The sequence below is a fragment of the Serratia sp. 22264 genome (assembly GCF_052045345.1).
Lineage (GTDB): Bacteria > Pseudomonadota > Gammaproteobacteria > Enterobacterales > Enterobacteriaceae > Serratia > Serratia plymuthica.
The window spans coordinates 342,619-399,398 of record NZ_JBQEOY010000003.1 but is presented as its reverse complement, the minus strand read 5'-3'; the positions used below and the strand labels follow the sequence as shown (position 1 = coordinate 399,398).

The following is a 56,780-nucleotide window of genomic DNA, read 5'->3' as shown; positions in this document are numbered from 1 at the left end:
GGCGCGTAAGTACTTCGCGGATGCACCCTACAAAGCCGCGGCAAAATCGGGTACCGCACAGGTATTCGGCTACGAAACCTATAACGCCCACAAACTCGCAGAGCATCTGCGTGACCACAAACTGATGACCGCCTTTGCGCCGTACAACAATCCAACGGTGTCGGTCGCCATCATTTTGGAAAACGGCGGTTCCGGTCCGGCGGTCGGGACAATTACCCGTCAGATCCTCGACCATATCCTGTTGGGCGACAACAATACGCAATTACCCTCCGAGGCTCCACTGCCGCCAGGTGTAGAAGGTGATTAAGGTAGAACATGACTGAAAGCCAACAAAAAGGCTCGATCTGGACCAAAATCCATATCGACCCCACTTTCCTGTTATTCATTCTGGCTCTGCTGGTCTACAGCGCATTCGTGATGTGGAGTGCCAGCGGCCAGGATATCGGCATGATGGAACGCAAAATCGGCCAGATCGTCATGGGCCTGATCGTGATGGGCGTAATGGCTCAAATCCCGCCGCGGGTCTATGAAAGCTGGGCGCCCTATCTGTACATTTTCTGCGTGATCCTGCTGATCATGGTGGACGCGTTCGGGCAGATCAGTAAAGGGGCTCAGCGTTGGCTGGATCTCGGCTTTGTGCGCTTCCAGCCGTCAGAAATCGCTAAAATCGCCGTTCCGCTGATGGTTGCGCGCTTTATGAACCGCGACGTCTGCCCGCCTTCGCTGAAGAATACCGCCATTGCGCTGGTGCTGATTTTCCTGCCGACCCTGCTGGTTGCTGCGCAGCCGGACCTGGGCACGTCGATTCTTATCGCCGCCTCCGGTCTGTTCGTGCTGTTCCTGTCCGGCATGAGCTGGAAGCTGATCGCCGTTGCCGCCGTGATGCTGGCGGCCTTTATTCCCGTGCTGTGGTTCTTCCTGATGCACGGCTATCAACGCGACCGCGTCATGATGCTGCTCGATCCGGAAAGCGATCCGCTCGGTGCCGGCTACCATATTATTCAGTCGAAAATCGCCATAGGTTCCGGCGGCCTGTCCGGCAAGGGCTGGCTGCACGGCACCCAGTCGCAGCTGGAGTTCTTGCCGGAACGCCATACCGACTTCATCTTCGCGGTATTGGCCGAAGAACTCGGGCTGATTGGGGTGCTGGTGCTGTTGGCGCTGTACCTTCTGGTGATTATTCGCGGGCTGATGATCGCCGCCAAGGCGCAGACGACCTTCGGCCGCGTCATGGTCGGCGGCCTGATGCTGATTCTGTTCGTTTATGTGTTTGTTAACATTGGTATGGTCAGTGGTATTTTACCGGTAGTTGGCGTACCTTTGCCTCTGGTCAGTTACGGGGGTTCGGCGCTGATCGTACTTATGGCTGGGTTCGGCATTATCATGTCGATCCACACGCATCGGAAAATGCTGTCTAAAAGTTTATAAGAGGTGAGTAATGCGTAAGGAATGGCTTTGGGTCGGCGTAGTGGCTGTGTTGCTTTCCGCCTGTACCTCCCCGACCACGGAACAGCAGGCGCCGCCGCAGCAGCCGTATAACGGGCCGGTGGTGGAAATCGGCGGCGTTGAGCCTCAATATGAACCCTATAACCCTGGCACCCTGCAGGATTATAAGGTTAATGGCGATACTTACCGCATCGTGAAGGACCCGCAGAATTTCTCGCAGACCGGTCTGGCCAGCTCCTATGGCGAAGAAGCCCGGGGCAACACCACCGCGCTGGGTGAGCAGTTCGATCCTAACGGCCTCACCGCCGCGCACCCCACGCTGCCGATCCCAAGCTACGTGCGCGTGACCAACCTCGCCAACGGCCGTCAACTGGTGGTACGCGTGAACGATCGCGGGCCTTACACCAATGGCCGCATTATCGATCTGTCGAAAGCCGTTGCCGACCGTCTGAACCTGTCCAACAACACCAAGGTTAAAGTTGATTTCATCAACGTGGCGCCGGATGGCACCCTGAGCGGCCCCGGCACCATAGGGACAATCGTCGCCAAACAAAGCTACGCCCTGCCGTCGCGCCCCGATCTTGGCTCGAGCAGCATGGGAACTCCCGTGCAGCAGGAAGCCCCCATCGCCAGCGGCGCCGCAGTACGTCCAATAGACAACAGCAGCCTGGACACCGGTGACAACAACGCCCCAGCCGCCGCTGCCGGCAGCAGCCGCACCGGCTTCCTCGGCGCACCAAGCCAGGTTCCCGCCGGCGTGTTGGAAGGTTCAGAACCTGAACCGGCCGTCGCCGCCGCCGCCATTGCAGCCCCCGTCGCCGCCACCGCAGCCGTTGCTGCCGGAGCCTCTTCCGCCGGGAGCTATGTCGTCCAGGTTGGTGCACTCAGCAGCGCTGAACGCGCACAAACCTGGCAACAGAGCCTGAGCCAGCAATTTGGCGTGCCAGGCAAGGTTGCGGCCAGCGGCGGTGTCTACCGCGTACAGTTAGGCCCGTTCAGCGATCGCCAGCAGGCGGCACAGTTGCAACAGCGCCTGGCCGCGGAAGCGCAACAACAATCTTTTGTCACTGCCGCACCCTAAACAAAGATACCCGATCAATTTCAAGCTGCAGCCGACACTGCTGCAGCTTGAAAGGTCAAAAGCATGAAGCCCCGGCGGGCGATCGCGACTGATAAGCGTTTCTCTAGCTGAAACATTTTCTTTCAGCAAAATGCCGGCAAAGCGCTATTAGTCAGATGAATGGATAATGCCTGCCGGAATCTCATCTGTTATAGTGTGGCTCGTTTTTAACTTTACCCTCATGGATGTTGTCCTCTCGATCATGAAACAAGTAACTTCTTTTCGCTTAATCAAGAGCATAGCGCTCGGCTCCGTTATCGCGATGAGTGCAGCTTCCGTTGCGCAAGCCGATGACGTTAATATCAAAACCATGATCCCAGGAGTGCCGCAAATCGATGCGGAAGCCTACGTCCTGATTGATTACAACTCCGGTAAAGTTTTGGCGGAAATGAATGCCGACGCGCGCCGCGATCCGGCCAGCCTGACAAAAATGATGACCAGCTACGTCATCGGCCAGGCGCTGAAAGCGGGTAAAATCGGCCCGGAAGACATGGTTACCGTGGGACAAGATGCCTGGGCGACCGGCAACCCGGTATTCAAAGGTTCTTCGCTGATGTTCCTGAAGCCAGGCGATCGCGTGCCGGTTTCCAAACTGACCCGCGGCATCAACCTGCAATCCGGTAACGACGCCTGCGTGGCGATGGCCGATTACGTGGCCGGCAGCCAGGACGCATTCGTTAACCTGATGAACACCTACGTCAGCAAGCTGGGCCTGCAAAACACCCACTTCCAGACGGTACACGGCCTCGACGCACAGGGCCAGTACAGCTCGGCGCGCGATATGGCGTTGATCGGCCAGGCGCTGATCCGCGACGTGCCGGACGAATACGCGATTTATAAAGAAAAAGAGTTCACCTTCAACAATATCCGTCAGATGAACCGTAACGGTCTGTTGTGGGACACCAGCCTGAACGTGGACGGCATCAAAACCGGCCATACCGATGCGGCAGGCTACAACCTGGTGGCTTCCGCCACCGAAGGCCAGATGCGCCTGATCTCTGCGGTACTGGGCGGTCGGACTTATAAAGGCCGTGAAACCGAAAGCAAGAAACTGCTGACCTGGGGCTTCCGCTTCTTCGAAACCGTTGCACCGCTGAAAGTGGGCAAAGAGTTTGCGTCTGAACCGGTCTGGTTCGGCGATTCGGATCGCGTTGAGTTGGGCGTGGACAAAGACGTCTACCTGACCATCCCACGCGGGCGGATGAAAGATCTCAAAGCCAGCTACGTGCTGAACACACCGGAGATTCATGCGCCACTGGCTAAAAACCAGGTTGTCGGCAGCATCAACTTCCAGTTGGATGGCAAAACCATCGATCAGCGCCCTCTGGTGGTAATGAACGAAGTGAAAGAAGGCGGTTTCTTCAGCCGCATCGTGGATTATATCAAACTGATGTTCCACCACTGGTTCGGTTAACAGTTGAAACGGGCAAAATTGCCCTCATATACTGATTAACATTAACTCCCGCTCCGGCGGGAGTTATAATTTATAGATTCGCTATGTTGATAGCAGCACTCTGGAGCGCACATGAAAACTAAACTGAACGAACTGCTCGAATTCCCTTGCTCGTTTACCTACAAGGTAATGGGCCTGGCACAACCTGAGCTGGTTGACCAGGTGGTTGAAGTGGTGCAGCGCCATGCTCCCGGGGATTACAACCCTGAAGTTAAACCGAGCAGCAAAGGCAATTACCACTCCGTTTCCATCACCATCAACGCCACCCATATCGACCAGGTTGAGACGTTATATGATGAATTGGGCAACATTGAAATTGTCCGCATGGTGCTGTAATTCCAGCACAAAACCCTGCTAACCAACCCGGGCCAGAGGATCGTCTGCCCGGGTTGCGCATTTTTGGTCAGCTAAATGCTGGTCGCCGGCCAGAGCGCCCGGTATAATGGCATTACCACTTCTGTAACCTGACGATGACTCTTTTGCAACCAGACAAGATCATTTTGCGTCAGCTGGGGTTGCAGCCCTATGAGCCTGTATCCCAAGCCATGCACAACTTCACCGATCGCAGAACCGATACCACGCCCGATGAGCTGTGGTTGGTTCAGCATCAGCCCGTGTTTACCCAGGGGCAGGCCGGTAAAGCGGAGCATCTGTTAATGCCGGGTGATATTCCGGTGGTCCAGAGCGATCGCGGCGGCCAGGTGACCTATCACGGTCCAGGGCAGCAGGTGATGTACGTGATGATCGATCTGAAACGCAACAAGGTTGGCGTTCGCCAACTGGTCACGGCTATCGAAGATACCGTTATTAATACCCTCGCCCACTTTCATATCGAATCGCGCGCCCGCCCGGATGCGCCCGGTGTTTACGTGGGGGAGCAAAAAATCTGTTCGTTGGGTTTGCGGATCCGCAAAGGCAGTTCATTTCACGGCCTGGCGCTGAATGTGGCCATGGATCTCACCCCCTTCCAACGTATCAACCCTTGCGGTTACGCCGGTATGCAAATGGCGCAGGTCAGCGCGCTGGTGCCCGGCGTAGGCATAGAAGACGTACACCCAATCCTGGTACAGGAATTTGTTCATTTACTCGGCTACCCGAAGGTCGAGCTTCGTAACTGGAACCTGCACGATTATGAGTAAACCAATTCAGATGGAACGCGGCGTTAAATACCGCGATGCAGACAAAATGGCGTTGATCCCGGTTAAAACGGTGGTCACCGAACGGCAGGAGCTGTTACGTAAACCCGAGTGGATGAAGATCAAACTCCCTGCCGACTCTACACGCATTCAGGGCATTAAAGCCGCCATGCGTAAAAACGGTCTGCATTCGGTGTGCGAAGAAGCTTCCTGCCCGAACCTGTCTGAATGCTTTAACCACGGCACCGCCACCTTTATGATCCTGGGCGCTATCTGTACCCGCCGTTGCCCGTTCTGCGACGTGGCCCACGGCCGCCCGGTGGCCCCGGATGCCAACGAACCGGAGAAACTGGCTCAGACCATCGCCGACATGGGCCTGCGCTATGTGGTGATCACCTCGGTTGACCGCGACGATCTGCGTGACGGCGGTGCTCAGCACTTTGCCGACTGTATCGCCGCCATTCGCGTGAAAAACCCGACCATCAAAATTGAAACGCTGGTGCCGGATTTCCGTGGCCGTATGGATCGCGCGCTGGAAATTCTGACAGCGACGCCGCCGGACGTGTTCAACCACAATCTGGAAAACGTGCCGCGCGTCTACCGCCAGGTTCGTCCGGGCGCCAACTACGAATGGTCGTTGAAGCTGCTTGAACGGTTCAAAGAAGCGCACCCGCACATCCCAACCAAATCCGGTCTGATGGTCGGCCTGGGGGAAACCAATGCGGAAATCGTTGAAGTCATGCGCGACCTGCGTCGCCACGGCGTCACCATGCTGACCCTGGGCCAATACCTGCAGCCAAGCCGCCATCACCTGCCGGTACAGCGCTATGTCAGCCCGGCCGAGTTCGATGAAATGAAAGAAGAAGCGATGGCGATGGGCTTTACCCACGCGGCCTGTGGCCCGTTTGTCCGTTCCTCCTACCATGCCGATTTGCAGGCAAAAGGAATGGAAGTGAAATAAGCGCGGTAACAATTTGTTACGCTTAAGCTTGCGGAAACGCCAAAAAACGGATGTCCTTGCGGCATCCGTTTTTTATTGCCAAACAGAAAACGTGATTACACGTCTTTCTTTTCGACGCTCTGCGGATTGGATTGGCTTTCTGCCGTGTTTGCCGGCGGCGGAGTCGTGTCGTCGCCCACGGCCTTTTTAAAGCCCTTCAGCGCAGCGCCCAGATCGGCACCCAGGGTGCGCAGTTTGCTGGTACCGAACAGCAAGATGATCAACACCGCAATCACCAGAAGTTTGGTAATACTGATACCTTCCATACTCACCTTCTTATTCATATAGCGCTGCAGAGGCAGCGAAAAAACAAACCTTGCCTGTGGTTATTTACCTACTTTCGCCAAGCCAAGACAACAGCAACATGTAACAGAGTGAGATCCCTGCGCCGAGACTTCTTTTAAATGCATTGCACATTAATCAGACTATTCTGAGTTTATACGCTGCATGATACGCTGTCGTTACGCCTATCAGGGAGTCGCAGGATGTATACTGCACCATCAGTTATCGATACCAGACGATCCGGCCTCAGCTTTGCCAGACGTACCTATCTGCCACGTATCGTCGGGCTGGGGATTGGTTTTCTGTGCGTATTTTCGGTGCTCCATACCCAGCCGTCGGCCCCCTGGGTGTGGGGGCTGCTGATTTTTCACGGTTTTATTTGGCCGCATATCGCCTACCAATGGGCGCGTCGCTCCGCCACGCCCTTCAAGGCGGAAACCCGCAACCTGCTGATCGATTCGTTTTTTGGCGGTCTGTGGGCTGCGATGATGGCCTTCAATGCATTGCCGTCGGTGGTCATTTTGTCGATGATGGGCATGAACAATATTGCCGCCGCCGGCAAGACACTGTTCTTTAAAGGGCTGGTGGCACAGCTGGCCGGTGCCCTGACGGTCAGTGCTCTGTTGGGTTTTCCCTTCCAGCCACAGAGCACGCCGCTACAGATCTACCTCTGCCTGCCGATGATCTATCTCTACCCGGCCCTGTTGGGGTTAGTCACCTACCGCACCGCCAAGCGGTTGGCGCAGAAAAAACAGGAGCTGCTGCGCATCAGCATGCGTGACGGCCTGACCGGGTTGTACAATCGCCGCCATTGGGAACATTTGCTGCATCACCAATTCGACAGCTGCCGCCGTTACCAACACACTGCGACCCTGATCCTGATGGATGTCGATCGTTTTAAAACCATCAATGACACCTTCGGCCATGCGCTGGGTGACGAGGCGCTGGCGGTGCTGGCGGAAGAGCTGTTAATCGGCCTGCGTGCCGTGGATATTGTCGGGCGTTATGGCGGGGACGAATTTGGCGCAGTACTGCCGAACACCAGTGCCGAACAGGCCAGCATTGCGCTGCAGCGCATTCAGGAACGATTGAACGACATTATTTTTCGTGAAGCGCCGCAACTGCGGCTGAACATCAGCGCCGGCATAGCCGATTATCACGGCGATATGGGCGGCTATCTGGACTGGCTGAAAGCGGCCGACAACGCGTTGTACCGGGCAAAAAACAATGGCCGCAACCGCCTTGAGCTGGCGGTGCCCGGCAACTAACTTAATAACTTGGCAAAGTATTTAGGGACCTCGAAAAAACCCTCCCGCTGATAGAAAGCGTGGGCCCATTCACGGCGGCTGTGACAATGCACTTCAAGGCGGTCACAGCCGTGCCGGCGGGCCAATGCTTCGCCCTCAGCCAGCAATAACTGACCGACGCCCAGGCCACGCGCATGGCTATCAACGCAAAAATAGCTGATACGGCAAATATCTCCGGCCAACGCCAACTGCGGCAAGAAATGCAGCGACAAAACCCCCAGCACCTCATTATCGTCATCGTCGGCCGCGACCAGCAACGCTTCATCGGGATGCGCCAATAGCTGCGCCAGGCGCGCGTCAATAAATGCCTCTGTTCCGGCGTAATCCAGTGCAGCCATTAACGCCACTATGGCTTTTTTATCTGCCGGCACCGCTGTTCTCACTTTCATTTCGATTGCCCCTGTCGTCACAGATACTACAAAATAAGCGGCGCCGGGTGTAAGATCCAGCCTGCGCGGCAAAAAGCGGCGCCGAACAACGGAGATGACATTCCTCCATAACCGCCTTCACAGGCTGATGATGTCTACGTAACCTCTAAAAGGGGTGCGTAGCGTTGCGCCAGCCCCTTTCTGAGCCTTGGTTTTCCCTTTTAGTGAAAGGTATTTCAACCATGTTGAGTTCTTTACTGGCAGTCTTTATTGGCGGTGGTGTCGGCAGCGTGCTGCGTTGGGTTATCAGCATGAAGATGAACCCGCTTAACGCGCATATCCCTTTGGGCACATTGGCGGTGAACCTGGTGGGCGGTTTTATCATCGGGTTGGCCATCGCCACCTTTACCCGCATAACGCACCTGGATCCCACCTGGAAATTGCTGATTACCACCGGCTTCTGCGGCGGGTTAACCACCTTCTCCACGTTTTCTCTGGAGGTGGTGTACTTGCTGCAGGATGGCCGTTTTGCCTGGGCGCTGGCCAATATGCTGCTCAATCTGGCCGGCTCCCTGGCGATGACCTTGCTGGCGTTTATGCTGGTCATCTGGGTTAACGGGCAGTAGCTGATTTCGGTCTCTTAATGTTTCCTTAATCAGCCATACGCATAATCTCATCCAGTGTCCCAAACTGGATGAGAACCAAAATGTTTAGCCTGCCCAAAACCGCCGCTGAAGTGACCGCTACCCTGCTGTGCCTGCTGATTGTCGCCGCTTTCATCAAGGTCTATCTGTTCGCCTGACGCTACGCCCCCGCAGGATCCTCCCTTTATAGTTCCCCTGCTGCCGTTCTTGCATTACAATTGAGAATGAACGTTCGCACCCAAAATGCGAACCCCTCTCTTGGCAAAGGATCGGGAAATGATATCCACCAGCGACAGCAGGCAAGCCAAAGCGCAAGCCCGCCGCGATCAAATCGTCGAGGCGGCGAAAGTCTGTTTTCGTCGGCATGGTTTTCACGCCGCCAGCATGGCGGAAATCGCCCAGGCTTCACAGCTCAGCGTCGGTCAAATCTACCGTTATTTCGCCAATAAAGACGCGATCATCGAAGAAATCGTCAACCGTATTATCGCCAGTAAAATGCAGCGTCTGGAGGATCTTGGCGATCACATTAACCTGATCGCCAGCACCCTGTCGGCGCGCGCGCTGTTCCAACAACCCGGTGAAAACGAAACTGACCATATGCTGATGCTGGAAGTCACCGCCGAAGCCACGCGCAACCCGGTGGTGGCGAAAATGCTCAGCGACGCGGAAACGCGGTTGTTCCATCACGTCTGCCAAAACCTGCAGCGGATGTACCCGTATTTCACCGAACAGGAAATCGCCGCACGGGTGGAATTTGTCGCCGTCTTAAGCGAAGGCACAGGTTATCGCATCCTTACCACGCAAAAAGCCGATGTCAGCTTGCTGAACGGCCTGTATCAACAAGCTATCTCTCACCTATTCAGGAAACCCTAATTTCCCATGACCAGACACTTATCCAGACAACGTCTGGTGTACGCGGTGGTGCTTGGCCTGCTGGCCGCACTGGGGCCGCTGTGCACCGATCTCTACCTGCCCGCCCTGCCGGAAATGGCCGGCGAGTTGAATACGTCCACCGCTACGGCGCAGCTCAGCCTGACTGCCGGCCTGCTTGGGCTGGGCGTCGGCCAACTGATTTTTGGCCCCTTCAGCGACAAGCTAGGCCGCATGCGGCCGCTGCTGCTGTCGCTGGTGCTGTTGCTGGCCGCCTCTCTGTGGTGCGCGCTGGCGCCAAATATCGACCAGTTGCTGATCGCCCGCCTGTTGCAGGGGCTGGCCGGTGCCGGCGGTGCGGTGATCTCTCGTGCGATCGCGCGCGATCTCTATGCCGGACATGAATTGACGCGCTTCTTCGCTCTGCTGATGCTGGTTAACGGCCTGGCGCCGATTATTGCGCCGGTGCTGGGCGGCGCCATGCTGCAATTAATGGACTGGCGCGGGATTTTCGGCGTACTGGCGGCCATTGCCGTGCTGCTGTTTACCCTTTCAAGCCTTAAGCTGCGCGAATCGTTACCCGTGGAACGCCGCAGCCAAGGTGGCATTTTGGCCATGCTGATGTCGCTGGGCGGGTTACTGACCCAGCGCCAGTTTATGGGCCTGTGCCTAACGCAGGGGTTCGTCATGGCCGGGATGTTCGCCTACATCGGCGCATCTCCCTTCGTATTGCAGCAGATTTATGGCCTCAGCCCGCAAATGTTCAGCCTGTGCTTTGCGGTTAACGGCGTCGGTTTGATTATTTCTGCCCAACTTGCCAGCCGTCTGAGCGCACGTTGGGGGGAAAGGAAAGTGCTGAAAGGCGGCTTGACATTGGCGGCCGTCGCCTCGCTGCTGTTGCTGCTGGCAGGTAGCCTCCACGCACCGCTGGCGCTGCTGATGGTACCGCTGTTCTTCTCAGTGGCCGTGATCGGCATTGTCGGCCCTACGGCGTCATCATTGGCGATGCAAAGCCAGGGCGACAAAGCTGGCAGCGCCTCGGCGTTGATCGGCGTGTGCATGTTCGCGCTTGGCGCGTGCAGCGTGCCTATCACCGGGCTGGGCGGCACTTCCAGCGTGTCGATGGCGCTGACCATTGTCGGCTGTTACGCCATTGCCATCGTGCTGTTCACCCTGCTGGTGCGCAAACCTCAGGCGTAAGGCACCGTAAAAAGGGCAATAAAAAACCCGCTCAGGGAGCGGGTTTTAAGAATTTCGGCTACTGTAGCTTAGATAGCGATAACGTTAGCAGCAGATGGCCCTTTGGCACCGTTCGTGATTTCAAATTCTACACGCTGGCCTTCAGCAAGAGTTTTGAAACCATTGCTAGCGATGGCAGAGAAGTGAACGAAAACGTCCTTGCTACCATCTTCCGGGGTAATGAAGCCGAAGCCTTTGGATTCATTAAACCACTTAACGCTACCTTTAATCTTAGACATCAAACTTACCTTTAACGTGAATGTAAGACACTGAACCTGTGTCCAGTACAGTACAGCAATTAGACCGGATTTTGTCCACAACCTGGATCACATAAAACCGATAAAGAGTGAAAAAATCGGTATCGTCCACTGTAAATCTCTTGCACCGCTGGTTGTAACCAGTCTTGACAGCTCAATGCTCTTTAATCTCCATCGAACAACGGCCGAACGCCTGTTTCAGCCCCGGCAGCGTTCGTTGCCGGCGTGATGCAGACATAATCGCTATGAAATATAACCAGATAGTCTTTTTGCTTCCGGGCGAGCTGCACTAGGGTTAGAGCTTATCAACCACTGTGAGCCAAGACTATGACCAGCCAACTGGCCGAGAAGATCGTCGCCTACCGCCGTGAACTGCATCAGAACCCTGAGCTGTCCAACCACGAGTTTGCCACTACCGCCCGCCTCACCCGTTGGCTGAAAGAGGCGGGTATCCGTATTCTGCCGCTGGGCCTGAAGACCGGCGTGGTCGCCGAAATCGGCAGCGGCAAAGGCCCGATCATTGCGCTGCGCGGCGATATTGACGCCCTGCCGATAGAAGAAATCTCCGGCGTTCCCTTCAGTTCGCAAAATAGCGGCGTCATGCACGCCTGCGGGCATGATTTTCATACCTCGGTGATGCTCGGCGCAGCGCATTTGCTGAAAGCGCGTGAAGCCACCCTGCCCGGCACGGTACGTATTTTCTTCCAACCGGCAGAGGAAACCTTTAACGGTGCCCAGCATCTGATCGACGCCGGTGCGCTGGATAACGTGGCTGCGGTATTCGGCCTGCATAATGCGCCGGAGCTGCCGACCGGCACCTTCGCCACCCGCGCCGGGGCATTTTACGCCAACGTCGATCGCTTCCAGATCCTGGTCACCGGCAAAGGTGCGCACGCCGCCAAACCGGAGCAAGGCGTAGACACCATCGTCACCGCCAGCCAAATCGTCAACGCGTTGCAAACCCTGCCCAGCCGCAGCTTTAGCTCGCTGGAGTCGCTGGTGGTGAGCGTGACGCGCATCGAGGGTGGCAACACCTGGAACGTATTGCCGCAGACCGTGGAACTGGAAGGGACTGTGCGCACCCACAACGAGAAAGTCCGCCATCAGGTCCCGGACAAAATCCGCCAGGTGATTAACGGCGTAGCCGCATCGCTTGGCGCGCAGGCGGAACTGCGCTGGCAGCCAGGCCCACCGGCGGTGGTCAACGACGCGCGCTGGGCGGCCTTCAGCAAAACCGTCGCCGCCGAAGCCGGTTATCGGGTAGAAGAAGCGGATCTGCAAATGGGTGGCGAGGATTTCGCGCTTTATCTGCACCATGTCCCAGGCGCTTTCGTCAGTATCGGTTCAGCCAGTGAGTTCGGTTTACACCACCCGCGCTTTAACCCGGATGAACAGGCGATCTTCCCGGCCTCGCAATATTTCGAGCTACTCGCTGAGCGCACGCTGCAACAATTAGCCACCGCGCCGGAAAAAATCACCAGCAAGGCGTAAAACTCCTCTCATTATTATTTCGCGGCGCAGCCTCTTCTGCGCTGCGATTTATTATTTTCCCGTTATCCCTACACGCCACGATATTTGCTATTTCAACATTTGAATATGCTGTTTTGTTGTTTTACATCCTGAGAACGCTCATCAATAGTGGGAGCTCGACAGATAGCGCCACAGCGGCACTTAACAGGGTGAAAGCAATGAGCAACAATGCGAAAAACAAACGGCAATTGCGTCTTGGCGCCATTTTGCATGGCGCATCGGGAAATATGTCTGCCTGGCGGCATCCGGATGCCACCGCCGACGCCAGCATTAATCTCGATTTTAATATTGCCACGGCGAAAAAAGCCGAACAGGGTAAATTGGATTTCGTGTTTGTTGCCGACGGCTTATATATCAATGAGAAATCCATTCCGCATTTCCTTAACCGTTTTGAACCCCTGACCCTGCTTGCCGCCCTGTCCGCCGCCACCGACAAAATCGGGCTGGTGGGCACGTTGTCCACCTCATACAGCGATCCCTTTACCGTCGCGCGCCAGTTCGCCAGCCTGGATCACCTGAGCAAAGGCCGGGCGGGCTGGAACGTGGTGACCTCGCCGCTGGAAGGGTCGGCAAAGAATTTCTCGCGCACCGAGCACCCGGAGCACAGCCTGCGTTATCGCATCGCCAGCGAGTATCTCGATGTCACCAAAGGGCTGTGGGACTCGTGGGAAAGTGACGCCTTTGTGCGGAACAAAAACAGCGGCGAATTTTTCAGAGCCGGCAAGCTGCATACCCTGAACCACCAGGGGGAATTCTTCTCGGTACAAGGGCCGCTGAATATCGGCCGTACGCCGCAGGGCCGCCCGATCTTGTTCCAGGCCGGTGCGTCGGAAGACGGCAAGCAGTTGGCGGCCAAACACGCCGATGCCATTTTCACCCACCATGAAACCCAGCAGTTGGCGCAGGCGTTTTATCAGGACGTAAAAAACCAACTGGTGGAACAGGGCCGCGAGCCGGACGATCTGCGAATTTTCCAGGGCGTCAGCGTGATCGTCGGCGACGACAATGAAGACGTGGAACGCCAATATTGGGAAACCGCACGTCTGGTCAGCATCGAGAACGCGCTCAACTACCTTGGCCGCTATTTCGAGCATTATGACTTTTCCCGCCATCCGCTGGATGAGCCCTTCCCGGACATCGGCGATTTAGGGCAAAACAGCTTCCGCAGCACCACCGATGCCATTAAACGCAACGCTCGCGAGCGTAATCTGACGCTGCGCGAAGTGGCGCTGGAAGCCGCCTCGCCGCGCCCGGTGTTCGGCGGCACGCCGGAGGCGGTAGCGGACGGTCTGCAAAACTGGTTCGACACCCAGGCCGCCGACGGTTTCATCATCAGCGGCGGCACGCCGAACTCCTTCGGCCACTTTATTGATCGCGTGGTGCCCATCCTGCAGCAACGCGGCCTGTTCCGCAGCGATTACAGCGGCGACACGCTGCGCGACCACCTTGGCCTGAAGCAGCCGCTGAACCAATTTACCCAATAACAATAATATTTTTTCAGGGATATTCCGCTATGCAAAACACCTTTACCGGCTCCGGCATCCATGTAAAAGCCATCAAACCCCGTCGCCACGTGGCGAAAAATCAGCAAGGTCTGGGCGACTAGGAGCATACCGATGGCAAACGACGTCTTTATCCAAACGCTGCCGGACGACCCATTGGTCGAGCCGGTGATTGAAGGGCTGTTCGGCGAGTACCGTCAGCGCTACGGCGATTATTTTGGTGACCAGGAACAAGAAGCGCTGGATCTGTACGCCCCGCCACAGGGCGCGTTTATCGTGCTGCTGCGCGCCGGGGAGCCGATCGCCATGGGCGCGTTCAAACGCTACGATCCGCACACCGCAGAGCTGAAACGTATCTGGACGCGAACCGATCTGCGTCGCCAGGGGCTGGCGCAAAAGGTCTTGCAGCAACTGGAAACGCTGGCAAGAGAACAGGGTTACCGCCAACTCTACCTGACCACCGGTTTTCGCCAGCCGGAGGCGGTGGGCCTGTATCTGAGCAACGGCTATCAGCCGCAGTTCGATCCCACCGTCGACAGTGAAGTTTACAGCCGCCCGCCCTACGACGGCCGGTTGCCGTTTCGCAAAAGCCTGATAACAGCAGGCGCACTTTGTTGCGCACAGGAAAGGAAGATTGCCTAGGGGCCGGTCCCCTCCCTTTATCTGTTTCAGGAGCAATAAGATGTCCAAACAAGAAGTGTTAAAAGTGGTTCCCGCACGCTATCCGCTGCGGCTGGTGGGCGCACTGTTTTCGGTGTTTATTCTGGCGGCGATCGTCCAGTCGGTGGCAGTCAACGAGCGCTGGGAATGGGGGGTATTCGCCGAGTGGTTCTTTGCGCCGGCGGTGCTTTCCGGCCTGGGGCAAACCCTGCTGCTGACGCTGCTCGGCACGCTGTTCAGTATTATTTTCGGTACCTTGCTGGCGCTGGCGCGGTTGTCGCGCTCTTATCTGTTGGCTTCGCTGGCCTGGGGCTATATCTGGCTGTTCCGTTCGCTGCCGCTGATTCTGGTGCTGATCATCTTGTATAACTTCTCTTACCTGTATGACTCCATCTCGCTGGGCATTCCCTTTACCTCGCTGGTGTTCGCCAGCTACCCGACCATCGATATCCTCAGCCAGTTTTCCGTCGCGGTCCTGGGGCTAACCCTGGTGCAATCGGCCTATACCGCAGAAATCATCCGCGGCGGCATTCTCGGGGTGGAATACGGCCAGCATGAGGCCGCAGCGGCGCTCGGTCTGCCGGGCTATCGCCGCACTTTCCGCATCATTTTGCCGCAGGCGCTGCGCTCAATCGTTCCGACCGGTTTCAACGAGATCATCAGTCTGGCAAAGGGCACCTCGATCGTTTACGTGCTGGCGTTGCCGGAGCTGTTTTACACCATTCAGGTCATCTATAACCGCACGCAGCAGGTAATACCGCTGCTGATGGTCGCGACCGTCTGGTACCTGTTCATCACCACCGCGCTGTCGGTGATCCAATACTACATTGAACGCTATTTTGCCCGCGGCGCAGTACGCGAGTTGCCGCCGTCACCCTGGCAGAAACTGGCCGGCTGGATAAAACGTTAGGAGGATTTATGTCCGAAGCTATTGATTATTATGCCCTGCGCGAAGCCCCGGTGCGCAACATCGTTCCGGTACCGGCACGCGGCCTGATTGAAATCAGCAACGTGAGCAAATTTTTCGGCAAGCACAAGGCGCTCGACGACGTCAGCCTGACGCTGCGGCCGGGCACGGTCACGGTGATCCTCGGGCCGTCCGGCTCTGGCAAATCCACCCTGCTGCGCGCCATCAACCACCTGGAGCGCGTCGATGAAGGCTTTATCCGCATCGACGGCGACTACGTCGGCTACCGGCGTAAAGGCGACAAACTGTATGAACTGAAAGAGAACGCGATTCTCAAGCAACGTATCAACGTCGGCTACGTGTTCCAAAACTTTAACCTGTTCCCGCATCTGACGGTGCTGGAGAACATCATTGAAGCGCCGGTGGTACATAAGATTTATTCGCGCGCTCAGGCAAAAGAAGTCGCCTATCAGCTGCTGGATACCGTCGGTCTGCGCCACAAGGCCGACGCTTATCCGCGCCACCTGTCCGGCGGCCAGCAGCAACGCATTGCCATTGCGCGTGCGCTGGCGTTGAACCCGAAGGTCATTTTGTTTGACGAACCCACCTCGGCGCTCGATCCGGAGCTGGTCGGCGAAGTGCTGGACGTGATTAAAGGGCTGGCGGACTTGGGCGTGACGCTGGTGGTGGTCACCCATGAGATTGGCTTTGCGCGTGAAGCGGCGGATCAGATTGTGTTTATGGTCGATGGCCAGGTCGTCGAACAGGGCAACGCCCGGCAGGTGCTGAACCATCCGCAGCACCAGCGCACCATTAACTTCCTCAACAAAGTTCTGTGACTCACGGGGCGCAACCGCGCCCCGCCCGATAATCTTAAGCCTCAGCAGCGAAGCGGCGTTTTTCGGCGGCGAAATCCAGCGGCTTGATGCCGCGCTGATTGCGATCCTGCTCGGTCAGCAGCGCCGGCGGGATAAACCAGGTCACTTCAAACAATAACCCGTCCGGATCGTGGCCATAGATGCTCTTATGCACGCCGTGATCCTCCTCCAGCCCGAGGATACCGCGCTGCGCCAATTGATCGCGAATGCGTTCGAGCTCATCCAGGCTATCGACTTCCCAGGCCAGATGGTACAGCCCGGCAGGTGGTTCGTTTTCCGCCGGCGGTTCGCCGTTGGCGCGAAACACTCCGGCGCGCTGTTGCCCAAGATTTTTGCTGAACAGCGCCAGATCGTGATCGTTATCCGAATCGGCCGCCTGGGTAAACACCGCTTTGTCGGGGCTGCCAGAAGGTTTTAGTTTGAACCCCAGCACCTGATGATAAAACTCCGCGCTTTGCTGCACATCGCTGACATACAGCACCGCGTGATTAAGCCGTTTAATTCCCATCGATTTTCCCTTTCCGCATTGAATAAAGTCAGCTTGAAAATAGCATGTGTCCGGAACCCCGCTAAATGCCGTTATCGCATTATCAAAACCGGTGCGCGTAACCTGTCACTGCAAGGCATTCCGCGCTATCATATGCACTGTATTGAGCGACTTTATGAGAATGATGATGAACGGCAAAATAACGACTTTTTTTGAAGACAAAGGCTTCGGCTTTATTACCGATGAGAACGGGGAAAATCGTTATTTTCACGTGATTAAAGTGCAAAACCCGGAGCTGATTAAGAAAAACGCGGCGGTGACCTTCGAACCGACCAACAACACCAAAGGCCCTTCGGCGTATGCGGTCAAGGTGCAGGCGGCGAGCAAATACATCATCATCGCCAACGAAAGAATCAAGATCACCAGCATCAAATCTTTCAACACTTTCACCAAAGAAGTGCCGGTGAAAGCGGACGTGGACAAAGAAAATACCGTGCTGTCGGTGGGCCTGCTGATGAACCGCATCCGCCCGCAGTCCGAAGACGCGCCGCAAACCATGCAGACGCTGCGAATGCTGACCATCACCACGTTCCAGAACGCGACCCATACCTTCTCCGAGCAGGAGATCGACATGGATGAAACGCTGAAAGTGCTGAAAAGCCTGTAATCACGACCCAACGCCTATCCCTGCCCCTTATCGGGGCGCTATCTGCTTCGCCCGCCTTCGTCGGGACGAATATATTCGCGCCCTACTAATGGGGGCGCGTATAAAAAACATTCGAAGCAATTTTATATCACCTGTGTTAGCGTGGGTTTTCACCTGACAAAGGCCGTGCTATATGACTGATTCCAGCAGCGTTAAAGGCTTTATCAATCGTTCCACCAACATCGCCTGCCCCAAATGCGCCTATGTCACCAGCCAAAAATGCGCGACGCTACGGCAAAACGTTCTGCTTATCTGCCCGAACTGCGGTACCCGGTTTGAACCCAGGCAGAACTGAAACGCTTATTTGAACACTATGTGCCCAACGCTGTTGCCACTCACCGCGTTAAACGACTCCACGCGATTGCGCCCCTGCGACTTGGCGCGATAAAGCGCGATGTCCGCCATATTCATCAACTGTGCCAGCGACTTCACTTCGTTCATCGCCAGGCTGGCGACGCCCACGCTGATGGTCACTTTCAGCGGCGTTTTGCCTCCGGGATACAGGTCGGTTTTTTGCACCAGTTGCCGTAAATGCTCCGCCAATGCCACCCCCTGCGCCGCCAGCGCGCGCGGCAGCATAATCGCAAAATCTTCCCCGCCCAAGCGACCAAACAGCTGATCGTGGCGCAGTTCGCGCCGGACAATATGAGCGAAGGTAGCCAGTGCCTGATCGCCGACTTCGTGGCCGTGAGTGTCGTTAATGAGTTTAAAATGATCGATATCAATCAGCAGCAGCGATACCGCCTCTTTCGACTTATATTTGTGCTCCAGCAGTTCACTGGCCTTTCGCGTCAGCGCACTGCGCGCCAGCACCCCGGTCAGGAAATCGTGATTGGCGCTGTGCTCCAACCGGCGCATCAGCTTGCGGTTAACGGCTATCGAACTGGCGAGGATCAGCGGCCCCATGACCAGCATGGCAATCCCCAACCGGGCCGACATCAGGGTATCAAGGAACGCGTTGTGGTTGTTCGGCGTTTCATACAGCATCAGGTTGGCGGAGATGCTGCTGATTTCGGTCATACCGGTCAACAGCGTCAGCAAGGTCACGGTGAACAGTTGGTAGCGGACCGCACACCACAGCAGCGCCGGGATCGGGAAGGCAATCGCCCCCGGGCCACCGATGTACACGCTGAATATCAGGGAAAACAGCAGCGCCAGCAGCGGCATGCCGGCACGCAGCGGCCAGTTGAACTGCATACGCAACAGCTGCTTCAGCCGCGGTGCCGCCAGGAACACCGGCAACAGCAACAGGTTGGTGGAGAACTGTTCGCTGAACCACGCCAGCCAGGCGGTGATCACCGTATTATTGTACAGGCTGTCACTGCGCAGTATCGACAGGGTCGACGCCACCGCCGCACCACTCAGGCTGGCGGTAAACATATAAAGTATCGCCTGAGGCTTGCCCATTCTGCGCTGCGACTGCGGCAACAGCAGCATCACGCCATAACCGGTGGCAATCAGCGACATATTGCAGGCGTTCAACCACATGACCAAAGGTAGCGCTTCGCCGGTCGTCAAATCGGCGGCAATCATGCCAAGGTAGGTGGTTAGCCAGCCCAGCGGCGTGGCATAAGCGGGTTTGCGCAATAGCAGGCCGAGTAATATCGCATTCACCGGCCAAAACAGGGAAAGGGATCCGATCGGACGAGTAAATATACCCAACAAGGAAAGCAAAAACGCCAGCAGAAAAAGAGTGATCAGCTGGAGGGTAACGGGCAAGCCATGTTTGGCGTTTATTCTGGCGTTCATCACCTTACCCATAAATTCATAATAACCAGAGCAATTATCTGCATATTCCCTCGCCCGGCATGATAAGGAGGACAAAAAACCCGTTCTCAACCAGTAAATACAGATGATTCAAAAACAAAGAGACATTCATTTTTATTTAGCAGAACGTTCTTAACTCCACAGCTCGTCGCCGCAACCTGGAGTGAACGCATTCACGCAAAACCGAAGAAAAATGTTCGGCGATATCTACCAGCATAGCCTAAGCCGCCATCGACCCGCATCAGCATAAAGCCACAATAATAAAATGGGTATTTATCGTTTACCCTATTGTGCCTGCGATTATTTTCCAGCAAGTCACCCGGAAGCGCAATTAGAACCGGAAACATAAAAAAAACCCGCAAAGCGGGCTCGCTTGAAGAGCAGCAAATTGACAGTTACGGCACAGCCATTGTCTGCCTGTGCCGTTATTCACTATATAGCCGGAAGCTTAAGCGGACCTTAGCAACAAAAAACCCGGTCTAGGAACCGGGAATATTTGTACGAAATGCAGTGTTAGCCCAAGCAGGCTAATAACATTTCTCAGTTTACACGCCAAATGTGCAGAAAAAATGAACGGCGCGATATCCCCACCGAACGCGATGGGGAATGGGATCACGCCAGTTTGGCGGCAATGCTCGCGACGCGCTGACCATACAATTTGGCGGTTTCCAAATCCCCCGACAGCATTTCATCTACGCCGGCATCGGCAGGTGTCTGTACCAGCAGGCCGACAGATCCGCCCAGATTGTTCACATCGGTACGCTGCGCCGCTTTGCTGTTGGCCGGTGGCAGCCCCAGGCTGACCCACAGGCCGCCGTGCTGTGAAGCCAGCGTTTGCAGGGCGATCAGCGTGACCTGCTTGTCGCCGTTCAGGCTGGCGCTGTTGGTGAAACCGCCGAATACCTTGTCTTGCCATTTGCGAGTGAACCAGGCTTTTGAGCTGGCGTCGGCAAATTTCTTGAACTGCCACGACGGGCCGCCCATGTAGGTCGGCGAACCAAAGATGATGGCGTCGGCCTCATCCAGTTTCTGCCAGGCTTCTTCGCTGATATTGCCGTCTTGATCGATAGCGATCAGTTCAGCTTCTGCGCCTTCGGCAACAATGTTCGCCAAACGCTCGGTGTGGCCGTAGCCGGAATGAAAAATCACCACTGTCTTCGCCATAAGGAACTCCCAGGTAGTTGCATTGGGGTGCCGGCGGCACCCTTAAATACGCTGATCCAATCTACTCAAGCGGCCCCAAGGTGAATACCCAATTTATCTGACGGAGTTATTCAAAAAAACCGCGTGGCATTTACACCCCGGCCACCTGCGCGCCCTGCTGCCGGGCGAAATCAATAAATGCGCGTAGTGGACGCGGCATTTGTCGGTTGGCGGGATAGTAAAGGTAAAAACCGGGAAAAGGCGGCGTCCAGGCATCCAACAGCGGCACCAGCCGACCGTCGGCCAGCGCGGCGGCCACCTGATGCTCGAACAGGTAAGCGATGCCCACGCTGTCCAGCGCCGCCCGCACCAGGATCTCCGGTTCGTCGACGATCACCGGCCCTTCCACCGCGATATCCAGCGTTTCACCGTCGCGCTCGAATTCCCAGCGGTAAAGATTGCCATTGGTTGGCCAGCGAAAATTCAGGCAAAGATGTTGGCGCAGCTCGCGCGGCGCCTGCGGTTGGCCATGACGAGCCAGATACGCCGGGGAGGCGACGACCCGCATCCGAAGGTCTCCGCCAAGCTTGATCGCCACCATGTCCTTTTCCAGCTTCTCGTGCAGACGCACGCCGGCATCGAAACCGCCGGCGACAATGTCCACCAGCCGGTCTTCCACGTTGAGATCGAGGAGGATATACGGGTACTGCCGGTGAAAAGGCGCGATCAACGGCGCCAGAAAATGCATGGCGGCGATCCGCGTAACATTGAGCCGCAAACGCCCGGTGGGCTGCTGGCGTTGGTTGACCGCCTGTTCCACCGCCGCATCGATTTCGGCGATAGCCGGCAACAGGCGCGCCAACATCTGCGCCCCGGCGTCGGTGGGCGCCACGCTGCGGGTGGTGCGGTTCAGCAGCCGCAACCCCAGGCGGCTTTCCAGATTGCGCAGCGTCTGACTCAGCGCTGAAGCGGTCATGCCCAGGTGCACGGCTGCGCGGGCGAAGCTGCCGTGTTCAACAATGGCGGCAAAAGCGCGCAACTCTGCAAATTCACTTCCTCTCATTATGCCTCCATCGCTTAATAATTCATCAAGATTATAGCGTATTCCGTGAACAGCCCACCGGGTCTATCTTGAAATCAACATCAACAGGAGAACGCCCATGAACACATCCTTATCGCTGGACAGTTACCGCCTGCTGGGCCGCTCAGGCCTGCGCGTCTCGCCGCTGGCGCTTGGCACCATGACCTTCGGCGCCGACTGGGGTTGGGGAGCGGAACAGGCCGAGGCCCGCCGCCTGTTCGACGCCTATGTCGACCACGGCGGCAACTTTATCGATACCGCCAACCGCTATACCGAAGGCAGCGCCGAACGCTTTGTCGGCGAATTCGCCACCGGCCGCCGCGATCGTCTGGTGATCGCCACCAAATACACCTTGCCGATGCAACCCGATAACCCGAACTCCGGCGGCAATCACCGCAAAAGCATGGTGCGCTCGGTGGAGGATAGTCTGCGGCGCCTGAACACCGACTATATCGACCTGCTCTATCTGCACGCCTGGGACTACACCACCCCGGTGGAAGAAATCATGCGCGCGATGGACGATCTGGTGCGCGCCGGCAAGGTGCTGTACCTGGCGGTATCGGATCTCCCGGCCTGGCAGGCCGCCAGAATGCAGATGCTGGCGGATTTGCGTGGCTGGTCGCCTCTTATCGGCCTGCAGGTCGAATACAGCCTGCTGGAACGTACGGTGGAGCGCGAATTGATTCCGATGGCGCAAGAGCTGGGGCTGGGCGTGATCCCCTGGTCGCCGCTTGCGGGCGGTGTGCTGAGCGGCAAATACCGCCGGCAGGATTTGCAACCGCAGGGGGATGAAACAGGTACCCGACGCGAGGTCGTGCGCACCAAGGGAACGCTGACCGCCCACAACCTCGACATTGCCGATGCCGTGAGCGATATCGCCCGCGAGGCCGGTTACACGCCAGCTCAAGTGGCGCTGGCCTGGACGCTGCGCAATCCGGCAGTGAGCGCGCCGATTATCGGCGCACGCACGCTGACGCAACTGGATGACAACCTCGGTGCGCTGGAGGTCAGGTTGGCGGACGATCGCTGGCAACGTCTGGATGCGCTCAGCGCGATTGAATTGGGCTTCCCGCATGATTTTCTGACGCTGTCGACCACCCGCAACATCATGTTCGGCGGCCTGAATATCGCCGGGCGCAGATAAAAAAATCCCGCACGAGGCGGGATAAACTTAACAGGGATGGGGTAATACACTACAGGGACTAACACACAACATCATCGGGTAGGGTTACCTTACCAATCCCTATGTATAGAACTGTCATTCCTGCGTAAGGTTGCTCCGGCAGATGTAACACCGGATGGAAATGTGGCATGTTGACCGTGGCGCCAGCGCTCAGGGATGGGCATAGCGCCTTATCCACCTCACACAACCGATTAATAAATAATCGATTCAGGGCTATTGAAAGCGCCGGGTGGTATACTGATAACCCCTACATCTACCCGGTGAAAGATATGTCTATCTTTGATGCCCTTAAGATGTTCAGCGCCACATCCGTGAAAGTGACTTGCCCAAAATGCGCTTACGCCTCCGAGCAAAGCAGCAGCAAGATGCGCAAAAATATCACCATGATCTGCCCTAAATGCGGGCATTATTTCCGCCCTGGAGAAGAAAAGTAACGCCTTCCGTCAATGCGCCAACTCTGTAGTGTAGTTGGCGGCTATCCAACGGTAGCCGCTGCCTTCTGCCTTCACATGCCCCAGCCCGGGGAATGAAATATGGGCCGCGGCCACCCAATCCCCTTCACGCGCAACCTGCGCCAGAATACGCTCGCGCGTTTGTACCGCCTGTTGCTGGTTGACGTCGAAATGAATCGCCACCTCAGGATCCGGCATCTGCACCGCCTTGGCGTGGATAATATCCCCCCACAGCACCAGCGTTTGCCCTTCGCTTTCTACCCGGAAGACCACGCTACCCGGCGTATGGCCCGGTGCCGGTAGCGCGCGGATACCCGCTACCACCGTTAGCGGCGCCGTGAAAGTTTTCAGTTTGCCGGCGGCGATAACCGGGTTCAGCGCCTCTGCCGACTCCTTAAAGGTGTGCTTTTGGCTGTCTTCAACCCGGCCGATATTGGCGGGGTTCAGCCAGAAATCCACATCTTTTTTATCGACATACACCTGCGCATTCGGGAACGCCGGTTTACCGTTCAGCGATACTCCGCCGGAGTGATCGCCATGCACGTGCGTCAGCAGCACCGCGTCTATCGTTTCCGCCGGGTAGCCTGCCGCACGCAGGTTTGCCAACAGATGCCCGCCCGCTTTACCGAACAGCGGCCCGGCGCCGGTATCCACCAGCACCCGCTGTTTACCGGTATCGATCACGAAGGTGTTGATAGAGGTTTCCGCCTGCGGCGTCATCGCCTCTTCCGCCATGCGCTGCTTCAGCACTTGCGACGAGACGTGGGTAAGCAACGTATCGAGCGGGATGGTCACGGTGCCGTCGGACACGGCGGTAACGGTAAACTTGCCCAGCGGCATGCGATAATAGCCAGGTGCCTGGACCAAAGTATCCGCCGCAGCGGCGGTGGTGAACAGCAAGCCGGCGAGTGCCAGCGCAGGAAATCGCTTCATAACATCCCCTTCAATAAGAAATTGCGTCGCCTTTAACGCTGACGGGGATTATGGTAGTGCCAAGTACCATCATTCAAATCGATTGGAAGCATTGTGAATATCAGAGAAAATGATTTTAGCCGTATCGACCTGAACCTGCTGACGGTATTGATGGTGCTGTTTCGCGAACGCAGCGTCTCGCGCGCGGCGCAAAAGTTGTACCTGGGGCAACCGGCGGTGAGCGGAGCACTGGCGCGCCTGCGCGATATGTTCAATGACCCGCTGTTTGTCCGCAGTTCACAGGGTATGGAGCCGACCCCAAGAGCGCAAGCACTGGTACTGGCTCTGACGCCGCTGATGGAAAACATGCAGCAGGTGCTGTTCCAGCCACCCGTTTTTGCCCCCGCCACTGCACGCCACAGTTTTCGGCTGGGCATGACCGATTGGGTCGAAATGTGGCTGATGCCGTCACTGATGGTGGCGCTGAAACAACAGGCGCCCGGCATCACCCTGAATGTTATCGCTACCGATCCGTTCCGGGACAGTGATTCGCTGGAGAAGGACCATATAGATCTGGCGCTTTCCGTTGCGCCCGGCGGCCCGCACTGGCTAAGGCGTGAGGTGCTGACCCGCATGCGCTTTTGCACCCTGTGGCACCCGACGCAGTTGGCCCTCCCCGCACCGCTGTCGCTGGCGGATTACACTGCCAACGACCATTTGCTGGTTTCTTACCGTGGCGCGAACGCCAGCGTGATTGACCAACAGCTTGCCGCTGCGGGGGGGCAACGCAAGGTACGTTACACCACCCCGCACTTTGCCGCGCTACCGCCCATACTGCAAAACACCCCGGTGTTCGCCACCGTGCCGGCCGGGCTTGGCAAAAGCTGGAGCAAGAATTACGGCCTGAAACGCAGTGAACTCCCGCTCGAGATCCCGCCTTTCGAAGTAGCAATGTTGTGGCACCACAAACGCAATCAGGATCCGGCCTTATTGTGGCTATTGGAAGTGGTGCGGGAGATTACCCGCCACGCCGATTCAACGGAGTAATTTGCCTGATTATTCAGAATGATTATTTTGACGATTTAATAACGAGGATTATTGTTCTTCTGGAATGTGCAACCAGCCATTAATCAGCGTGTAACTCTGGCCACCAATCCATGGCTCATCGTGAATAAAACGAACGCTAACCCGGCCTTCCCGATGTAGTTGGGTACCTTGTCGAACCTGATATCCCTGTGCCGTCAAGCCGCCGTCGGGGAAGTTATTGGCCTGCAACCAACGAGCCAGGCACGCATTAGCACTACCGGTCACTGGATCCTCAACCAACTTATCCCATTCGACCAGAAACGCTCGCATTTCATAATCTGCCGGACCACCCGATGAATAGGCACCATAAATCACCACGCCATCAACATGACAAGCCATTTGCAGCTCTTTAATCATGGCTGAATCCGGTGTCACCGTCAGGCAGGATTGAGCGTTTGGCATACGTACCATCAGCCAGCGAATGCCCATGTCGGCAATCACCGGCATCGTATCCGTTTCAATGACCGCGGGCTGAAAAGCGGCCAGTAGACGTTCCCTTTCCGCAACGGCCAGCGTTCGAAACGTTACCTCTGGTGCGGCAAACGCCAGTGTTTCGTCAGGCAAGATATTGACCGCAACCAGACCAACCCCACATTCTTGCATAACAACCCCCGGCTGTTTGGTCACCAACCCGGCTTCCAATAATGCATGGGCGGTACCCAATGTCGGATGTCCGGCAAAGGGTAACTCTTTTTCGGGGGTAAAAATGCGCACCTGGTAATCTGCAACCGGATTAGTCGGTTTGAAAACAAACGTCGTTTCCGAAAGGTTGGTCCAGCGAGCTAATGAAAGCATCTGCATTTCATTCAACCCTTCCGCCTCCAGGATCACCGCCAAGGGATTCCCCTGCAAAGGCGAGGTGGTAAATACATCCACCTGTTTGTAGGCGCGTGGTATCACATTATCTCTTCTGAACATTTGCCGTAATCCGCTATATACAAGGCTTGATGATAGCTCTATTCAATGAATTACATCAATTTTTCAGCCTGTAGCTATTGCATACTCTTAGCTTTTCACCCTATGTCAGTAAGAGTAATTTTGCCCGTAGCATTCTCATCGGCCCTTCGACTTGAAATATCCTTAGGCAGGATAAGCGGCAACCCTTGCTATTTATCGGAGCCGTCGCCTTAAAGTATTAAGGATTAACTAAAGCGTCCGAAAAAATTATAGCGTTCAGCTCAGTCGTGATTGTTACGCTGCCCGATAGCCATTATTTCTCGCTATCGGGCAATCCCGCCCCGACAAGAATAGCGCCAGCTAAGGTTGAAGCGGAGCCAGATGCGCCAGCACCAGATCTATGCCCTCCCCCGGGCGGCGCAACGGGTTATGCCCCAGCCCCTGGGTCTTCACCAGACAGGCGGCGGGCCAGGCTTGGGCCAGGCATTCTGCTTCCACTTCCAGGACGATATCGTCGGCGCTGTCGTGGATGATTAACGCCGGTTGTTCAATCTGCCGCAACCCTTCATAGGCGTTAAAGCGCTGCCAAACGGCATCCCCAATGCCAAAGTAACGCTCAATGTAACCCCGTAAGCGTTGCTGCTGGCGCGCCGGTAAATTGAGGATAGAAGCATACTTGGTCACCAGGCCGCTAAAGTGCGTGGGGGCGCCGACAATCACCAAGGCTTTGGTACGCAGCCCGGCTTTCACCGCGTTGATCGCCGACAGACCACCGAAGGAGTGGGCCACAATCGCGTCAAACCCGCCCTCTTGCCGCTCCAGTCGCTGAATGATTTCGATAAACTCGACAATGCTGCTCTGGTCGCCTTCCGCATCCCCGTGTGCCGGTGCGTCAAAGCCGACAACCTGGAAACCCCGTTCCACCAATACCTGGATCAAACGCGAGAAATGCGATGCCCGCGACTCCCAACCGTGCGCCAACAGCACCTTTGGCCCCTGTTGCCCCCAGTGGTACACCACCGCCTGCTTATCGTTGCTCAGGGTGATGTACGTAATGCTGCTCGCCATGCCCATCGTCTGTTTATCGCTTTCACGCGTCGGGACACGGCGTGGGGTGAAAAAGCGTTTGCCAAGGTAGGCAGCCGTTGGGCCAGGCACCACAAAATCCATCAACCGGATGCCCACTTTAATGCAGGATACGGCCGGTGAGCGCATATAAGCCGGCCCACTATACTGCCGGTAGGCTTGTTCGATAAGTTGGTCAAAATGTTCGCTCATTGTACTCTCCAGAATCGCGGGTGACGTTAGACTTGCGCGGGCGCATCTTGCGCCGCTTGACGCTTATCGAGCTGCCGAATAAGGGCCCTTTCCGCATCCGTGGCGACATGCCGATCCCAATACGCCAGCTTTGCTTCCATGCGTTTAAACCACAGTGGCGGTACCAACGCATACAGGATATGCGCCACGTAACCATGATCGATCCCCACCGCATAGCTGTGCGCTTGCAGCCGCCAGAACTCCCGACGTGGATTCGTGTGGTGATCCGAGTGGCGCGTCAGATTCAACAGGCCGGCAGAAGATGCCTGGTTGTTGCAATCCCAGCTGTGGCGTGGCTCAACGCGGGTATTGGGAACCCGGATTAAGCCGTAATGCTGGATATAGTTGACGGTTTCAAACAAGAACTTGGAGACCAGCATGGCCATCAGGCAAGCGAGTAATCCACGCCCCCCTGCCGCTGCATAACAGGCGGCCAGGATCGTCAGGCTCATGATAACGCTGCGAATCACCCTATTGCCCAGCGTAATACTCCGCTTGCCCTGGCCTTTTAGCCGTTGCTGTTCCACCTGCCACGACTCGCGGTACTGCGACAGGGACGAGCGGATAAAGAAACGGTAAACATGCTCGCCACGGCGTGCCGTCGCCCCATCGGCGTACGTCGCCACATTGGGGTGATGCGAGTACACATGGGAGATAGAAAACTGCGCGTCCGCAACCAATGCCAGTAACCAGCGCCCGACGGTCATCGCCAACCAGCTCTGGGTTTTGTGGATAAGCTCATGAGCCACCACCGTGTTGGTACTCAGCGTATAGCCGGTGGACACGGCGGCCAGCAGCAATTCCGGCATTCGCATACCGTGCAAGGCCGGGACATCCCACCCCGTCGCCGCCGAGATCCCCGCCCCAAACCCCAGCACATCGCCCGGTGCCGCCTGCCAGATCAACGTAAACAACGCCAGCAGGGCAGCGGGAAGTTGCAGGTAGGGGATCAGCGCCAGAAGAGCGGTGAAGCGATAATGGTGATCGGCAGTATCTACCGGGGTCACATTATCAAAGATCAAATAACTCAAGGATACGCACAGCATGGCGGCCAGTATCCACCCGCCGCCGAGCAGGTTGGCCGCCGCTGTCATGGGTAAAAACACCAGCGGCACCAGGGCGAATCTTAGATAACTCAACATACTAACTCCTTATTGTTCGAGATTTTTTCCTCGGCGCCGGCGGGAGAAAAACAGTCCGTTTGGATATGTCGCGCCATCACCCCGGTGGCAAGTAGCCCCCGTTGACACGCCTGCGCCAGCCCTGGGTTACCGCAGATCATCGCCCGCCAGCCGTGAGCCTCCAGCCGGTATTTTTGGTACGGATAGAGGCTGCGCCACTCTTCCAGCCAGGATGTAAAGCGCCCCACAAGTTCGTGCTGTTTCCCCTCATTCTCCTGCGACAACGCATGCAAGTAGTGGAAGCCTTCATGCTGTTGTTGCAACCGCTGCAGTTCGGCAACGTCAAACTTGTCCTGCCGCTTGCGAATGGCATGCACCAGCATTACCGCCCGATAGGGATTACGCGCCAGAGCCGCACGAACCAGCCCCAACGTGGTCCCTAAACCTGAGCCGCTGGCTATGGCCAGCAATGGCCCTTTCCCGTCATCGACTTGCCCAAACCGCCCGCTACAGCCAGACACCCACAGGGTGCGCCCGACGCTGCCCGGATTGCATAAAAGGGGGGAAACGCGCCCCTGTTCTCTCAGCGTGACATCCACGACAATCTCCCGCGCGTTACTGGGCCAACTCACCGAGTAACTGCGGACATCGGTGCCCGGCTGGTGGCAAAGCTGCAAAAATTGCCCGGGCAGGAAAGGCATAGCCTGCTCAGGCGACAGGGTGATCCGCCACACCCTGCTTGAGAGAGGCGTCGCCTGTTTTATCTGAGCCGGCACCCAGTTTGTCGCTACCGCAGCCGGCATCAGGGTTAAATCAGACTGGGGCAGGCACTGGCAGGCCAATACATGACCGGCCGCAATGTCTTCGGCACTGAGCAAATAGCCGAGATCCACCAGCGAACGCACTTTACCGCTGACCACCCGGCACAGGCAGGATTTGCAAGACCCCACCTGGCAGTTATAAGGCAACGCCACGCCGGCTTTCAGCGCGCTTTCCAGGACCGTTTCCCCCGCAGCCAAGGTGAAAGTTTTCCCCTCCAGCACCCCTTGAAAGGTGCTGCGGCGCGAGAACCATCTCTTCAGCATGTTATTGCTCCCCGCACGTCAGCAGGCCATCGTCAAATACGCTGCCCATCAGGATCCGCCCGCCGAGCGGCGCCGCCACGCTGATCGCCGCCAGCGCCTGGCCATGGCTCTGGTAAAAAATTCGCGAGTGCTCAACCGCGCCCTGTGGGCCCAGCGACAGTTGCCAGACCAGCGACGGCGAACGCGCTTGCGCATCCTTTTGAAATGCGGCCAGCTTTAACAGTTGCGGATGTGCGGCCACCAGCAGCCCATCTCCGTCAGGCATGATATTGTCGACCCCGTGCAACCCGGTGAACCGCCCCAGCAAGACGGGGGACGCCTCGCCCGGCCGCCATGCCCAACTGCTCAGGGTGCCGTTGGTGGTTTCCGCCACGTACAGCCGCCCCCGTTGCGGGTCGTAGTAAATGCCGTTGGCAAAATGCAACCCATCGAGCAGCCTATGTTCCCCCGCGTCGTCTACCAGCAAGACCAGCGAGAGTGGCAGCCGCAGATAGTCTTCAACGCGCCCCAACATGCCGGAAAAGGCGTGATCGCGCGTCAACAGCCAACGGGATTTATCAATGACGCTGATGTCGTTGATATTCTTGCCGACGCTGCGCGACAGCTCAGGCTGATAAACCAGCCGCATCGCCGCACGCTCAAAACGGAACGTCTCAATGCGATCCCCACGAGAGGCGTGGCTCACGGCGTAAACCCACGTCTCTGCGCCCTTTTGCCACACATCGATACCGTGCGGGTAAAACTCAGCCGGATAGTCGCCGGGTAAACGCAGGGGCGCTTGCCCTTGTTGGAGGTAATAGAGCGCCCCCGGCGCGTTATCGTGGCGATTCAGGCTGCTGATCAGCGCGCCCCCCTCCTTTAGCGGCGCAATATCCTCCGCCCCGCTGATCCCCGGTATTTTTTGGCATTGCTGCAGGTTGATATCCTGAACGCGGTAGAACACGCCGGCGTCAAACAGCAGATTGATTACATACGCCAGCACAGCGACGGCCAGCGCTATCCCCATCAACTTTTTCATCATGCTTCCACGGCAACCGGTGAATAAAACTGCTGATTTACGGCGCTCACGCCTTGCTCTGCCAGAACCGCAATCGCAGCCAGATACGGCTCCAGCAGCGCTGAGGCGGTTTGCTCGGTGAAATAACGCGCCTGATAATCCAGCTCAATCGACAGCTCATCGGCCATTTCCACCACGTTGATCATCAGGGGGAACTCGACCGCGTTGACCGGCAGCATCGACAGGCTGGCCTGCCACTGGCGCATTTCCGCCAAAGGAACGGACGGCTCAACATTGAATGTGGCAAGCAGAGGCAGCGGCGCTTGCTCGCCATGGAAACAACGGGACGGCAATGCCGGCGCGTCACGCTGCGCCAGAATGGCCTGATGCACCTTGGCCACAAACTCAGGCAACGAAGCGCTCGCGGCGCTGTTGAAACACAACGGCATCAGGCTGACGCATTGGCCGACCAACCCTTCGCTGTTCTCGAAGTCACGCCCGGCATTCGGCACAGCGACAGGCAACAGAGAGTGGCCGACAAACTTCTCGAGCGTCAGTACAAACAGGGCGTTCAACATCGCAAAGCGAGTCGTGCGCAGTTCGGCGGCCACTTTACGCAGTTGGGCCGACAAGTTCGGGTAAGCCAGCCCTTGCTTCAAACGCTGGCCTTGATACAGCGCGGCCTGCAGGACAACCGGCAGCGCGCTGGCGGGATCGAAACGACGTGCGGGGATAGCGGCCAGCCGTTGAGCAACCTCTGCATCATTGGCCGTCTTTTCCGCACGCATAAAATGCAAATAGCTCGGCGCCGCCGACAGCTCAGGGCTAAACCCTGCCGCCAGCGCATCGTAGATATGCAGCAGTTCACGCAGCATCACCATAAATGACCAGCCATCCGCCACCGTATGGTGCGCCGTCAACGCCAGGGCCGTTTGGCCGGGCTGGCTCAGCAACAAGACGCGCGCCAGCGGCGATGCCGTCAATTCGAAGGGTTTAGCGGCAAACGCGGCCAGGCGGGCTGCAGGGTCCGTGGACTCACTGCGCTCCTCAATAAAATCGACATTGACCACGCCCGACGCCACCCGCAACTCCCCCGCGTCATTGAACTGCATACGCAAAGAGTCATGACGTTCGCTCAGCAGCGCCCAGGCTTCGGCCAGAAGTGAACCCTCGATTTCACGCGCCGTTTCAACCACGCAGCCAACGTTGCCCGCGCACAGCCCGCTTTCGTCTTTGGCGGCCAGCAGCATAAAGCGCTGCTGGCTGTCGGCGGCCGGGTAAGGTGTATCGGGGTGCAAACCGGCATCACCGAAGAAACCGTCAACGCGCATGACATTAACGCTCTCTTTTACCGCCGCGATAAAGAGCTCTATATCTTGCGAAGAGTGCGCGGTGGACACGAAGCAGTTGCGGCCCTCCCAAATAAAGATGCCGCGCAGCATGAGGTGGTGGAACAGAATGTCGTAGTTACCGCTGAATTTGAAACGGAACAAACTGCCCGCCGAGACGATCTCGATCGGCGTACCCGTCGTGACAAACCAGGTGTTGAGCGTCTGCGCGAGGTAATGCGTCTTTTGGTTGATGTCGTCATAGAGCCCGGGGTGGCTCTTGATATAGTCGAGCACCGCTTTGCTGGCCGCCATGGTCAGAGGGTGTTTGGAGAAGGTCCCGGCAAAGAAAATCAGTTCGGCTTGCGGCCAGGATTCATCGCCGTATTGCCAGAAACCGCCGTCGATGCTGTCCATAAAGCGCGCCGCCCCCGCAATAGCGCCAATCGGCATGCCGCCGCCGACAATCTTGCCGTAGGTGGCGATATCGGCCTGGACACCGTAATACGCCTGCGCACCGCCGGCAGCCAGGCGGAAACCGGTAATCACTTCATCGAACATCAAGGCGATATTGCGCTCGGCCGTCAGCTTACGCAGCGCATGCAAATAGTCGCGCGGCTGATGATCGGGATAGCGGCTTTGAATCGGCTCCACAATGACCGCAGCCAGTTGATCGGCATACCGGGCAATCAAAGCCAGGCTCTCTTCGCTGCCGTAGTCGAGCACCAGCAGATCCTCGACCAGGGACGCCGTCGTCCCTGCGGCAATCGGCACCGCTCGCTCCGGGGTTTCGCCCCCCTGCTGACGCCCCAGGATGCCATCGAAAACGCCGTGATAAGAGCCGCTGAACAGCGCCACTTTGTTCTTGCCCGTTACGGCACGCGCCAGACGCACCGCGCTCATGACGGCTTCAGAACCGGAGTTACAAAACGCCACGCGGTGCTGGCCCGTCAGCTCTGCAATCAATGTTGCAACCTCACCGGCCAGCGGGCTCTGCGGCCCGATTTGCATGCCTTGCGCCAGCTGTGCGGCAACGGCCTGCTGCACGCACTCAGGTGCATGGCCCATCAGGTTGGCGCCAAACCCCATGGTGAAATCAATGTACTCGTTACCGTCGGCATCCCAAATACGGGAGCCTTGTGAACGCACGCCCACCAGGGGATACAGCATTTCCTTCGTGGATAAACGGAAACCCGCCGATGCCCGGTTATCCGCCAGCACGGCGCGGTACTGCTGCGCATTGTGCTTGGAACCCGGGGTTTTGCTGACAAACTGCTGCGTCAATTGCTGTATGTGTTTATCGCGCTCGGCCCCTAATGACGCCTTCCTGGTTTCCTTTTTAAACCAGCTAGCGTGCGGGCCGGCTTTGGCCGGTGCAGCGGTAGCAGGCGCATTACTCGCCACTGCCGGTGCAGGAAGTGCGGCTACCGGCGCGCTTGCCGGAGCCGAAGGCAGCGCGGGCGCGGAAAGCGGTTTAGCATCGCCGCCGCTTAACAGGCGCAGCTGTTGCGACATGACCTCTAATTGCCGCGCAATCACACCTTGCAACTCGGCCGGGGCCATTGCCGGTATTCCCCCTTCCAGTTCGAGCTGAGGGGCCGACGCAGGCATCACCGAAGCGTCGGCTTGCGGCATTGCCGTCACAACCCGGCTTTCACTGACCACCGCGACGGGCTCCGGCACTTGTGCACGTTCCACAACGTAATGGATCACCGCATCCAGCGTGTTCAACTCTTCAAACAGCGATCTCAGCGGGATCACCACGCCATAGCGATCCTTGATGGTATTGATCGCATCCAGCAAGACCAGCGAGTCGGCCCCCATTTCCAGGAAGGGCAGATCATCATCCAGAGCTTCGGGCGATGCCCCCAAATACCCGGCAATGATCGCTTTGATTTCGGCGTGTAATTGATGTTGTTTTGACATAGCGTCCTCATGTGAAGATGGCGGCAGCGTTGGCGTTTCATCGGCCAGCCAATAAGTTTTCCGACAAAATTGAATGGCCGGCAGCATCAACGCTTCACGACTTGTTGCGCGATACAGCCTGGACCAGTCGATGTCATGCCCTTGCTGCCACAACGAACCCAGCAGCGTCAGCAGTGATTGGTATTCATGGCGATGATCGGCGGCCGCCAAAATCGGTTGGCTGCGATCGGTGGCTGCGACGAACTTGCCCAGCGAACTGTCGGCGCTCAGATCCACAAAGGTATATTTCCCTTCCTCCCGCAGCGCCTGTATGCCTTGCAGGAAATGAACGGGCTGCCGGATTTGTTGGCTCCAGTAGTCGGCATCGGTGTGCCGGCGCGGCAGAGCGTCCAGATTGCTGTAGAAAGGGATATTCCCCTCAGCGAAATCAATATGCTGCGTCAACCAAAGGCGATACGCCGGCAAGATGGGATCCATCAGGTGAGAATGAAAGGCGTTGCTGGTTTTGATCCGGCGGGCATGGCCACCTTGCGCCGAAATCGCCTGTAGACAAGCGTCAATCGCCGGCGAACTGCCGGTGATGGTGGTCAGCGTTGGCGTATTGAACGCGGCAATATCGATATCATCGGCCCAAGGGGCGATACAGCGGCGAACCTCGTTTTCGCCGCTGAACACCACCGCCATCGCACCCCGCTGCTCCAGGTTGCCCATCAGGCGTGCGCGCTGATGAACCATCGCCAACCCCTGCTCCAGCGAAATCTGGCCGGCGACAACCGCAGCGCAATACTCGCCCAGGCTATGGCCAATCACCGCCGTCGGGCGTAGCCCGAACTGCAACAAGCAGTCCGCCGTGGCATAGCTGCAGGCAAACAGGGCCAACTGGCAGGTTTTGGCGCAATGCTGCCAACTGTCGTCCTGCGCATGCAGCGCTTGCCGAATATCGATTTGATACTCTTCCTGAACCCGCTCAGCCAGGCTATCGAAGCACCTGCGGTAGTGCGGCAGATGCTGGTATAAAGCCGCCCCCATGCCGATTTGCTGCGTTCCCTGCCCAGGGAAGAGCCAGACCTGCGGGCGCGGTTTCTCCGCTTTATTCGCGGTGAGTTGCGCCAGGTTTTCTGCCAATTGCCGGCGGTTGGCGCCATGGGCAAACCCACGATAGCGCTGGTGGTCATAACGGGTATTGACCAGGCGACACCATGCCGGGACGTCAACGTCGTGCTGCATTTGCAAGGTGCTATAAATGCCGTCACGCTGCGCGTTGAAACCCTGCTCTTCGTGCGAGGCCACCAGCAGCAGCGTCAGCGGCTGGGCCGCCTCATCGCGCTTAACGGCCTGCGGGCAATCACGCAGTATCACGTGGCTGTTCGTCCCGCCGAAGCCAAAACTGCTGACACCGGCATAACGTTGGCCCGCCGCAGACTCCCAGGCGCAAGGGTGACTGCCCGCCACCGCCACCCGGCGGCTAATGGCGGCGATATGCGGGTTTTTCTGCTGGAAATTCAAATGAGGCACGCGCTGTTGGCTATGCAGCATCAACGCGGTCTTCACCACCCCAAGCACGCCGGCTGCGGCTTCGAGATGGCCAATATTGGTCTTGATCGATCCCACCTGAACCGGTGCCGGTTGGCTCCGCTCGGCAAACACCGCTTCCAGCGCCTGATACTCGATCAGATCGCCCAGCGCCGTCCCGGTACCATGCGCTTCCACATAGTCGATGTGATTGCTGTCGATGCCCGCTTCGGCCAGCGCCCGCGCGATCACCGCCTGCTGCGATGGCCCGTTAGGCGCCGTGATGCCGTTGCTGCGGCCATCCTGATTGATGGCGCTGGCAACCAAGGTGGCATAAACCCGATCGCCATCGGCCAATGCCTGCGCCAGGGGTTTCAAAACAACGATGCCGCACCCCTCGCCACGCACATAGCCATCGGCGCGCGCGTCAAAGGTTTTGCACTGGCCGTCCGGTGCCAACATCTGCGCCTCGGTGAAGACCTTTTGCAAATGCGGCGTCAACGCCAGATTCACGCCGCCGGCAATAGCCAGCGAACTGCGTCCTGAGCGCAGGCTTTGCATGGCCCCGTCGATGGCCACCAGCGAAGAGGAACAGGCGGTATCGATGGCGACGCTCGGCCCTTTAAAATCATAAAGATAAGATATGCGGTTGGCGGCAATGCTGTGCGCATTGCCCAACCCGCTATACGCGGAAACCCGGTTGCCCGAGACCAGGGCATAATCGCTGGCGCTGATGCCGATAAACACCGCGGTGTCGCTGCCCCGCAGCGCCGAAGCCTGTAACCCCGCATCGGTCAGCGCCTGTTGCACGGTTTCCAACAGCAGGCGATGTTGCGGGTCGATATACTCCGCCTCGCGCGGCGAAATGCCAAAGTAACCGGCGTCAAAATCGCTCACGCGGTCAAAGAAACTGCCCTTGCGGTTAAAACCGCCGAGTGCAGAGCCGGCCCAACGGTGAGCGGGGATTTCACCCGTGGTGCTTTGCCCCTGCTGCAACATCGCCCATAGCGCCTGCACACCACTGTGGCCTGGCAGTTCAACCCCGATGCCAATCACGGCGATATCCTGGCCGGCCACGGCCGTCGCAAGCGCTTCCGGTCGCTCAGTGGGTTGCAACAGACCCGCAGCCAGCTTATTGATCGTCGGATAATCGTAAATCAGCGCCGGCGACAGCTCACGCCCCAAATGTTGTTCTAACTCGCCGATCACGCCAACGGCCTGTAACGAGTTCAGCCCAAAGGCGGTAAAGGCCTCATCCCACTGTTCTTCACCGACAGCGCCGTTGACCGCAATGCCGATGATACCGGCGATAAGCGCGGCCAGGGCAGGCGCGCTGTATGAGGCAACATCGGCAACCTGGGCGGTTTGCGGCGGCTCGGCCCGGCTACGCCATTGCACCGTCAGTTCATTTTGCCGGTACATTTCTCTGGCGCGGGTACGTTGCAATTTGCCACTGGTGGTGCGTGGAATGGCCCGGCGGCCGACCCATACCCATTCCCCCAGGGTTATGCCGTGCCGCTCGGCCACCGCGGCATTCAAACGCCGGTTCAACGCTGCGGTGTCCAGGGTCTCTTTGAGACGTTCCGGGATCTCCAGCAAAGCCACCGCCTGTTCCGTTTCGGCAACCTCGGCGGCAAATACGCAAACGGTTGCGTCTGCCAGCAAAATATCTGCTCCCCTGATCGTTTCCTCAATATCCGTCGGGTAATGGTTTTGCCCATTGACGATCAAAAGTTCTTTCACACGTCCGGTGACGTACAGCGCCCCCGCTTGCAGGAACCCCAAATCGCCGCTGCGTAGCCAATGCGCCGGATCAGGCTCGATGCGCGCCTGGAAGGTGGCCTCTGTCGCCGCCGGGTTATCCCAATAACCGGCCGCAATGCTGGGCCCACGCAACCAGATCTCGCCGGTGTGCCCGGCTGCCAGCGGTTGTAGCGTCTCGGGATCGACAATGCGGACATCGGTGCCGGGCAACGCCTCGCCACAGTTGACGACATCCCCCGCTTTTTCTTCGGCGACCGCCATCCCCTGGCCTTTCTCCCTGCCGGTAACGATCAGCGTGGTTTCCGCCATGCCATAGCAGGGTAAAAACGCCTGCCCCCGGAAGCCGGCCGGGGCAAAGTGTTCACTGAACTGGCGCAACGTAGCTGGCCGGATAGGCTCTGCGCCGCAAAACGCCACATCCCAGTTGGAGAGATCCAGGCCTTCAGCCTGCTGAGGGCTGATTTTGCGCACGCAGAGGTCGTAGGCGAAATTAGGGCCGCCCGACGTCGTCGCACGGAACTCTGACACCTGCTTTAACCAGTTAAGCGGGTTTTTCATCAGCATCATCGGCGACATCACCCGGCAGGGGAATGCCCCGAATACCGGCTGAAGCAAACCGCCGATCAGCCCCATATCATGGAAATGCGGCAGCCATATCATGCCGCGGCTTTCATTGTGGTGACCGAAATAACGATGGATGGCTTGAGAGTTGGCCCACAGGTTGCCATGAGTGACCATGACCCCTTTTGGCGTACCGGTTGAACCCGAGGTATATTGCAAAAAAGCCACATCGTCGTCGCTCACCGGTGCAGGATTAAACGCCCCTGAAAAGTGGCTATCGATATGCTGAAGGCGATACCCCGCCGGCAATGCCACTGCGGGCAGTTGATCAAAGGTAAAAATTAGCGGCGCCAGCGGTAAACCGAGCGATATTAAGGTTTCAGCGCCTTTGCCTGTGGTAACGATAAATTCCGTTTGCGCATTGCGTAAAACCCCAATAAATCGCTCCCACGCGCTGCCTGAGGCCTTGGCCGGCATAGGGACAGGCACGGCAATCATGCCGGCATAAAGGCATCCGAAAAAAGCGCCAATAAAATCTTCGCCGTCGGGGTAAAGTAAAATAACCCTGTCGCCCCGATGACCGTATTGCTGAAGTGCGCAGGCCAGAGATGCGGCGCGCTGATGCAATTGTCTGTAACTTTGATTCTTTATTTCTTTGGCACTTCGCAAAAATTCAAATGCCGTCTTGTCGGTATGTTGAACAGCAAGCTCGGGCAATAGTTGGTTGAAGGAATTAAATCCCCTGTTAAACAACTGATGAGACGGCATAATGATTAGCTCTTTATTCTCAATATAAAATATGAAAAGTTAAATTAGCCTGAAATTATTTTGCGGCACGGCCGGCAAGCAGATCGTTGCAGAAGTCATTCCATACCTTCAGCCACAGATCCACATGTTGTACCATTTCATCAAAGCGCTCTTCCGTTATCGCCTGGCAGAATAAAATCCAGGCATCTTCAGAGTGGCCGTCTTCAATCGACTCACCGGTTTCCGTTTCTACGTGAATGCTGTGATAACCGCGGGAAACGTCAATGTCGGTCGCCACGTCCACGCTCTTCGCCCAAGGCGTCGCAAAATCATGGAACACCGTTTCCGCAACGGCCAGCAACGCTACCAGCTGCGGGTAATCGCCGTAGGCGTTTTCAAAGGTTGCGCGGCAAGCCACGGAGCTGGACATCGGCAACCAGGCTTTCACCTCATCCTCACTCATACCCAGCTGTTCAATGGTATTGAAGAATTGCACATAGTGCGCCAATGCAGGCTGGCCGTTATAGCTGCCGTCACTGCCGGTCCCCGGGTGGAAACCCAATTCGTCCAGCAGGTTGATCTGCAGCAGGAAACGCGCGGCCATTTTTGCCCGGGCGCCCAGGCGGCCTTCCAACTGTTTTGCCGAGCTCAGCGCTTCGATCACCGCATCGGTAAAGACCTGGGCAAAGGCATGATAAAACTCCAGATGGAAGACTTTCATCTGGTTGAGGTCAAATTCACCGCTATTCATTTTTGACAAGATAGGGTTTCTCATCAACGGATGCGATTCAACGCGATCAATTAATCTCTTTGCAAATTTATGATTACGTTGATAGTTATTCTTTTCTACCGTTGCAGCAATAGCGTCTCTGCCGAGTTGGCGTGCACTCAGTAACGTTTCCATTATTAGGATCTCAATATAAAAACTACGGTTGATAGAAGATTACAAGGCGGATACCTTGCCTACGGCCATAACAACCAAGGCAAACATCCCACAGCTAAAAGGAATAACCTGAATATATTTGAAGGGTAAGTAAAAACAGGAGGCAATCAGCAATACAGGAATACCCAGGGAAAGAATGACCATGCATATCGCCGCATAATACTTGTAAACGTACGGAACCTGTAAGGTGTCAATGCTCATGCCATAAAGCATTGATATTAATGGCAGCATAATAAAAGCGATATGCGCCAATCTCAACATCCTGCGGTTTAAATCGGTGTAATTCTCATGCCCTTTAGGCGCCCGAAAAGGCCCCTTAAAAGCGTACATCCCCATTAAACCGCCCATCATAATACCCACAACAATACCGCCCCAACCAAAGGCAATCAGCATCTCACTGAGATTAACCACTTTACTTCTCCCGATTATTATCGCCACACAGATAAGGTGCTTGCGGAATCGCAAGCACCCTTATAAATAAAAAATAGTGTTCTGAATAACTTCAACGCTACAAAGTTATAAATCCGTATAATTAAAAATCTGTAAATTGTTTAACTTTGGAATAATGAATCGGTTGTTCAAATCCCGGCATCGTGATGCCGTTCATGTCGATCTTAACCTCATCCTCATTCATGCCATGCTGCCCAAAAAGATAGATAACGTTCAATTCACCGCGCGATGCCGCCGCATCATAAGCCGCCACCTGTTGTTCTACCTGCCGCCTGCGCTGCCGGTAGTCGGCAAAGGCCTGTTCGCCATGCCGCTTGCGCAACCACTGCGCCGTCAGTTGCGGTGAGTAGACCACGCCGGTAGCATTATTTCCGCCAAACCCTTTCGAGTTGATAAAAGCGATCTGCGCCTGGTCGGCAGACAAAGGCCGATCCTGGGTTGGGATCAGCAAGCGAGCATCATTCACCTGCGGCGATATCTGATCCACGCTCTTGATTCCCGGCAAGATGCCGTACTTAAAGGTGCCCAGACAGCTAATCAACTGATCGCCGCTCGCCGGCCCCAATGAGTGCCCCAGATAGGATTTCACCGCCGTGACGGGCCATGCGTTAATGGAAAAGGCTTCGGCGACCCGGTCAAAGATCTCGGCTTCGGACACGCAGTTTTTTGGCGTGCTGGAACCGTGCGCCTGGATAAAAGAGCCTTTCTGTACGCATGCCAACCCGGCCATCGTGACGGCAGAGGCTACGGCCTTTGCCATGGTGATGTAATTGCCCGGCCCCGGCGAGGCGATAGAGCGTTTATAGCCGTCGGCGTTGATGAAAACATCGCTCACCGAACCGTGGATCTCCGCCCCCAATTGCAACGCCAGTTCATCATCCATCAGCACAATATATTGGCTGGACTCGGCAATCACGAAACCGCAGCTGTTGCCGAACGGGCGGCTGCTGTTGCGCCAGTCTGCCGTTTCGGTTTCATCGATACGTTTGAGCTTGCTCTCCGTCGCCAGCGCCCCCATCGCATCAAAGCCCTCGATCACTTCCGAGGTGATCGGCGCCTCCGCGCTCCCTACGATGGCCACGCGGATCCTGCCCGCCTTGATATCTTCTACTGCGGCATTCAGGTTGTAGAGAAAGGTGGCGCAAGCGCCCAGGGTAGCGCTGGTGTGCCCCACACTGCCCAACACATAGGCATTCAAAAAATCGGCGCACATGCTGTTCAGGCCCAGCGGGCACTGTTTGGCGCTGACGCGGTGGCCCTTCAGGCGCGATTGCAGCATACCGCCAAACCCTTGATCGTCGAGCTGCCCCAGAATATTGCCGGAATACACCCCCAACTGGTCTGGCGCAATCGCCGCCCGGACTTCGTTCCACGGGATCCCCAGAGCATTAATGGCATCTGAAGCCGCGACGATCGCCATCTGCAAGGCACGGGGATGAAACTGCGAGCTGTAGTGCTCGCCCGGCCTGAACCCCTGCGGCAATTGCCCGGCGGCTTGCGCTTCAGTGCGCAGCGTGACGTCGATTTTGCAGTCCATTTCACCGCGAACGGTAATGCGCACCAGATCGTCCATGAGCGGTTCAGCCCGCCATCCTTGCGGCAAAGGCTGGGGTACCTGCCGGCTGGGTAGATCAAAACTCAAAGGTTCGGCACCCGCCGCCATATTCAATTTGGCATGGCTGGCCACGGCATCGACGTCAAAATAATCTTTGGCGATCTTTCTGATCAGCGTGCCTTGCAACACGGCTTCTTTTATTTCAGCCGCTGCCTGTGCGGCTGAGCGTATATTCCCTTCCGCGTTAAGGTAGCCGTCATCCTGATATTTAAGCAATCCCATCAGCACTGCTAATGATAATAGCGTTTCTTGCTGCTGTTCTTCCGGCAAAGAGTCTATGACCATGCGACGAAACGCGTGGTGCGAAGAGCTCCGACCTGCGGGCCCGTAGCCACCGAAGGCGGTTATGACAGGTAACTTGACCATAGAGTATCCTAGCCTTTCTGCGGCATCGTTATGCCTTCACTTACTTTAGATAATTTACAGATATCAGTTTACAAAGCGTGGGCAAAAGCTATTATGAAAATCCGGCCAAAATGCAGACTTTTTTGGCCAAGACAGGTGTAGCAGTAATAATCCAATAATAAATCAGGTATTGATTGGAAAATGATAAATACAAAGATAGGATTTGTATTGTGTGAGCACATGCTGAGTTCCGGCCTCAGCCTGCCAATAGAAATGTGGAAAGCAGCAGCGAGTAGTTATTTCGCAGAACAAAGAAACAATCAGAAAAATCAAGATAAATACGCACTTACCTTATGCAAACCCGAAAACATCCTCAGTATTAGCACGATCGGCATTAATAAAAATCCTATACCGACACACAGCGGTTTTAGCCTGATTGCCGATGACGTACTGGAAGACGATGCCGATTACGATATCATCTATCTGCCCGCCATCTGGCGCAATCCTCGCCCTATCGTAAGACAAAACACGGACATCACCCGGTGGCTGACAATACAGGCGGCAAAAGGCACACGGATAGCCGCCGTCGGGACCGGTTGCTGCTTCCTGGCGGAAGCCCGGCTACTGGATGACCAACCGGCCACCACCCACTGGCACTATTTCGAACAGTTCGCACATGATTATCCCGAGGTCAATTTAAAAACAAAATACTTCATCACCCAATCCGAGAATATTTTCTGCGCTGCCAGCGTTAAGGCCCTTTCCGACCTCACCATTCATTTTATTGAGACCACCTACGGTAAAAAAGTGGCAAACCATACACAACGGACGTTCTTCCACGAGATCCGCAGCCACTTTGAGCGCCTGTGTTACCGAGAAGAAAATAAGCCTCATCCTGACGAGGATATAATCCAGATCCAAACCTGGATAAAGGAAAATTGCACGACAGACTTACCGATGCAGAAACTCGCCGATATGGTAGGCATGAGTTTGCGCAACTTTAATCGCCGCTTCAAAAATGCGACCGATATTTCGCCATTGCAATATCTATTAAAGGTTCGGATTGAGTCCGCAATCAATATGTTACAAACGACCAATTTGAGTATTCAAGAAATTGCCGCTCTGGTGGGTTACCAGGATATTGCGCACTTTAACCGCCAGTTCAAACGCATCTCCAGCGTTTCGCCCGGTGATTATCGCAAAACCGTTCGCGCCAAGATGTTCCGCACGGAACACTCCGCCGCCGAGGCTGAATCAAGGCTTTAACCTGAAGGGGCCCCGCAAGGGGCCCCACTCCCATCTCATGCTCAATCAGCCAGCTTTCGCCATGCGCCCACTCAATGGCAAGCGCCACAGCTCGTAACGCTCTTCGCCCCGCTTAACGGTTCCCGCAAAGTGATCATTCAAGCTGCTCGAGGTAAAGATAAGATCCCCTCCTGGCTGGATAGCCGGCGTGTCCGGCCAGCGTACGCCCTCGTCGGCGGCAAGCAGCGACGGCAGTGAATGCGCAATTGCGCTGATGGGGTGATTGAGCCGGACAAAGAGGCATAGAGTTGAAATCCTGACCTGATATAATCCCATCTCCTATAGGGAGATAAGAATGAAAAAATTTGTATTATTAGGATTGATTTTATTAGCAAGCACAGCAAGTGCCGCACCATGGAAAGCCATCGATAATGGAGAATCCATTTCTGATGGAAAGCTAACTATTAGCCAGCTTAACGGGCACTACAAAGTCAAATACCCAGGAAGCGCCAACCCAAGGTCAGCAAGCCTGCTAATCGACGGCGAATTGGTTTATGGGAACGAGTCATACGGGTTCAGCGGCATGCATGGCGACGGAGTAGTGAAAAAACTGCTGTCCGCGAGGGAAGCAACGGTGAACTATGATGACAGATACAGAACAAAGACAAGCCACTACGGGATAGACCTTGATAGCCTAAGGGCCGTCATCAAAGAGTTAAAATAAACCCGCTGCGGCGGGTTCTCTGCTTCAGAGAGGTAACCAACGTTTGTGACAGGCGATTAACTCAGCTTTATGTGGCTCGTAATCCATACCTGTAAGTATCCCGCTTAGCTGAGCTGTCATCCCTAGTGCTTTGATTAGCCGTTTGGATTGCTTTTAGGGTAACGGTTTCATTTGATTTTTCTCCGTGTGGGTGATTCCACATCGAAAAAAACTATTGTCACGACGAGATCAAGGTAACGATGAGGACAAATATTTTTCAACGGATGGGATTACTTCTTACCGTTAGCCTCATCATCATTAACCCATTGAGGGATCGCTAGCTTTAAAAGAGGCTTATCAGTCTTAATATCAACAAGCTTGCATGCCTTGTCTTTTAAAATTGAACCAAGAGAGAATGCTTTACCATCGTAATAGCAGTAATACCCCTCATTAGAACCCGAGCCTGAGAACAATTCCTTGTTCTCCTTGGGAACCAAGACTACTGTTTCTGTGGGTTTACTCAGCCCAATCGGGGAGGTCTGAAAAGATGGTGATGTCCCTGCCATAACTTGCATGGATAAAATCAGACAAGAAAATATGAGTCCCTTCATTTGGCCACCTAATTAATGAAAATTTCAGATTAGACTCACATCGTTCTTAATTGTTCCTCACTACTTTTTCATGCCATTGGTTTAGCGTCGCCACCTGTCCAGCACAGATTTGCAGTGAGGTTTGAAAGCGCCAGCATGTATGTGTTTGTGCATACGGCGGCACGTAAACGTCCAGGGGGTGGAGTAACACCGGCGGTGAGGAAAAATGCGCGTTGACGATAATCCAGTCCGGCATACCGCTTTCGGTGCTACAGGAAATGGGTGGGTGGGAATCGATAGAAATGGTTCGCAGGTACGCCCATTTGGCACCTACCACCTAACGGAACATGTCCGGAAAATTGACGTGCTTTTGAATGATAACGACACAAGGGGGAAATTAGGCAGGTTTGAAAATTGCGTAAGTCATTGAATTTTAATGGTACGCCCTACAGGGCTCGAACCTGTGACCTACGGCTTAGAAGGCCGTTGCTCTATCCAACTGAGCTAAGGGCGCATTGGGATGCGGCAACCGGGGGTTGCGGGTTGGGATTATACGGTCAGAGGTCACTGAGTCAATGCCTTTTCATGACGTTACGGCGGCAGCCGTGCTTTATGGCGATTTTTCGCCCATCACCCGTGCCGCCCATTGGGCCAACGCCTTCATTTATCTTGGGTGAGATCCGGCAGCAGGCTGCTGCTGCGCTGGGCCAGGCCGCGATCGGCGGTGGCGGGAAGGCGTTCGGATTGCTCCTGCCCTGCCGGGCGTTGCAGGCAAACGCGGGCCGAACGCACCACCGCGTTGATATTCCCCCAGTCGGCGTGCTGCGCCGTCAGCAGGTTGCAGGCCGCCGTTAGCTGCTGGCTGAGCGCGGCGCTGACCGGTGCAGCATTTAACGAGGCGTGGCCCAAGGGCATCCACGCCAGCAGCATAAAACCTATGCCCACGAGTTTTCTCATGCTCGCATCCTCCGGTACAACGCGTGCAGCCGCGCTCTCCATGAAGGCTGCGCCTTGTGTACGGCGAGTTGGTGCAACGCAATCAGTTGCGCCACATCCGCCGGGTGCAAAGAAGAGTCGAACACCGTTTCACCGACGTGTTTCGGTTGGCTATCAATCGGGTGGTGCAATGAGTGCAACCGGGCGATGACCATCATGATTTTTACTCCCGTACCGCAGTATGAATAATGCCAGCTTACGCAGCAGCCGGTAAAAAAGGCGTAGAGGATCATTCCGTTGGCATAAAAAAAACGTAAATCCCCACCGGCAAACGCCTGCGATCGCGATTCAACGCCTGACAGCGCGCTCAGCTTCTGACAAAATAGCGCCATCCCCCGCTTTTCTTAATTGATGGATTTCCTCACTGATGGCAGCAAAGATTATTGATGGTAAAACGATTGCGCAGCAGGTTAGAAACGAAGTGGCTGAGCAAGTTAAACAACGTCTGGCGGCCGGCAAACGCGCCCCGGGCCTGGCGGTCGTGCTGGTGGGCGAGAACCCGGCGTCACAGATTTACGTCGCCAGTAAGCGCCGCGCCTGTGATGAAGTGGGCTTCCTTTCCCGCTCTTACGATCTGCCTGCCACCACCAGTGAGGCCGAGCTGCTGGCACTGATCGACAAACTGAACGCCGACGGCGAAATCGACGGCATTCTGGTGCAGTTGCCGCTGCCGGCCGGCATCGATAACGTCAAAGTGCTGGAACGTATCCATCCGGATAAAGACGTCGACGGTTTCCACCCGTACAACGTCGGTCGCCTGTGCCAGCGCGCGCCGAAGCTGCGCCCCTGCACCCCGCGCGGCATCGTCACCCTGCTCGAGCGTTATAACATCGACACCTACGGCCTGAATGCCGTGGTGGTTGGCGCATCCAACATCGTTGGCCGCCCGATGAGCATGGAGCTGCTGCTGGCAGGTTGCACCACCACCGTGACCCACCGTTTCACCAAGAACCTGCGTCATCATATCGAAAACGCGGATCTGCTGGTGGTGGCGGTCGGTAAACCGGGCTTTATTCCGGGCGATTGGATCAAACCGGGCGCGATCGTGGTCGATGTCGGCATTAACCGTCTGGAAAGTGGTAAAGTGGTCGGTGACGTGGATTTCGATGCCGCCAGTGAGCGTGCAGCCTACATTACCCCGGTTCCGGGTGGCGTTGGCCCGATGACCGTTGCTACACTGATCCAAAATACCTTGCAGGCCTGCGAGGAATATCACGACGTTCAACCTAAATAAGTAAGGCAGTATGGAAACTTTTAATCTGGATAGTCACCCGCACGTCGAACTGTGCGACCTGCTCAAGTTCCAGGGCTGGTGTGAAAGCGGCGGCGCCGCCAAAGAAGTCATCGCCGAAGGGTTGGTGAAAGTGAACGGCAAAGTCGAAACGCGCAAACGCTGCAAAATCGTCGCCGATCAGGTGGTGGAGTTTAACGGCGGCCAGGTTGTAGTTAAGCCGTGAGCCCCGCTCCATAGAAAAAGGCGCTGATAATCAGCGCCTTTTTTGTTTGCGGCTGCGCCTGTTACTTACGGCGCCAGGTGGTCCCCTGCGGGCCGTCTTCCAGCACGATACTCATCTCGTTCAACCGATCGCGAGCGGCATCCGCCAGCGCCCAGTCTTTGGCTTTACGCGCGTCGTTACGCTGTTTGATTAACGCCTCGATCTCCGCCACTTCACCGTCGTCAGCCTGTGCGCCACTTTGCAGGAACTGTTCCGGCTCCTGTTGCAGCAGGCCCAGCACCTTCGCCAGCTTGCGCAGTTCCGCCGCCAGCCCGTTGGCCGCCGCCATGTCCTCGCCTTTCAGGCGGTTAACCTCACGCGCCAGATCGAACAGCGCCGAGTAGGCTTCCGGGGTGTTGAAATCGTCGTCCATCGCTTCGCGGAAGCGGGCTTCGAAGGCTTCGCCACCGGCCGGTTGCGCATTGGCGTCGGTGCCGCGCAGTGCGGTGTACAAACGCTCCAGCGCGGTGCGCGCCTGCTTGAGGTTCTCTTCGCTGTAGTTCAGCTGGCTGCGATAGTGGCCGGACATCAGGAAGTAACGCACCGTCTCGGCATCGTAATGGCCGAGCACGTCGCGGATAGTGAAGAAGTTATCCAGCGATTTCGACATCTTCTCGCGGTCGATCATCACCATGCCGGAGTGCATCCAGTAGTTGACGTACGGGCCGTCGTGGGCGCAGCTGGACTGGGCAATCTCGTTCTCGTGATGCGGGAACATCAGATCCGAACCGCCGCCGTGGATGTCGAAATGGGTGCCGAGCTGCTTGCAGTTCATGGCGGAACATTCAATGTGCCAGCCTGGGCGGCCCGCGCCCCACGGCGATTGCCAGCTAGGTTCGCCCGGTTTGGACATTTTCCACAGCACGAAGTCCATCGGGTTGCGCTTCACGTCGTCAATCTCAACGCGCGCGCCGGCCTGCAACTGATCCAGATCCTGGCGTGACAGCAGGCCGTATTGCGGATCGCTGTCAATCGAGAACATCACGTCGCCATTGCTGGCGACATAGGCGTGATCGCGATCGATCAGGCGTTGGGTGATCTCGATGATCTCGGCGATATGCTGGGTGGCGCGCGGCTCTTGATCCGGGCGTTCGATCAGCAGCGAATCGAAGTCCGCGTGCATCTCCGCCAGCATGCGTGCGGTCAGTTGATCGCAGCTTTCGCCGTTTTCTGTCGCGCGGCGGATAATTTTGTCGTCAACGTCGGTCACATTGCGCACATAGTTCAGCGAATAGCCGAGATAACGCAGGTAACGCGCTACTACGTCGAAAGCGACAAAGGTACGCCCGTGGCCGATATGACACAGGTCATAGATGGTTACCCCGCACACGTACATGCCCACTTTACCGGCATGAATGGGTTTGAATTCCTCTTTTTGACGACTCAGGGTATTAAAAATCTTTAGCATCGAGACATTCCGTGGTGTGCGTGATAACAAAAAAGGGAGTTAGGCTATACACCTAGCAGGTGTATTGAAACCCGAAGCCTGATCTAATGCAAGGTTAAGCCCGCGCTTTGCTGCGCCGGGTTGCGCAAATCGGTGATATGTCCGTCATCTTGCAAGCCGCAGGGTATCAATCAATGTCGCCGTAATTGTTATAATATAACAACACCCGATTTACCACAGAGCCTGCGCGGTTTAGCCGCTGCTGACTCGTTAATAGAGATATGTTATAAGGTCGGTCTGAATGTTCACTCGCTCTACGTGACGTCTCACTTCATCTTGTTAGGACTAAAACTATGGTTACTTTCCACACTAATCACGGCGACATCGTTATCAACACCTTTGCTGACAAAGCGCCGGTTACCGTTGAAAACTTCCTGAGCTACTGCCGTGCAGGTTTCTACGACAACACTATCTTCCACCGTGTTATCAACGGTTTCATGATTCAGGGCGGCGGTTTTGAGCCTGGCATGAACCAGAAAGACACCAAAGCGACCATCAAGAACGAAGCCAACAACGGTCTGAAAAACACCGTGGGCACCCTGGCGATGGCGCGTACCAACGATCCGCACTCCGCTACCGCTCAGTTCTTCATCAACGTGGCTGACAACGACTTCCTGAATTTCCGCGCTGAGAACGCGCAGGGCTGGGGTTACTGCGTATTTGCCGAAGTGGTTGAAGGCATGGACGTGGTCAACAAGATCAAAGCCGTGAAAACTGGCCGCAGCGGCATGCACCAGGACGTTCCGGTAGAAGACGTGATCGTCACCAGCGTTACCGTCAGCGAGTAATCGCGGCTGCATGAATACGCTGTTCATCGCGGATCTGCACTTATGCGCACAGGAACCGGCAATCACTGCCGGTTTTCTGCGTTTTTTGCGGCACGATGCGATCCACGCCGAAGCGCTGTACATTCTTGGCGATCTGTTCGAAGCCTGGATCGGCGATGACGATCCCGAACCGCTGCACGCGGAGATTGCCGATGCGCTGAAGACGCTGCAGCAAGCCGGCGTGCCCTGCTACTTTATCCACGGCAACCGCGATTTTCTGCTCGGCAAGCGCTTTGCCCGCGCCAGCGGCATGCAACTGCTGCCGGAAGAGAAAGTGCTGGAGCTGTACGGTCGCAAAATCCTGATCCTGCACGGCGACACGCTGTGTACCGACGATCAGGCTTATCAGCAGTTCCGCCGCAAGGTACATAATCCGTTAATCCAGAAGCTGTTTTTGGCCATGCCACTGCGCTGGCGCCTGAAGATCGCCGCCAAGATGCGCGCTCGCAGCCGGCAGAGCAATCAGGGCAAATCGCAAGCCATTATGGACGTCAACCCGCAGGCGGTTGAGCAGGCGATGCTGAGCCATAACGTACACTGGATGATCCACGGCCACACCCACCGCCCGGCGGTGCATGAGCTGGAACTGAGCAACGGCAAGGCCCACCGCGTGGTGCTGGGCGCCTGGCACACTGAAGGTTCGATGATCAAAGTCAGCGCCGACGCCGTCGAACTGATCCAATTCCCTTTCTAACCCCCTGACTTGCCACGCGAGTGAAAAAATTCGCGTTTTCGACGGTGAAAACCGGCGACGCAACCGTTTTCCTCGCCGTGCGCTCATGGTATGATCTGCGCCCTCATTCGGCCTCCCGCCGCAGGCAACCGGCCGTCGTTTGTACACTTACAGGAGCCTTACACCCATGGGAGCCAACGCCGCTTCAGCCACTAACGCTGGGGTTAAAATCGCAATTGTAATGGGATCGAAAAGTGACTGGGCCACCATGCAGTTCGCGGCCGAGATCCTGACCCAACTCGATGTCCCGTTCCATGTCGAAGTCGTTTCCGCTCATCGCACGCCAGACAAACTGTTCAGTTTCGCCGAACAGGCCGGCGCCAACGGCTTTGACGTGATCATTGCCGGTGCGGGCGGTGCTGCGCACCTGCCGGGCATGCTGGCGGCGAAAACGCTGGTTCCGGTGCTGGGTGTTCCGGTTCAAAGCGCCGCGCTGAGCGGTGTAGACAGCCTGTATTCTATCGTACAAATGCCGCGCGGCATTCCGGTCGGCACCCTGGCGATCGGCAAAGCCGGTGCGGCCAACGCCGCGCTGCTGGCGGCGCAAATTCTGGCGCTGCACGACACCGCGCTGGCGCAACGTCTGGCCGACTGGCGCCAGGCACAGACCGAAGAGGTGCTGAACAACCCGGATCCGCGGGAGGAAGCATGAAGCCAGTTTGCGTACTAGGCAACGGCCAACTGGGGCGCATGCTGCGCCAGGCCGGCGAACCGCTGGGCATCGCCGTTTACCCGGTCGGCATCGACGCCGAACCGGAAGCGGTGCCCTATCAAAACAGCGTGATCACCGCAGAAATCGAACGCTGGCCGGAAACCGCGCTGACGCGTGAACTGGCGACCCACAACAGCTTCGTCAATCGCGATATTTTCCCCCGTCTGGCGGACCGCCTGACGCAAAAACAGCTGCTCGATCAGCTCGGCCTGGCCACCGCGCCGTGGCAATTGCTGTCCGATGCCGCCGAGTGGCCGCAGGTGTTCGCCACTCTCGGTGAACTGGCGATCGTCAAACGTCGCGTTGGCGGTTACGACGGCCGCGGTCAATGGCGCTTGCGCCCGGGCCAGGAAGCGGAACTGCCGGCGGATGCCTACGGCGAGTGCATCGTCGAGCAGGGGATTAACTTCTCCGGCGAGGTTTCGCTGGTGGGCGCGCGCGGGCACGACGGTAAGTCGGTGTTCTATCCGCTGACCCATAACCTGCATGAAGAAGGCATTCTGCGCACCAGCGTGGCGCTGCCGCAGCCTGACCCCGCTCTGCAACGGCAGGCTGAACAGATGCTGGCGGCGATCCTCGACGAGCTGAACTACGTCGGCGTGATGGCGATGGAGTGCTTTATCGTTGGCGACAGCCTGCTGATTAACGAGCTGGCACCACGGGTGCACAACAGCGGCCACTGGACGCAAAACGGCGCCTCCATCAGCCAGTTCGAACTGCACCTGCGCGCCATTCTCGCCCTGCCGCTGCCGAAACCGGTGGTCAGCACGCCGTCGGTGATGGTCAATCTGATCGGCACCGCCGTGAATCAACAGTGGCTGGCGCTGCCGTTGGTGCATTTGCATTGGTATGAGAAAGAAGTGCGCGAAGGCCGCAAGGTCGGCCACCTCAACCTGAACGATCCTAGCGCCACCGTGCTGCAACAGGCGTTGCAGGCACTGGCACCGCTGCTGCCGGCCGAATACCAAAGCGGCCTGGCCTGGGCACGGCAAAAGCTGGCTTAAGGTTTTACTTCGCACCAACATCAAAGGGTTCAGCCAGGCTGAACCCTTTTTTGTGGCCGATAAAACACTACCGGGTATAGCCCTGCGGATTTTTGCTTTGCCAGTTCCAGGTATCGCGCATCATCGCATCGAGCCCGCGCTGCACTTCCCAGCCCAGTTCCCGTTTAGCCAAACTGACATCGGCCCAGAACGCGGGCAAATCCCCGGCACGGCGCGGTAAAATCTGATAAGGCACGGCAACGCCAGCGGCTTTCTCAAACGCATGCACCATCTCCAGCACCGAATGCCCTACCCCGGACCCCAGGTTATAAGCTTTAAAACCGGCGATCTGCTTTAGGTGATCCATCGCCGCCAGGTGGCCCTGCGCCAGATCCATCACGTGAATGTAATCACGCACGCCGGTTCCGTCTTTGGTGGGATAGTCCCCGCCGAACACGCTCAGGTGATCCCGCTTGCCGACGGCCACCTGAGCAATATAAGGCAGCAGATTATTCGGGATCCCGCTGGGGTCTTCCCCCATCAATCCAGACTCATGGGCGCCCACCGGGTTGAAGTAGCGCAGAGAGACAATGGAAAAGGCCGGTTCAGCCTTGGCGAAATCCTGCAGGATCTGCTCCACCATCCACTTGGAGGTGCCGTAAGGGCTGGTCGTGCCGCCGATCGGCATGTCTTCCCGGTAAGGCACCGGCGCATCTTCGCCGTACACCGTCGCCGAAGAACTGAAGATAAACTGATGAACCCCGGCGTCGCGCATAGCTTCCAGCAATACCAGCGTGCCCGCTACGTTGTTCTGGTAGTATTCCAGCGGTTTGCGGGTGGATTCTCCCACCGCTTTCAGGCCGGCGAAATGGATCACCGAAGCGATCTTGTGCTCGGCGAAGATCCGGCTCAGGCACGCCGCGTCCCGCACATCCCCCTGGCAGAACACCGCCGCTTTACCGGTCAGTTGCTCCGCACGGCGTAAGGACTCTTCGGAGGCGTTGATCAAATTATCCAACACCACCACCTCTTCACCGCGCTCCAACAGCGCCAGTACCGTATGTGAACCTATGTATCCGGCACCGCCGGTCACTAAAATCGCCATCATGCTCCCCTTTCATCAGCATCGGGCGCTAACACCCGATGCATATGCCTGTTTCATGCGCGCAGCCAGCCGACTAACGCGTACCTATGTTGCGTAATGGCTTGCCGGCCATCAGATTGCGTTCGATATGTTCCAGAGAGATATTTTTGGTCTCTGGGATCAACGCCAGCGTAATAAAGATAAACACTAGGTTGAGCGCCGCGTAGACCCAAAAGGTATAGGCGCTGCCTAGCGAATTGAGCATAGTCAGGAAAGTCGCACCGACGATCATATTGGCGATCCAGTTGGTGGCGGTGGAACAGGTGATGCCAAAATCACGGCCCTTAAGCGGCTGGATCTCTGAACACAGCACCCAAATCAACGGGCCGGCGCTCATGGCGAAACCGACAATAAACATCAACAACATGATGACGGCGAAATATTGCGTCGCCGGCGTACTCATGCCGATACCCATCATTGTTCCCAGTGCGCCCATGCCCACGGCCATCACGATAAAACCGAGGATCAGCGTCGGTTTGCGGCCCCAGCGATCCACCAGCCCAATGGCGATAAAGGTAGCCAGCACGTTAACCAGCCCGACAATCACCGTACCCCACATCTGCTGTTCGGTACTGGCAAAACCCGCCAGGCCGAAAATCTTCGGCGCGTAATACATGGTGACGTTCATGCCGGTAAACTGCTGCATAACCTGCAACAGAATGCCGAGGAAAACGGCGCGGCGGAAATTTTTATTATCCTTGAACAGCGCCCAGCCACTCTGCTTCAGCTTGAGGCTTTCACGGATTTCGTTCAGTTCATGCTGCGCCTGGGCGCTGCTGTCGCGCAGCTTTTCCAGCACCTGACGCGCCTGTTCATGGCGATTGCGCGAGGCCAGCCAGCGCGGGCTGTCCGGCAGGAAGAACACGCCAACCAGCAGCAAGCCGGCTGGAATGGTGATAACCCCCAGCATCCAGCGCCAGGCGCCGGTGTAGCTGAACGCGGTATCAGACAGGTAGGCGGCCAAAATCCCGATGGTGATCATCAATTGATACATCGAGATCATGCTGCCGCGAATTTTCTCCGGCGCGATTTCAGACAGGTAAATCGGCGCGGTATAGGAAGCGATGCCCACCGCCAGCCCCAGCAGAATGCGTGAAAGTATCAATATGTCCACATTGGGCGCCGCTGCGGAACACAACGACCCCGCCACGAACAGGATCGCGCCGATCATCAGGCTGTATTTGCGCCCGATGCGGAAATTCATCCAACCGCTGCCCACGGCGCCGACCGCCGCGCCGAACATCATCGAGCTGACCACCCACTCCTGCTGGGAGCTGGTGATGTGAAAAGAGTCGGCAATAAACGGCAAAGCGCCCGCAATCACGCCGATATCCAGACCAAACAGCAGCCCGGCTAACGCAGCCAGAAAACAGACGAAAAAAGTCATACCGGCATTCGTCTGGCTTTTCTCAGCCGACGCAATTTTGACGGCAACACTCATACAGCCTCCAATAGATAACGTTGAATCAGTTAGCCGTCATGATAGGAGGCAATCCGCAGGCGGTAAGTGAGTGAGATCACATTAGTGGAAACGGTTACATTATTTCCATTTTCGTAAACCTACTTATCGGCATAAAAAATCAAACATATCATATTGATTATAAGTAAAAATAACTTCATGGCGTTTGCCGGCACTCTCAAGATAAAAAACACCGCTTGTCAGACCTCAATATCAACCTTGAATGGCAGCCATTTATTTGTAATCGATTTCACTGGAGTGACATACTCAACGAAGGATCAAGATGGAAGGAAAAAACACTTTCCTGGCAGGCGGTCATGAAGGGGAATCAGTGGGGTTTCAATACAAAAGGTTTCGGCCCGGCTCCCGATAACAGGGGGCCGGGCCGACTATGCAGCGGTTTAACCGTCGTAACTGCGGAACAATGCCTGGCCGCGCAGCAACCGCACGCCCAGCCAGCCGCCGCACAGCGACAACAGCAGCGCACTGAGCAACGGCAACGCCCACCACAGCACCGGCGTAGGCGCCCACGGGAAGTCGAATACCTGGCTTTGCAGCAACCATAGCGCCGCTTCCGCCCCTACCGCCGCCGCGATGCCCGCCACCAGCCCAAGCAGCGCAAACTCGCACCACAGCGTGCTGCGCAACAAGCGCTTGCCGGCACCCAGAGTACGGTACACCACCAGTTCCTGGCGCCGTTGCCGCATGCCCACCTGCACCTGCGCCATCAGCAACAAGCCACCGCAGAGCACCACCAGCACCACCATCACCTCCAGCGCGCGGCTGACCTGTTGCAGCACCCCGCCGACCTGTTTGAGGATTGACCCGATATCCAGCAGGCTAAGCGTCGGGAATTGCCGGTTGAGCTGGGTCAGCATCTGGCCGTCCCCGTCATAGCGGAAGCTGGTAAGCCAGGTCTGCGGTTGACCGTCCAGCGCACCCGGCGGGAAGATGAAGTAAAAGTTCGGCTTCAGGCTTTCCCAGTCCACCTGCCGCAGGCTGGTGACCTTGGCGTTGAACGACTGGGTATCGCCGCTGAAGGTCAGCGTGTCGCCCAGCTTAATCTTGAGCCGCCCGGCAATGCCCTGATCCATCGACACCTCACCGGCCTTCGGCGGCCAACTGCCCGCCAGTAGCGGATTGTGCGCTGGCAGATCCGCCAGCCAGGTCAGGTTCAGCTCGCGGTTAACCGCCTCACCGCCCGGATCGTCCTCATGCACCCGCTCGGTCGCCACCTGCTGATTAATCTCGGTCAGGCGCACGCGTACAATCGGGTAATACGTTTCCGGCTTGACCTGATGCTGTTGCAGGAAGGTTTTCACCTGCGGCACCTGCGCTTCGGTCAGGTTCAGCAGGAAGTAGTTCGGGCTGTCCGGCGGCAGTTGCTGTTGCCAGCGGTCAAGCAGATCGCCACGCAGCACCAGCAACAACGCCAGCAACATAAACGACAGCGAAAACGCCGCCAGTTGGCTGACCGTTACCCAGGGCTGATGCAGCAGGCGATTGACCGCCAGCCGCAACGCCAGATTCTTCAGCGTAATGCGGCGCAGCAGCAGCAGGCTGCCCCAGCCGATAGCCCCCAACAACAGCGCCAACACCAGAATACCGGCGAGGATCGACCACAGCAGCGTGCTGGCTCCCATCAAGGCCGTCAGCAGCGCCACCACAATCACCGCCGTTACCGGCAGGAAATAGCGCAGCGGCCAAACGTTGGCCACCACGTCGCGGCGCAATACCCGCAGCGGCTGGGTCGCCAACAGTTGCCGGTACGGCCGCAGCCCCACCAGCAGCGAAATCATCAGCAACGCGCCGACCGCCCACAACCACGGCCAGGCCCCGGCGGCCGGCAGTTCCGCCGGCAGCACCGGCGCCAGCAGCCGAATCAGCACCGCCTCAAACCCCAGGCCGATAATGCCGCCGCACGCTGCCGCCAGCGAAATGACCGCCAGCCACTGGCCGACAATCAACTTGCGCAAGGCGCTGCGGCCGGCACCCAGCGTTTTCAGCACCGCGATCAGATCGTAACGGCTGCGGCAATAGTGGCTCATGGCCACCGCAACGGCGGCAATCGACAGCAGCAGAGTCAGCAGCGCCGACAACAGCAGGAACTGTTGCGATCGTTGCAGCGATTTGCCCAGCGCGCTGCCGGACTCCTGCAACCCAAACCAACGCTGGTCGGGCTGGAGCTGCGGCGTCAGGCGCGTTTCGTAACGCTGAATGTCCTCCGGCGAACCGGCGAACATATAGCGGTAGCTCAGGCGGCTCCCCGGTTGCACCGCCCCGGTTTTATCCACATCCGCAAGGTTGATCATGATGCGAGGCGCAGTCTGGAACGGATTGAAGCCGGAGTCCGGCTCCTGAAGGATTTCACCGGCAATGCGCAGGCGGGTGTCGCCCACGTCCAGCGAGTCCCCCACTTTC

Annotated in this window: 53 protein-coding genes, 1 tRNA gene, 1 pseudogene and 1 riboswitch (2 of these 56 only partly in view); of the genes and pseudogenes, 30 read left to right on the top strand and 25 right to left on the bottom strand. The window is 56.8% G+C overall.

Features of this window, described 5'->3' with window-relative positions; genetic code table 11:
• From mrdA to lipA, 7 genes are all read left to right on the top strand, one after another.
• Positions 1–307: the 3' portion of a peptidoglycan DD-transpeptidase MrdA gene (gene mrdA / locus ACTJJ1_RS15305; protein WP_004949593.1), read on the top strand. The gene continues 1,589 nt to the left of window position 1, outside the view; the window shows 307 of its 1,896 coding nt (coding positions 1,590–1,896); its start codon lies off the left edge, out of view; its stop codon occupies positions 305–307.
• 8 nt (positions 308–315) lie between these two features.
• Positions 316–1,428 carry a peptidoglycan glycosyltransferase MrdB gene (mrdB, locus tag ACTJJ1_RS15300; RefSeq protein WP_004949591.1) on the top strand — a complete coding sequence of 371 codons (1,113 nt, stop codon included), beginning with the start codon at positions 316–318 and terminating at the stop codon, positions 1,426–1,428.
• Positions 1,429–1,438: 10 nt separating this feature from the next.
• On the top strand, positions 1,439–2,527 hold the full coding sequence (gene rlpA, locus ACTJJ1_RS15295) for an endolytic peptidoglycan transglycosylase RlpA (RefSeq protein WP_440834339.1): 1,089 nt from the start codon (positions 1,439–1,441) through the stop codon (positions 2,525–2,527).
• Between the two features lie 241 nt (positions 2,528–2,768).
• The gene (dacA, locus tag ACTJJ1_RS15290; protein ID WP_006324071.1) at positions 2,769–3,980 is read left to right on the top strand and encodes a D-alanyl-D-alanine carboxypeptidase DacA; all 1,212 of its coding nucleotides are present in this window, start codon (positions 2,769–2,771) and stop codon (positions 3,978–3,980) included.
• Positions 3,981–4,091: 111 nt separating this feature from the next.
• A complete protein-coding gene (gene ybeD, locus ACTJJ1_RS15285) occupies positions 4,092–4,355 on the top strand; it encodes a DUF493 family protein YbeD (RefSeq protein ID WP_004949579.1) in 264 nt (87 codons plus the stop codon).
• Between the two features lie 134 nt (positions 4,356–4,489).
• Positions 4,490–5,158, top strand: a complete 669-nt coding sequence (lipB, locus tag ACTJJ1_RS15280; protein ID WP_004949578.1) for a lipoyl(octanoyl) transferase LipB — start codon at positions 4,490–4,492, stop codon at positions 5,156–5,158.
• The gene (gene lipA / locus ACTJJ1_RS15275) at positions 5,151–6,116 is read left to right on the top strand and encodes a lipoyl synthase (protein ID WP_004949576.1); all 966 of its coding nucleotides are present in this window, start codon (positions 5,151–5,153) and stop codon (positions 6,114–6,116) included. The genes lipB and lipA overlap by 8 nt, the downstream gene beginning before the upstream one ends.
• A 95-nt stretch (positions 6,117–6,211) precedes the next feature.
• Here lipA and tatA read toward each other — a convergent pair whose 3' ends face one another.
• A complete protein-coding gene (tatA, locus tag ACTJJ1_RS15270) occupies positions 6,212–6,421 on the bottom strand; it encodes a Sec-independent protein translocase subunit TatA (RefSeq protein ID WP_006324068.1) in 210 nt (69 codons plus the stop codon).
• Between the two features lie 219 nt (positions 6,422–6,640).
• On the opposite strand from tatA, the gene ACTJJ1_RS15265 reads away from it, so the two are divergent.
• Entirely contained in the window at positions 6,641–7,705 is a 1,065-nt protein-coding gene (locus ACTJJ1_RS15265) for a diguanylate cyclase (protein ID WP_004949570.1), read from the top strand.
• Here ACTJJ1_RS15265 and ACTJJ1_RS15260 read toward each other — a convergent pair.
• A complete protein-coding gene (locus tag ACTJJ1_RS15260; protein WP_440834335.1) occupies positions 7,702–8,133 on the bottom strand; it encodes a GNAT family N-acetyltransferase in 432 nt (143 codons plus the stop codon). The genes ACTJJ1_RS15265 and ACTJJ1_RS15260 overlap by 4 nt on opposite strands.
• Positions 8,134–8,214: 81 nt before the next feature.
• Positions 8,215–8,277: riboswitch (Fluoride riboswitch) on the top strand.
• A gap of 77 nt (positions 8,278–8,354) precedes the next feature.
• Between ACTJJ1_RS15260 and crcB the strand changes: the two genes are divergently transcribed.
• The 3 genes from crcB to ACTJJ1_RS15245 all read left to right on the top strand — a co-directional run bounded on the left by crcB (position 8,355) and on the right by ACTJJ1_RS15245 (position 10,826).
• On the top strand, positions 8,355–8,738 hold the full coding sequence (gene crcB / locus ACTJJ1_RS15255) for a fluoride efflux transporter CrcB (RefSeq protein WP_062793053.1): 384 nt from the start codon (positions 8,355–8,357) through the stop codon (positions 8,736–8,738).
• A gap of 294 nt (positions 8,739–9,032) precedes the next feature.
• Complete coding sequence (locus ACTJJ1_RS15250; protein WP_004949559.1) at positions 9,033–9,629, top strand: TetR/AcrR family transcriptional regulator; 597 nt, start codon at positions 9,033–9,035, stop codon at positions 9,627–9,629.
• A 6-nt stretch (positions 9,630–9,635) separates the two neighbouring features.
• Entirely contained in the window at positions 9,636–10,826 is a 1,191-nt protein-coding gene (locus ACTJJ1_RS15245; protein WP_004949556.1) for a multidrug effflux MFS transporter, read from the top strand.
• Positions 10,827–10,894: 68 nt separating this feature from the next.
• On the opposite strand, the gene cspE is transcribed toward ACTJJ1_RS15245, so the two are convergent.
• Positions 10,895–11,104, bottom strand: a complete 210-nt coding sequence (cspE, locus tag ACTJJ1_RS15240) for a transcription antiterminator/RNA stability regulator CspE (protein ID WP_002210315.1) — start codon at positions 11,102–11,104, stop codon at positions 10,895–10,897.
• Positions 11,105–11,449: 345 nt separating this feature from the next.
• Between cspE and ACTJJ1_RS15235 the strand changes: the two genes are divergently transcribed.
• The 5 genes from ACTJJ1_RS15235 to ACTJJ1_RS15215 all read left to right on the top strand — a co-directional run bounded on the left by ACTJJ1_RS15235 (position 11,450) and on the right by ACTJJ1_RS15215 (position 16,560).
• Positions 11,450–12,613: a M20 peptidase aminoacylase family protein gene (locus ACTJJ1_RS15235; protein ID WP_440834327.1), complete on the top strand. Its 1,164-nt coding sequence runs from the start codon at positions 11,450–11,452 to the stop codon at positions 12,611–12,613.
• Between the two features lie 197 nt (positions 12,614–12,810).
• Positions 12,811–14,136 (top strand): LLM class flavin-dependent oxidoreductase, encoded by a 1,326-nt coding sequence (locus tag ACTJJ1_RS15230; RefSeq protein ID WP_440834325.1) that lies wholly within the window; start codon positions 12,811–12,813, stop codon positions 14,134–14,136.
• A 132-nt stretch (positions 14,137–14,268) separates the two neighbouring features.
• Entirely contained in the window at positions 14,269–14,796 is a 528-nt protein-coding gene (locus tag ACTJJ1_RS15225) for a GNAT family N-acetyltransferase (protein WP_004949547.1), read from the top strand.
• A 40-nt stretch (positions 14,797–14,836) separates the two neighbouring features.
• A complete protein-coding gene (locus ACTJJ1_RS15220; protein ID WP_006324063.1) occupies positions 14,837–15,724 on the top strand; it encodes an amino acid ABC transporter permease in 888 nt (295 codons plus the stop codon).
• An 8-nt stretch (positions 15,725–15,732) separates the two neighbouring features.
• The gene (locus tag ACTJJ1_RS15215; protein WP_006324062.1) at positions 15,733–16,560 is read left to right on the top strand and encodes an amino acid ABC transporter ATP-binding protein; all 828 of its coding nucleotides are present in this window, start codon (positions 15,733–15,735) and stop codon (positions 16,558–16,560) included.
• Positions 16,561–16,594: 34 nt separating this feature from the next.
• Here ACTJJ1_RS15215 and ACTJJ1_RS15210 read toward each other — a convergent pair whose 3' ends face one another.
• A complete protein-coding gene (locus ACTJJ1_RS15210) occupies positions 16,595–17,107 on the bottom strand; it encodes a VOC family protein (protein WP_006324061.1) in 513 nt (170 codons plus the stop codon).
• Between the two features lie 166 nt (positions 17,108–17,273).
• On the opposite strand from ACTJJ1_RS15210, the gene ACTJJ1_RS15205 reads away from it, so the two are divergent.
• Both ACTJJ1_RS15205 and ACTJJ1_RS15200 read left to right on the top strand, forming a co-directional pair.
• Positions 17,274–17,753: a cold-shock protein gene (locus tag ACTJJ1_RS15205; RefSeq protein WP_020438622.1), complete on the top strand. Its 480-nt coding sequence runs from the start codon at positions 17,274–17,276 to the stop codon at positions 17,751–17,753.
• A gap of 172 nt (positions 17,754–17,925) precedes the next feature.
• Positions 17,926–18,087 (top strand): YnfU family zinc-binding protein, encoded by a 162-nt coding sequence (locus ACTJJ1_RS15200; RefSeq protein ID WP_006324059.1) that lies wholly within the window; start codon positions 17,926–17,928, stop codon positions 18,085–18,087.
• Positions 18,088–18,092: 5 nt separating this feature from the next.
• Here ACTJJ1_RS15200 and ACTJJ1_RS15195 read toward each other — a convergent pair whose 3' ends face one another.
• The 3 genes from ACTJJ1_RS15195 to ACTJJ1_RS15185 form a co-directional block, all read right to left on the bottom strand.
• On the bottom strand, positions 18,093–19,541 hold the full coding sequence (locus ACTJJ1_RS15195) for a GGDEF domain-containing protein (protein WP_122289299.1): 1,449 nt from the start codon (positions 19,539–19,541) through the stop codon (positions 18,093–18,095).
• A 630-nt stretch (positions 19,542–20,171) separates the two neighbouring features.
• Entirely contained in the window at positions 20,172–20,723 is a 552-nt protein-coding gene (locus tag ACTJJ1_RS15190; protein ID WP_004949530.1) for a flavodoxin family protein, read from the bottom strand.
• A 130-nt stretch (positions 20,724–20,853) separates the two neighbouring features.
• Positions 20,854–21,765: a LysR family transcriptional regulator gene (locus ACTJJ1_RS15185; RefSeq protein WP_440834321.1), complete on the bottom strand. Its 912-nt coding sequence runs from the start codon at positions 21,763–21,765 to the stop codon at positions 20,854–20,856.
• A gap of 97 nt (positions 21,766–21,862) precedes the next feature.
• Here ACTJJ1_RS15185 and ACTJJ1_RS15180 point away from each other — a divergent pair, with 97 nt between their 5' ends.
• Both ACTJJ1_RS15180 and ACTJJ1_RS15175 read left to right on the top strand, forming a co-directional pair.
• The gene (locus tag ACTJJ1_RS15180; protein WP_004949525.1) at positions 21,863–22,927 is read left to right on the top strand and encodes an aldo/keto reductase; all 1,065 of its coding nucleotides are present in this window, start codon (positions 21,863–21,865) and stop codon (positions 22,925–22,927) included.
• Between the two features lie 167 nt (positions 22,928–23,094).
• Complete coding sequence (locus ACTJJ1_RS15175) at positions 23,095–23,400, top strand: YnfU family zinc-binding protein (protein WP_006324047.1); 306 nt, start codon at positions 23,095–23,097, stop codon at positions 23,398–23,400.
• A gap of 9 nt (positions 23,401–23,409) precedes the next feature.
• On the opposite strand, the gene ACTJJ1_RS15170 is transcribed toward ACTJJ1_RS15175, so the two are convergent.
• Positions 23,410–24,351, bottom strand: a complete 942-nt coding sequence (locus ACTJJ1_RS15170) for an MBL fold metallo-hydrolase (protein ID WP_409443167.1) — start codon at positions 24,349–24,351, stop codon at positions 23,410–23,412.
• 93 nt (positions 24,352–24,444) lie between these two features.
• On the opposite strand from ACTJJ1_RS15170, the gene ACTJJ1_RS15165 reads away from it, so the two are divergent.
• A complete protein-coding gene (locus tag ACTJJ1_RS15165) occupies positions 24,445–25,377 on the top strand; it encodes a LysR family transcriptional regulator (protein WP_440834318.1) in 933 nt (310 codons plus the stop codon).
• A gap of 48 nt (positions 25,378–25,425) precedes the next feature.
• On the opposite strand, the gene ACTJJ1_RS15160 is transcribed toward ACTJJ1_RS15165, so the two are convergent.
• From ACTJJ1_RS15160 to ACTJJ1_RS15120, 9 genes are all read right to left on the bottom strand, one after another.
• Complete coding sequence (locus ACTJJ1_RS15160; protein WP_409443165.1) at positions 25,426–26,334, bottom strand: PhzF family phenazine biosynthesis protein; 909 nt, start codon at positions 26,332–26,334, stop codon at positions 25,426–25,428.
• 339 nt (positions 26,335–26,673) lie between these two features.
• Positions 26,674–27,591, bottom strand: coding sequence for an alpha/beta fold hydrolase (locus tag ACTJJ1_RS15155; RefSeq protein WP_440834315.1), 918 nt, complete (start codon positions 27,589–27,591; stop codon positions 26,674–26,676).
• Positions 27,592–27,617: 26 nt separating this feature from the next.
• A complete protein-coding gene (locus ACTJJ1_RS15150; RefSeq protein ID WP_409443161.1) occupies positions 27,618–28,772 on the bottom strand; it encodes an alkane 1-monooxygenase in 1,155 nt (384 codons plus the stop codon).
• Positions 28,766–29,836, bottom strand: a complete 1,071-nt coding sequence (locus tag ACTJJ1_RS15145) for a 2Fe-2S iron-sulfur cluster-binding protein (RefSeq protein ID WP_004949508.1) — start codon at positions 29,834–29,836, stop codon at positions 28,766–28,768. Before ACTJJ1_RS15145 ends, ACTJJ1_RS15150 begins: the two co-directional genes overlap by 7 nt.
• Position 29,837: 1 nt before the next feature.
• Positions 29,838–30,857, bottom strand: coding sequence for an arylesterase (locus tag ACTJJ1_RS15140; protein WP_440834313.1), 1,020 nt, complete (start codon positions 30,855–30,857; stop codon positions 29,838–29,840).
• Complete coding sequence (locus ACTJJ1_RS15135; RefSeq protein WP_440834311.1) at positions 30,854–38,692, bottom strand: aminotransferase class III-fold pyridoxal phosphate-dependent enzyme; 7,839 nt, start codon at positions 38,690–38,692, stop codon at positions 30,854–30,856. Before ACTJJ1_RS15135 ends, ACTJJ1_RS15140 begins: the two co-directional genes overlap by 4 nt.
• Positions 38,693–38,747: 55 nt before the next feature.
• The gene (locus ACTJJ1_RS15130; protein ID WP_230554897.1) at positions 38,748–39,422 is read right to left on the bottom strand and encodes a hypothetical protein; all 675 of its coding nucleotides are present in this window, start codon (positions 39,420–39,422) and stop codon (positions 38,748–38,750) included.
• 192 nt (positions 39,423–39,614) lie between these two features.
• On the bottom strand, positions 39,615–40,025 hold the full coding sequence (locus ACTJJ1_RS15125) for a membrane protein (protein WP_037433883.1): 411 nt from the start codon (positions 40,023–40,025) through the stop codon (positions 39,615–39,617).
• 121 nt (positions 40,026–40,146) lie between these two features.
• Positions 40,147–42,045, bottom strand: a complete 1,899-nt coding sequence (locus ACTJJ1_RS15120; protein ID WP_004949500.1) for a beta-ketoacyl synthase — start codon at positions 42,043–42,045, stop codon at positions 40,147–40,149.
• 219 nt (positions 42,046–42,264) lie between these two features.
• Between ACTJJ1_RS15120 and ACTJJ1_RS15115 the strand changes: the two genes are divergently transcribed.
• Together ACTJJ1_RS15115 and ACTJJ1_RS15110 are read left to right on the top strand one after the other, a co-directional pair.
• Positions 42,265–43,290 carry a GlxA family transcriptional regulator gene (locus tag ACTJJ1_RS15115; RefSeq protein ID WP_051170108.1) on the top strand — a complete coding sequence of 342 codons (1,026 nt, stop codon included), beginning with the start codon at positions 42,265–42,267 and terminating at the stop codon, positions 43,288–43,290.
• Between the two features lie 334 nt (positions 43,291–43,624).
• The gene (locus ACTJJ1_RS15110) at positions 43,625–43,993 is read left to right on the top strand and encodes a hypothetical protein (RefSeq protein ID WP_122289249.1); all 369 of its coding nucleotides are present in this window, start codon (positions 43,625–43,627) and stop codon (positions 43,991–43,993) included.
• A gap of 269 nt (positions 43,994–44,262) precedes the next feature.
• Here the strand turns inward: ACTJJ1_RS15110 and ACTJJ1_RS15105 are convergent, their stop codons facing one another.
• Complete coding sequence (locus ACTJJ1_RS15105; protein ID WP_122289250.1) at positions 44,263–44,583, bottom strand: hypothetical protein; 321 nt, start codon at positions 44,581–44,583, stop codon at positions 44,263–44,265.
• Positions 44,584–44,712: 129 nt separating this feature from the next.
• On the opposite strand from ACTJJ1_RS15105, the pseudogene ACTJJ1_RS15100 reads away from it, so the two are divergent.
• A pseudogene (locus ACTJJ1_RS15100) lies at positions 44,713–44,992 on the top strand (tyrosine-type recombinase/integrase); the annotation flags it as partial.
• Positions 44,993–44,999: 7 nt separating this feature from the next.
• Here the strand turns inward: ACTJJ1_RS15100 and ACTJJ1_RS15095 are convergent.
• The 3 genes from ACTJJ1_RS15095 to ACTJJ1_RS15085 all read right to left on the bottom strand — a co-directional run bounded on the left by ACTJJ1_RS15095 (position 45,000) and on the right by ACTJJ1_RS15085 (position 45,890).
• Positions 45,000–45,076: transfer RNA gene (locus ACTJJ1_RS15095), tRNA-Arg, on the bottom strand.
• Positions 45,077–45,222: 146 nt separating this feature from the next.
• Positions 45,223–45,519 (bottom strand): hypothetical protein, encoded by a 297-nt coding sequence (locus tag ACTJJ1_RS15090; protein ID WP_004949434.1) that lies wholly within the window; start codon positions 45,517–45,519, stop codon positions 45,223–45,225.
• Positions 45,516–45,890 carry a hypothetical protein gene (locus ACTJJ1_RS15085; protein WP_231106869.1) on the bottom strand — a complete coding sequence of 125 codons (375 nt, stop codon included), beginning with the start codon at positions 45,888–45,890 and terminating at the stop codon, positions 45,516–45,518. Before ACTJJ1_RS15085 ends, ACTJJ1_RS15090 begins: the two co-directional genes overlap by 4 nt.
• Positions 45,891–45,925: 35 nt before the next feature.
• Between ACTJJ1_RS15085 and folD the strand changes: the two genes are divergently transcribed.
• Positions 45,926–46,792, top strand: a complete 867-nt coding sequence (folD, locus tag ACTJJ1_RS15080) for a bifunctional methylenetetrahydrofolate dehydrogenase/methenyltetrahydrofolate cyclohydrolase FolD (protein ID WP_004949430.1) — start codon at positions 45,926–45,928, stop codon at positions 46,790–46,792.
• A gap of 10 nt (positions 46,793–46,802) precedes the next feature.
• A complete protein-coding gene (gene ybcJ, locus ACTJJ1_RS15075) occupies positions 46,803–47,015 on the top strand; it encodes a ribosome-associated protein YbcJ (protein WP_004949428.1) in 213 nt (70 codons plus the stop codon).
• A 61-nt stretch (positions 47,016–47,076) separates the two neighbouring features.
• On the opposite strand, the gene cysS is transcribed toward ybcJ, so the two are convergent.
• Entirely contained in the window at positions 47,077–48,462 is a 1,386-nt protein-coding gene (gene cysS, locus ACTJJ1_RS15070; RefSeq protein WP_004949426.1) for a cysteine--tRNA ligase, read from the bottom strand.
• A gap of 332 nt (positions 48,463–48,794) precedes the next feature.
• Here cysS and ppiB point away from each other — a divergent pair, with 332 nt between their 5' ends.
• The 4 genes from ppiB (at position 48,795) to purK (ending at position 51,777) form a co-directional block, all read left to right on the top strand.
• Positions 48,795–49,289, top strand: a complete 495-nt coding sequence (gene ppiB, locus ACTJJ1_RS15065) for a peptidylprolyl isomerase B (RefSeq protein WP_004949423.1) — start codon at positions 48,795–48,797, stop codon at positions 49,287–49,289.
• Between the two features lie 10 nt (positions 49,290–49,299).
• Complete coding sequence (gene lpxH, locus ACTJJ1_RS15060) at positions 49,300–50,022, top strand: UDP-2,3-diacylglucosamine diphosphatase (RefSeq protein ID WP_440834305.1); 723 nt, start codon at positions 49,300–49,302, stop codon at positions 50,020–50,022.
• 166 nt (positions 50,023–50,188) lie between these two features.
• Positions 50,189–50,713, top strand: a complete 525-nt coding sequence (gene purE, locus ACTJJ1_RS15055; RefSeq protein WP_004949420.1) for a 5-(carboxyamino)imidazole ribonucleotide mutase — start codon at positions 50,189–50,191, stop codon at positions 50,711–50,713.
• A complete protein-coding gene (gene purK / locus ACTJJ1_RS15050) occupies positions 50,710–51,777 on the top strand; it encodes a 5-(carboxyamino)imidazole ribonucleotide synthase (protein ID WP_440834303.1) in 1,068 nt (355 codons plus the stop codon). Before purE ends, purK begins: the two co-directional genes overlap by 4 nt.
• 67 nt (positions 51,778–51,844) lie before the next feature.
• Here purK and galE read toward each other — a convergent pair whose 3' ends face one another.
• The 3 genes from galE to ybbP form a co-directional block, all read right to left on the bottom strand.
• Complete coding sequence (gene galE, locus ACTJJ1_RS15045; protein WP_004949417.1) at positions 51,845–52,861, bottom strand: UDP-glucose 4-epimerase GalE; 1,017 nt, start codon at positions 52,859–52,861, stop codon at positions 51,845–51,847.
• Positions 52,862–52,934: 73 nt separating this feature from the next.
• Positions 52,935–54,341, bottom strand: a complete 1,407-nt coding sequence (locus ACTJJ1_RS15040) for a sugar porter family MFS transporter (RefSeq protein ID WP_004949416.1) — start codon at positions 54,339–54,341, stop codon at positions 52,935–52,937.
• Between the two features lie 419 nt (positions 54,342–54,760).
• Positions 54,761–56,780: the 3' portion of a putative ABC transporter permease subunit YbbP gene (ybbP, locus tag ACTJJ1_RS15035; protein ID WP_440834301.1), read on the bottom strand. The gene runs 413 nt beyond the window's last position; the window shows 2,020 of its 2,433 coding nt (coding positions 414–2,433); the start codon falls outside the window, past its right edge; it ends in the stop codon at positions 54,761–54,763.

Coding starts and splice junctions, on each gene's coding strand:
- mrdB (WP_004949591.1), top strand. CDS start 316: ATGACTGAAAGCCAACAAAAAGGCTCGATCTGGACCAAAATCCATATC.
- rlpA (WP_440834339.1), top strand. CDS start 1,439: ATGCGTAAGGAATGGCTTTGGGTCGGCGTAGTGGCTGTGTTGCTTTCC.
- dacA (WP_006324071.1), top strand. CDS start 2,769: ATGAAACAAGTAACTTCTTTTCGCTTAATCAAGAGCATAGCGCTCGGC.
- ybeD (WP_004949579.1), top strand. CDS start 4,092: ATGAAAACTAAACTGAACGAACTGCTCGAATTCCCTTGCTCGTTTACC.
- lipB (WP_004949578.1), top strand. CDS start 4,490: ATGACTCTTTTGCAACCAGACAAGATCATTTTGCGTCAGCTGGGGTTG.
- lipA (WP_004949576.1), top strand. CDS start 5,151: ATGAGTAAACCAATTCAGATGGAACGCGGCGTTAAATACCGCGATGCA.
- tatA (WP_006324068.1), bottom strand. CDS start 6,421: ATGGAAGGTATCAGTATTACCAAACTTCTGGTGATTGCGGTGTTGATC.
- ACTJJ1_RS15265 (WP_004949570.1), top strand. CDS start 6,641: ATGTATACTGCACCATCAGTTATCGATACCAGACGATCCGGCCTCAGC.
- ACTJJ1_RS15260 (WP_440834335.1), bottom strand. CDS start 8,133: ATGAAAGTGAGAACAGCGGTGCCGGCAGATAAAAAAGCCATAGTGGCG.
- crcB (WP_062793053.1), top strand. CDS start 8,355: ATGTTGAGTTCTTTACTGGCAGTCTTTATTGGCGGTGGTGTCGGCAGC.
- ACTJJ1_RS15250 (WP_004949559.1), top strand. CDS start 9,033: ATGATATCCACCAGCGACAGCAGGCAAGCCAAAGCGCAAGCCCGCCGC.
- ACTJJ1_RS15245 (WP_004949556.1), top strand. CDS start 9,636: ATGACCAGACACTTATCCAGACAACGTCTGGTGTACGCGGTGGTGCTT.
- cspE (WP_002210315.1), bottom strand. CDS start 11,104: ATGTCTAAGATTAAAGGTAGCGTTAAGTGGTTTAATGAATCCAAAGGC.
- ACTJJ1_RS15235 (WP_440834327.1), top strand. CDS start 11,450: ATGACCAGCCAACTGGCCGAGAAGATCGTCGCCTACCGCCGTGAACTG.
- ACTJJ1_RS15230 (WP_440834325.1), top strand. CDS start 12,811: ATGAGCAACAATGCGAAAAACAAACGGCAATTGCGTCTTGGCGCCATT.
- ACTJJ1_RS15225 (WP_004949547.1), top strand. CDS start 14,269: ATGGCAAACGACGTCTTTATCCAAACGCTGCCGGACGACCCATTGGTC.
- ACTJJ1_RS15220 (WP_006324063.1), top strand. CDS start 14,837: ATGTCCAAACAAGAAGTGTTAAAAGTGGTTCCCGCACGCTATCCGCTG.
- ACTJJ1_RS15215 (WP_006324062.1), top strand. CDS start 15,733: ATGTCCGAAGCTATTGATTATTATGCCCTGCGCGAAGCCCCGGTGCGC.
- ACTJJ1_RS15210 (WP_006324061.1), bottom strand. CDS start 17,107: ATGGGAATTAAACGGCTTAATCACGCGGTGCTGTATGTCAGCGATGTG.
- ACTJJ1_RS15205 (WP_020438622.1), top strand. CDS start 17,274: ATGAACGGCAAAATAACGACTTTTTTTGAAGACAAAGGCTTCGGCTTT.
- ACTJJ1_RS15200 (WP_006324059.1), top strand. CDS start 17,926: ATGACTGATTCCAGCAGCGTTAAAGGCTTTATCAATCGTTCCACCAAC.
- ACTJJ1_RS15195 (WP_122289299.1), bottom strand. CDS start 19,541: ATGAACGCCAGAATAAACGCCAAACATGGCTTGCCCGTTACCCTCCAG.
- ACTJJ1_RS15190 (WP_004949530.1), bottom strand. CDS start 20,723: ATGGCGAAGACAGTGGTGATTTTTCATTCCGGCTACGGCCACACCGAG.
- ACTJJ1_RS15185 (WP_440834321.1), bottom strand. CDS start 21,765: ATGAGAGGAAGTGAATTTGCAGAGTTGCGCGCTTTTGCCGCCATTGTT.
- ACTJJ1_RS15180 (WP_004949525.1), top strand. CDS start 21,863: ATGAACACATCCTTATCGCTGGACAGTTACCGCCTGCTGGGCCGCTCA.
- ACTJJ1_RS15175 (WP_006324047.1), top strand. CDS start 23,095: ATGTTGACCGTGGCGCCAGCGCTCAGGGATGGGCATAGCGCCTTATCC.
- ACTJJ1_RS15170 (WP_409443167.1), bottom strand. CDS start 24,351: ATGAAGCGATTTCCTGCGCTGGCACTCGCCGGCTTGCTGTTCACCACC.
- ACTJJ1_RS15160 (WP_409443165.1), bottom strand. CDS start 26,334: ATGTTCAGAAGAGATAATGTGATACCACGCGCCTACAAACAGGTGGAT.
- ACTJJ1_RS15155 (WP_440834315.1), bottom strand. CDS start 27,591: ATGAGCGAACATTTTGACCAACTTATCGAACAAGCCTACCGGCAGTAT.
- ACTJJ1_RS15150 (WP_409443161.1), bottom strand. CDS start 28,772: ATGTTGAGTTATCTAAGATTCGCCCTGGTGCCGCTGGTGTTTTTACCC.
- ACTJJ1_RS15145 (WP_004949508.1), bottom strand. CDS start 29,836: ATGCTGAAGAGATGGTTCTCGCGCCGCAGCACCTTTCAAGGGGTGCTG.
- ACTJJ1_RS15140 (WP_440834313.1), bottom strand. CDS start 30,857: ATGATGAAAAAGTTGATGGGGATAGCGCTGGCCGTCGCTGTGCTGGCG.
- ACTJJ1_RS15135 (WP_440834311.1), bottom strand. CDS start 38,692: ATGCCGTCTCATCAGTTGTTTAACAGGGGATTTAATTCCTTCAACCAA.
- ACTJJ1_RS15130 (WP_230554897.1), bottom strand. CDS start 39,422: ATGAATAGCGGTGAATTTGACCTCAACCAGATGAAAGTCTTCCATCTG.
- ACTJJ1_RS15120 (WP_004949500.1), bottom strand. CDS start 42,045: ATGGTCAAGTTACCTGTCATAACCGCCTTCGGTGGCTACGGGCCCGCA.
- ACTJJ1_RS15115 (WP_051170108.1), top strand. CDS start 42,265: ATGCTGAGTTCCGGCCTCAGCCTGCCAATAGAAATGTGGAAAGCAGCA.
- ACTJJ1_RS15110 (WP_122289249.1), top strand. CDS start 43,625: ATGAAAAAATTTGTATTATTAGGATTGATTTTATTAGCAAGCACAGCA.
- ACTJJ1_RS15105 (WP_122289250.1), bottom strand. CDS start 44,583: ATGAAGGGACTCATATTTTCTTGTCTGATTTTATCCATGCAAGTTATG.
- ACTJJ1_RS15090 (WP_004949434.1), bottom strand. CDS start 45,519: ATGAGAAAACTCGTGGGCATAGGTTTTATGCTGCTGGCGTGGATGCCC.
- ACTJJ1_RS15085 (WP_231106869.1), bottom strand. CDS start 45,890: ATGGCGCTATTTTGTCAGAAGCTGAGCGCGCTGTCAGGCGTTGAATCG.
- folD (WP_004949430.1), top strand. CDS start 45,926: ATGGCAGCAAAGATTATTGATGGTAAAACGATTGCGCAGCAGGTTAGA.
- ybcJ (WP_004949428.1), top strand. CDS start 46,803: ATGGAAACTTTTAATCTGGATAGTCACCCGCACGTCGAACTGTGCGAC.
- cysS (WP_004949426.1), bottom strand. CDS start 48,462: ATGCTAAAGATTTTTAATACCCTGAGTCGTCAAAAAGAGGAATTCAAA.
- ppiB (WP_004949423.1), top strand. CDS start 48,795: ATGGTTACTTTCCACACTAATCACGGCGACATCGTTATCAACACCTTT.
- lpxH (WP_440834305.1), top strand. CDS start 49,300: ATGAATACGCTGTTCATCGCGGATCTGCACTTATGCGCACAGGAACCG.
- purE (WP_004949420.1), top strand. CDS start 50,189: ATGGGAGCCAACGCCGCTTCAGCCACTAACGCTGGGGTTAAAATCGCA.
- purK (WP_440834303.1), top strand. CDS start 50,710: ATGAAGCCAGTTTGCGTACTAGGCAACGGCCAACTGGGGCGCATGCTG.
- galE (WP_004949417.1), bottom strand. CDS start 52,861: ATGGCGATTTTAGTGACCGGCGGTGCCGGATACATAGGTTCACATACG.
- ACTJJ1_RS15040 (WP_004949416.1), bottom strand. CDS start 54,341: ATGAGTGTTGCCGTCAAAATTGCGTCGGCTGAGAAAAGCCAGACGAAT.